53 protein-coding genes, 2 tRNA genes and 2 pseudogenes are annotated in these 57,671 nt (G+C 31.8%); 24 read left to right on the top strand and 33 right to left on the bottom strand.

Annotation, left to right across the window (positions count from 1 at the left end; translation table 11 throughout):
* Window positions 1–56: 56 nt before the first annotated feature.
* Window positions 57–653, bottom strand: coding sequence for an RsmD family RNA methyltransferase (locus AC061C_RS10385; RefSeq protein ID WP_478291116.1), 597 nt, complete (start codon window positions 651–653; stop codon window positions 57–59).
* Window positions 650–1,456, bottom strand: coding sequence for a DUF3822 family protein (locus tag AC061C_RS10380; RefSeq protein WP_478291115.1), 807 nt, complete (start codon window positions 1,454–1,456; stop codon window positions 650–652). Before AC061C_RS10380 ends, AC061C_RS10385 begins: the two co-directional genes overlap by 4 nt.
* 216 nt (window positions 1,457–1,672) lie before the next feature.
* Here AC061C_RS10380 and AC061C_RS10375 point away from each other — a divergent pair, with 216 nt between their 5' ends.
* The 4 genes and pseudogenes from AC061C_RS10375 (at window position 1,673) to kdsB (ending at window position 5,248) form a co-directional block, all read left to right on the top strand.
* Entirely contained in the window at window positions 1,673–3,094 is a 1,422-nt protein-coding gene (locus AC061C_RS10375) for an ATP-dependent DNA helicase (RefSeq protein ID WP_478291114.1), read from the top strand.
* 218 nt (window positions 3,095–3,312) lie between these two features.
* Window positions 3,313–3,498 (top strand): annotated as a pseudogene (locus AC061C_RS10370) (4,5-DOPA-extradiol-dioxygenase); the annotation flags it as partial.
* A 94-nt stretch (window positions 3,499–3,592) separates the two neighbouring features.
* Window positions 3,593–4,375, top strand: coding sequence for a hypothetical protein (locus AC061C_RS10365; protein ID WP_478291113.1), 783 nt, complete (start codon window positions 3,593–3,595; stop codon window positions 4,373–4,375).
* Window positions 4,376–4,522: 147 nt separating this feature from the next.
* A complete protein-coding gene (gene kdsB, locus AC061C_RS10360) occupies window positions 4,523–5,248 on the top strand; it encodes a 3-deoxy-manno-octulosonate cytidylyltransferase (protein ID WP_478291112.1) in 726 nt (241 codons plus the stop codon).
* Here the strand turns inward: kdsB and AC061C_RS10355 are convergent, their stop codons facing one another.
* Together AC061C_RS10355 and AC061C_RS10350 are read right to left on the bottom strand one after the other, a co-directional pair.
* The gene (locus tag AC061C_RS10355) at window positions 5,249–5,959 is read right to left on the bottom strand and encodes a potassium channel family protein (protein ID WP_478291111.1); all 711 of its coding nucleotides are present in this window, start codon (window positions 5,957–5,959) and stop codon (window positions 5,249–5,251) included.
* 101 nt (window positions 5,960–6,060) lie between these two features.
* Complete coding sequence (locus tag AC061C_RS10350) at window positions 6,061–6,726, bottom strand: spermidine synthase (RefSeq protein ID WP_478291110.1); 666 nt, start codon at window positions 6,724–6,726, stop codon at window positions 6,061–6,063.
* 60 nt (window positions 6,727–6,786) lie between these two features.
* Here AC061C_RS10350 and AC061C_RS10345 point away from each other — a divergent pair, with 60 nt between their 5' ends.
* On the top strand, window positions 6,787–7,347 hold the full coding sequence (locus AC061C_RS10345; RefSeq protein ID WP_478291109.1) for a 1-acyl-sn-glycerol-3-phosphate acyltransferase: 561 nt from the start codon (window positions 6,787–6,789) through the stop codon (window positions 7,345–7,347).
* Window positions 7,348–7,588: 241 nt separating this feature from the next.
* Here the strand turns inward: AC061C_RS10345 and AC061C_RS10340 are convergent, their stop codons facing one another.
* On the bottom strand, window positions 7,589–8,065 hold the full coding sequence (locus AC061C_RS10340) for a helix-turn-helix transcriptional regulator (protein WP_478291108.1): 477 nt from the start codon (window positions 8,063–8,065) through the stop codon (window positions 7,589–7,591).
* A 311-nt stretch (window positions 8,066–8,376) separates the two neighbouring features.
* Here AC061C_RS10340 and AC061C_RS10335 point away from each other — a divergent pair, with 311 nt between their 5' ends.
* The 4 genes from AC061C_RS10335 (at window position 8,377) to AC061C_RS10320 (ending at window position 13,293) form a co-directional block, all read left to right on the top strand.
* A complete protein-coding gene (locus AC061C_RS10335) occupies window positions 8,377–9,531 on the top strand; it encodes a M14 family metallopeptidase (protein ID WP_478291107.1) in 1,155 nt (384 codons plus the stop codon).
* Window positions 9,532–9,607: 76 nt separating this feature from the next.
* Window positions 9,608–10,087, top strand: coding sequence for an Lrp/AsnC family transcriptional regulator (locus AC061C_RS10330; RefSeq protein ID WP_114755272.1), 480 nt, complete (start codon window positions 9,608–9,610; stop codon window positions 10,085–10,087).
* A 92-nt stretch (window positions 10,088–10,179) separates the two neighbouring features.
* Window positions 10,180–12,765, top strand: a complete 2,586-nt coding sequence (locus AC061C_RS10325; protein ID WP_478291106.1) for a phosphoenolpyruvate carboxylase — start codon at window positions 10,180–10,182, stop codon at window positions 12,763–12,765.
* Window positions 12,766–12,777: 12 nt separating this feature from the next.
* Entirely contained in the window at window positions 12,778–13,293 is a 516-nt protein-coding gene (locus tag AC061C_RS10320) for a DinB family protein (protein ID WP_309755703.1), read from the top strand.
* Between the two features lie 3 nt (window positions 13,294–13,296).
* On the opposite strand, the gene AC061C_RS10315 is transcribed toward AC061C_RS10320, so the two are convergent.
* The 7 genes from AC061C_RS10315 to AC061C_RS10285 form a co-directional block, all read right to left on the bottom strand.
* Entirely contained in the window at window positions 13,297–13,770 is a 474-nt protein-coding gene (locus AC061C_RS10315; RefSeq protein ID WP_478291105.1) for a DNA-deoxyinosine glycosylase, read from the bottom strand.
* 9 nt (window positions 13,771–13,779) lie between these two features.
* Entirely contained in the window at window positions 13,780–15,891 is a 2,112-nt protein-coding gene (gene recQ / locus AC061C_RS10310; RefSeq protein ID WP_478291104.1) for a DNA helicase RecQ, read from the bottom strand.
* Between the two features lie 78 nt (window positions 15,892–15,969).
* The gene (locus tag AC061C_RS10305; RefSeq protein ID WP_478291103.1) at window positions 15,970–16,368 is read right to left on the bottom strand and encodes a DNA primase; all 399 of its coding nucleotides are present in this window, start codon (window positions 16,366–16,368) and stop codon (window positions 15,970–15,972) included.
* Window positions 16,369–16,378: 10 nt separating this feature from the next.
* Window positions 16,379–17,350 carry a deoxyhypusine synthase family protein gene (locus tag AC061C_RS10300; RefSeq protein WP_309755696.1) on the bottom strand — a complete coding sequence of 324 codons (972 nt, stop codon included), beginning with the start codon at window positions 17,348–17,350 and terminating at the stop codon, window positions 16,379–16,381.
* 93 nt (window positions 17,351–17,443) lie between these two features.
* Window positions 17,444–18,847 carry a type III PLP-dependent enzyme domain-containing protein gene (locus AC061C_RS10295; RefSeq protein ID WP_417944838.1) on the bottom strand — a complete coding sequence of 468 codons (1,404 nt, stop codon included), beginning with the start codon at window positions 18,845–18,847 and terminating at the stop codon, window positions 17,444–17,446.
* Window positions 18,848–19,134: 287 nt separating this feature from the next.
* On the bottom strand, window positions 19,135–20,202 hold the full coding sequence (gene aroB, locus AC061C_RS10290) for a 3-dehydroquinate synthase (protein WP_478291102.1): 1,068 nt from the start codon (window positions 20,200–20,202) through the stop codon (window positions 19,135–19,137).
* 12 nt (window positions 20,203–20,214) lie between these two features.
* Complete coding sequence (locus AC061C_RS10285) at window positions 20,215–22,563, bottom strand: O-antigen ligase family protein (protein WP_478291101.1); 2,349 nt, start codon at window positions 22,561–22,563, stop codon at window positions 20,215–20,217.
* Between the two features lie 280 nt (window positions 22,564–22,843).
* Here AC061C_RS10285 and AC061C_RS10280 point away from each other — a divergent pair, with 280 nt between their 5' ends.
* On the top strand, window positions 22,844–24,013 hold the full coding sequence (locus AC061C_RS10280; RefSeq protein ID WP_478291100.1) for a proline dehydrogenase family protein: 1,170 nt from the start codon (window positions 22,844–22,846) through the stop codon (window positions 24,011–24,013).
* A gap of 99 nt (window positions 24,014–24,112) precedes the next feature.
* Here AC061C_RS10280 and AC061C_RS10275 read toward each other — a convergent pair whose 3' ends face one another.
* Complete coding sequence (locus AC061C_RS10275) at window positions 24,113–25,900, bottom strand: ABC transporter ATP-binding protein (protein WP_478291099.1); 1,788 nt, start codon at window positions 25,898–25,900, stop codon at window positions 24,113–24,115.
* A 211-nt stretch (window positions 25,901–26,111) separates the two neighbouring features.
* Between AC061C_RS10275 and AC061C_RS10270 the strand changes: the two genes are divergently transcribed.
* Window positions 26,112–26,186 (top strand) — tRNA-Val (locus tag AC061C_RS10270).
* 264 nt (window positions 26,187–26,450) lie between these two features.
* Here the strand turns inward: AC061C_RS10270 and AC061C_RS10265 are convergent.
* The 13 genes from AC061C_RS10265 to AC061C_RS10205 form a co-directional block, all read right to left on the bottom strand.
* Window positions 26,451–27,014, bottom strand: coding sequence for a hypothetical protein (locus tag AC061C_RS10265; RefSeq protein ID WP_440277024.1), 564 nt, complete (start codon window positions 27,012–27,014; stop codon window positions 26,451–26,453).
* A gap of 150 nt (window positions 27,015–27,164) precedes the next feature.
* Entirely contained in the window at window positions 27,165–28,067 is a 903-nt protein-coding gene (locus AC061C_RS10260) for a helix-turn-helix transcriptional regulator (protein ID WP_478291098.1), read from the bottom strand.
* Between the two features lie 51 nt (window positions 28,068–28,118).
* Window positions 28,119–28,691, bottom strand: coding sequence for a hypothetical protein (locus AC061C_RS10255; RefSeq protein WP_478291097.1), 573 nt, complete (start codon window positions 28,689–28,691; stop codon window positions 28,119–28,121).
* A gap of 18 nt (window positions 28,692–28,709) precedes the next feature.
* The gene (locus AC061C_RS10250) at window positions 28,710–29,210 is read right to left on the bottom strand and encodes a YqiA/YcfP family alpha/beta fold hydrolase (RefSeq protein ID WP_478291096.1); all 501 of its coding nucleotides are present in this window, start codon (window positions 29,208–29,210) and stop codon (window positions 28,710–28,712) included.
* Between the two features lie 18 nt (window positions 29,211–29,228).
* A complete protein-coding gene (locus AC061C_RS10245; protein WP_478291095.1) occupies window positions 29,229–29,513 on the bottom strand; it encodes a hypothetical protein in 285 nt (94 codons plus the stop codon).
* Between the two features lie 12 nt (window positions 29,514–29,525).
* Window positions 29,526–29,885, bottom strand: a complete 360-nt coding sequence (locus tag AC061C_RS10240) for a hypothetical protein (RefSeq protein WP_478291094.1) — start codon at window positions 29,883–29,885, stop codon at window positions 29,526–29,528.
* A 10-nt stretch (window positions 29,886–29,895) separates the two neighbouring features.
* Complete coding sequence (locus tag AC061C_RS10235; protein ID WP_478291093.1) at window positions 29,896–31,119, bottom strand: PDDEXK-like family protein; 1,224 nt, start codon at window positions 31,117–31,119, stop codon at window positions 29,896–29,898.
* 145 nt (window positions 31,120–31,264) lie between these two features.
* Entirely contained in the window at window positions 31,265–32,635 is a 1,371-nt protein-coding gene (locus AC061C_RS10230; protein ID WP_478291092.1) for a hypothetical protein, read from the bottom strand.
* A gap of 61 nt (window positions 32,636–32,696) precedes the next feature.
* Entirely contained in the window at window positions 32,697–33,095 is a 399-nt protein-coding gene (locus AC061C_RS10225) for a hypothetical protein (protein WP_478291091.1), read from the bottom strand.
* Between the two features lie 4 nt (window positions 33,096–33,099).
* Window positions 33,100–33,303 (bottom strand): hypothetical protein, encoded by a 204-nt coding sequence (locus tag AC061C_RS10220; RefSeq protein ID WP_478291090.1) that lies wholly within the window; start codon window positions 33,301–33,303, stop codon window positions 33,100–33,102.
* 12 nt (window positions 33,304–33,315) lie between these two features.
* Complete coding sequence (locus AC061C_RS10215) at window positions 33,316–33,906, bottom strand: hypothetical protein (protein WP_478291089.1); 591 nt, start codon at window positions 33,904–33,906, stop codon at window positions 33,316–33,318.
* 134 nt (window positions 33,907–34,040) lie between these two features.
* On the bottom strand, window positions 34,041–34,469 hold the full coding sequence (locus AC061C_RS10210) for a cyclic-phosphate processing receiver domain-containing protein (RefSeq protein ID WP_478291088.1): 429 nt from the start codon (window positions 34,467–34,469) through the stop codon (window positions 34,041–34,043).
* Window positions 34,470–34,474: 5 nt separating this feature from the next.
* On the bottom strand, window positions 34,475–35,065 hold the full coding sequence (locus AC061C_RS10205; protein WP_478291087.1) for a hypothetical protein: 591 nt from the start codon (window positions 35,063–35,065) through the stop codon (window positions 34,475–34,477).
* 1,114 nt (window positions 35,066–36,179) lie between these two features.
* Here AC061C_RS10205 and AC061C_RS10200 point away from each other — a divergent pair.
* From AC061C_RS10200 to AC061C_RS10190, 3 genes and pseudogenes are all read left to right on the top strand, one after another.
* A complete protein-coding gene (locus AC061C_RS10200; protein WP_478291086.1) occupies window positions 36,180–36,947 on the top strand; it encodes a DUF4369 domain-containing protein in 768 nt (255 codons plus the stop codon).
* An 18-nt stretch (window positions 36,948–36,965) separates the two neighbouring features.
* Window positions 36,966–37,352, top strand: a pseudogene (locus AC061C_RS10195) (TlpA family protein disulfide reductase); the annotation flags it as partial.
* Window positions 37,353–37,524: 172 nt separating this feature from the next.
* Window positions 37,525–37,605, top strand: a tRNA-Tyr gene (locus AC061C_RS10190).
* 306 nt (window positions 37,606–37,911) lie between these two features.
* Here AC061C_RS10190 and AC061C_RS10185 read toward each other — a convergent pair.
* Together AC061C_RS10185 and AC061C_RS10180 are read right to left on the bottom strand one after the other, a co-directional pair.
* Window positions 37,912–38,601 carry an SIMPL domain-containing protein gene (locus tag AC061C_RS10185; RefSeq protein ID WP_309756049.1) on the bottom strand — a complete coding sequence of 230 codons (690 nt, stop codon included), beginning with the start codon at window positions 38,599–38,601 and terminating at the stop codon, window positions 37,912–37,914.
* 50 nt (window positions 38,602–38,651) lie between these two features.
* Window positions 38,652–39,290 (bottom strand): rhomboid family intramembrane serine protease, encoded by a 639-nt coding sequence (locus AC061C_RS10180; protein WP_478291085.1) that lies wholly within the window; start codon window positions 39,288–39,290, stop codon window positions 38,652–38,654.
* Between the two features lie 113 nt (window positions 39,291–39,403).
* Here AC061C_RS10180 and AC061C_RS10175 point away from each other — a divergent pair, with 113 nt between their 5' ends.
* Window positions 39,404–40,273 carry a lysophospholipid acyltransferase family protein gene (locus tag AC061C_RS10175; RefSeq protein WP_478291084.1) on the top strand — a complete coding sequence of 290 codons (870 nt, stop codon included), beginning with the start codon at window positions 39,404–39,406 and terminating at the stop codon, window positions 40,271–40,273.
* Between the two features lie 66 nt (window positions 40,274–40,339).
* On the opposite strand, the gene AC061C_RS10170 is transcribed toward AC061C_RS10175, so the two are convergent.
* A complete protein-coding gene (locus AC061C_RS10170; RefSeq protein ID WP_478291083.1) occupies window positions 40,340–40,747 on the bottom strand; it encodes a response regulator in 408 nt (135 codons plus the stop codon).
* Window positions 40,744–43,587, bottom strand: coding sequence for a PAS domain S-box protein (locus tag AC061C_RS10165; RefSeq protein ID WP_478291082.1), 2,844 nt, complete (start codon window positions 43,585–43,587; stop codon window positions 40,744–40,746). Before AC061C_RS10165 ends, AC061C_RS10170 begins: the two co-directional genes overlap by 4 nt.
* Window positions 43,588–43,931: 344 nt before the next feature.
* On the opposite strand from AC061C_RS10165, the gene AC061C_RS10160 reads away from it, so the two are divergent.
* The 6 genes from AC061C_RS10160 to AC061C_RS10135 all read left to right on the top strand — a co-directional run bounded on the left by AC061C_RS10160 (window position 43,932) and on the right by AC061C_RS10135 (window position 49,373).
* Entirely contained in the window at window positions 43,932–44,087 is a 156-nt protein-coding gene (locus tag AC061C_RS10160) for a hypothetical protein (RefSeq protein ID WP_417944822.1), read from the top strand.
* On the top strand, window positions 44,087–44,314 hold the full coding sequence (locus AC061C_RS10155; protein WP_478291081.1) for a hypothetical protein: 228 nt from the start codon (window positions 44,087–44,089) through the stop codon (window positions 44,312–44,314). The genes AC061C_RS10160 and AC061C_RS10155 overlap by 1 nt, the downstream gene beginning before the upstream one ends.
* 31 nt (window positions 44,315–44,345) lie before the next feature.
* Entirely contained in the window at window positions 44,346–44,726 is a 381-nt protein-coding gene (locus AC061C_RS10150) for a YchJ family protein (protein ID WP_478291080.1), read from the top strand.
* 178 nt (window positions 44,727–44,904) lie between these two features.
* Window positions 44,905–46,023 carry a vWA domain-containing protein gene (locus tag AC061C_RS10145; protein ID WP_417944817.1) on the top strand — a complete coding sequence of 373 codons (1,119 nt, stop codon included), beginning with the start codon at window positions 44,905–44,907 and terminating at the stop codon, window positions 46,021–46,023.
* A gap of 138 nt (window positions 46,024–46,161) precedes the next feature.
* On the top strand, window positions 46,162–47,619 hold the full coding sequence (locus tag AC061C_RS10140; protein ID WP_478291079.1) for a magnesium chelatase: 1,458 nt from the start codon (window positions 46,162–46,164) through the stop codon (window positions 47,617–47,619).
* A 359-nt stretch (window positions 47,620–47,978) separates the two neighbouring features.
* Window positions 47,979–49,373, top strand: coding sequence for an exonuclease domain-containing protein (locus tag AC061C_RS10135; RefSeq protein WP_478291078.1), 1,395 nt, complete (start codon window positions 47,979–47,981; stop codon window positions 49,371–49,373).
* 36 nt (window positions 49,374–49,409) lie between these two features.
* Here the strand turns inward: AC061C_RS10135 and mnmE are convergent, their stop codons facing one another.
* Entirely contained in the window at window positions 49,410–50,798 is a 1,389-nt protein-coding gene (gene mnmE / locus AC061C_RS10130; RefSeq protein WP_478291077.1) for a tRNA uridine-5-carboxymethylaminomethyl(34) synthesis GTPase MnmE, read from the bottom strand.
* 177 nt (window positions 50,799–50,975) lie between these two features.
* Here mnmE and AC061C_RS10125 point away from each other — a divergent pair, with 177 nt between their 5' ends.
* From AC061C_RS10125 to AC061C_RS10115, 3 genes are all read left to right on the top strand, one after another.
* Window positions 50,976–51,806 carry a universal stress protein gene (locus AC061C_RS10125; protein ID WP_478291076.1) on the top strand — a complete coding sequence of 277 codons (831 nt, stop codon included), beginning with the start codon at window positions 50,976–50,978 and terminating at the stop codon, window positions 51,804–51,806.
* 75 nt (window positions 51,807–51,881) lie between these two features.
* Window positions 51,882–52,715 (top strand): universal stress protein, encoded by an 834-nt coding sequence (locus AC061C_RS10120; protein WP_478291075.1) that lies wholly within the window; start codon window positions 51,882–51,884, stop codon window positions 52,713–52,715.
* 116 nt (window positions 52,716–52,831) lie between these two features.
* Window positions 52,832–54,604 carry a MutS-related protein gene (locus AC061C_RS10115; protein WP_478291074.1) on the top strand — a complete coding sequence of 591 codons (1,773 nt, stop codon included), beginning with the start codon at window positions 52,832–52,834 and terminating at the stop codon, window positions 54,602–54,604.
* Window positions 54,605–54,855: 251 nt separating this feature from the next.
* Here the strand turns inward: AC061C_RS10115 and dnaN are convergent, their stop codons facing one another.
* Complete coding sequence (gene dnaN / locus AC061C_RS10110) at window positions 54,856–55,974, bottom strand: DNA polymerase III subunit beta (protein ID WP_099715409.1); 1,119 nt, start codon at window positions 55,972–55,974, stop codon at window positions 54,856–54,858.
* A 103-nt stretch (window positions 55,975–56,077) separates the two neighbouring features.
* Window positions 56,078–57,671, bottom strand: a 1,594-nt coding sequence (gene gldG / locus AC061C_RS10105) for a gliding motility-associated ABC transporter substrate-binding protein GldG (protein WP_478291073.1), incomplete at its 5' end; no start/stop codon positions are given.

Below are 57,671 nucleotides of genomic sequence, written 5' to 3'. Positions count from 1 at the left end.
AAAACAGAAAAGCCCTTGCAATTTCAAGAGCTTTTCTGTTTTATATACTATCTAAATTATTCTTCTTCACCTTCGTTTTGGTCGGATTCATTTTCAGAATCTTCTTTATCACCAGAACCAATTTCGAAAAAACTAAAAATAGAACCTCCGTAACTTTTCTGAAACGAAAAGTGAATCATATGATCTAGTTTGGTATATTTAGAATGTTCGATGACCATCATTCCCTCTTCATTAAGCAGTTCTTTTTCGAAAACTAATAAGATAATTTTTTCGAACGTTTTTTGGTCCAAAGCATAAGGCGGATCTGCAAAAATAATGTCATAAGACGTTTTACATCTTTCTAAATAGGTGAAAACATCACTTTTTGTAGCGGCAATATTAAAATCATATTCGGTTGCCACTTGCTTGATGAATTTTACACAACCAAAATCACCATCAACAGAAGTGATTGGCGTACTTCCCCTTGAGGCAAATTCGTAACTGATATTTCCTGTTCCGGCAAATAAATCTAATATTTTAAGTCCTTCAAAACTGAAATGGTTGTTCAAAACATTGAATAATGCTTCTTTAGACATATCGGTTGTGGGACGAACAGGCAATCCTTTTGGTGGAAAAATGCGTCTTCCTTTGTATTTTCCTGAAATGATTCTCATGAGTTGAAAAGTATAAAATGATTTCTGTTTTCGGCCTCAGAAAAATAATTGTTCCATCGCAAATCTTCCACATCAATGAGGGAAACGTTGCGAATGTATTGGTAAGCGATTTTGAAATAATCGCTTTCGGTATCAATATTTCCGATTAGTTCCAATGGGAAGTTTTCGGGATTTAAGTTCAATTGTTCAGCCGTAAATAAAATATAATACAAGAAATCTTCTGGCGTTTTGTAGTCAAAAGAATTGAAAAGAATTAGTTTTTGGTTCTGAACTACAATGATTTCAAAATGCCCTGTATTAATATGTACAAACATTTTTTTATCATCCTTATTTTTGGAGGCAATCAAAAGTTTAGAAACTAAAATACTATTGGCATGTTTGTAATCGAAAGTTCCAAATTGGTCAATAAAAAAATTATTGATATTTACATAGGGAATGTAAACTGCATTCATTTGATAGTTTGGAATTTCATCAAAAGCGAAAAAATCAGTTTCAAAAACTTTAGTATTGTATTGCAAATAACTGCCTAAAAAGTTCTCATCAAATAATGGTTCTGGAACAAAAGTAGAAAGATTGTTGTTGTGTATCACCAGAATTTCATCATAAGAATCCTTTAATTCCGGATGATTAATGAAAGCATTAGCAAACAAATCTTCAATTTTTGTGGCTTTATGAAAGGTATCAAAATGCACTTCATTAAAGGAAGTTACCGTATTATTTAGCGTATCAAAACAACAAAAAGAAAGTCCAGTCAAGGAAACTTGAATGGAAAGTTTTTTATATTTTTTTTCGGCAATGTCCATAATACTATTGATTTTTTCAACAACGCAAACTTACAAATTTAAAAATCAATAACAATATCAATTGCAATGGCAAAAATCAATTACAAAACTCAATTGCAATGACAAGAGCAATAGCAATGACAATAGCAAAATTCAATGGCAGTAATTGAAAATTGAAATTGCTATTGACATTGAAATTGAAAAAACATTCTTTACTTTGCAGTCAAATAACACGAAATGAATTCCTCCCTGTTTTATAGTCTTTTACAAAAAAAATTCCCTTTTCAGCCCACCTATAAACAAGATATTTTTTTTCAAAAAATTGCTATTTTTTTAACCGAAACAGACAATAAAACGATCTTTGTATTAAAAGGATATGCGGGTACGGGAAAAACAACCGTGATATCTACTATTGTAAACAGTTTATTAGACATCAATAAAAAATATGTTTTGCTCGCGCCAACCGGTCGTGCGGCAAAAGTAATTGCCAATTATTCGAACAAACCTGCTTTTACAATTCATAAAAAAATCTACTTTCCCAAGAAGTCTGCGGGTGGTGGCGTTTCGTTTACGTTACAACAAAACAAACACAAGAACACCATATTTATAGTCGATGAAGCCTCTATGATTTCAGATACGAATTCTGATTCTAAGTTGTATGAAAATGGCTCCTTATTAGATGATCTGATTTCGTATGTTTATTCAGGTACTAATTGCAAAATGATTTTATTAGGCGATACGGCTCAGTTGCCTCCCGTAAATTTAGACATAAGTCCTGCATTAGATATTCAAACTTTAGGAATGAATTATGATAAGGAAGTAGAACATATTGAGTTGGATGAAGTCATGCGTCAGGAAGAAAATTCCGGAATTTTGCATAACGCAACGGAACTTCGGGAGTTATTAAAAGATTCTTTTATCGATGAATTCAAATTTGATGTCAAAAAATTCAAGGATATTGTTCGGTTGACCGATGGGTACGATATACAAGATGCCATCAATTCTGCCTACAGTAATTATAGTATAGAAGACACCGCTTTTATTGTTCGTTCCAATAAAAGAGCTAATCAATATAATGAGCAAATCAGAACCAAAATCCTCGATAAAGAAAGTGAACTTTCCACAGGCGATTTTCTGATGGTGGTTAAGAACAATTATTTTTGGTTGAAAGATTCGGATGAAGCGGGTTTTATTGCCAATGGTGATATCATCGAAATATTGGAAATTTTCAATATCAAAGAATTGTATGGTTTTAAGTTTGCCAAAGTAAAAATTAGAATGATCGATTATCCTAATCAGATTCCATTTGAAACAGTATTGTTAATGGACACCATAAAAAGCGAGTCGCCATCTTTAACTTTCGAAGAATCCAACCGATTGTATCAGGAAGTACTGAAAGATTATGAAGGCGAAACTAAATTTCAAAAATTCCAGAAAGTGAAAGCCAACGAATATTTCAATGGTTTGCAAGTGAAATTCTCGTATGCAATTACGTGCCATAAATCACAAGGTGGTCAGTGGAATACAGTTTTTATAGAACAACCGTATTTGCCTGATGGCATTAATAGGGATTATATTCGGTGGTTGTATACTGCAATGACACGAGCAAAAAATAAATTATATTTAATAGGTTTTAAGGATGAGAATTTTGTAGAATGATTATTTTAAAATTAAACCATTAAGAAAATTAAGGTTCATTAAGTGACAATTCCAAAATCTTAATCTTCTTAAATCTCTTAATGGTTTAAAAAACATTTAAATATATTGTTTATGAATACTTTAAACGACTTACATAAAATTTCAGGCTCTTTTTCGAATACCCAAAAAATGCCGGTTTTGTTTTTAGGACATGTAAGCCCATTGAATGCGGTTGAATAAATTTTCAACCATTGATTGATTTTGAGAAACAAAGCAAGGCGTTTCAATTAGCAATTCCTACGCCAGAACATTATTTACCTTTACTATATACTTTGGGATTAAAGGGAAAACAAGAAGAACTCAGTTTGTTTAATGATAAGTTATTGGCAGGTTCATTGAGTATGACTTCGGTTAAGATAATGTAGAAAATTGTATATAAATAATTCGGAGATTAATTTATTATTTCAGAATCATTAAAATTAGTATCATTTTTACTAAAAAAAAATAGAAAATAATATTATGAAAAATGAATACAAAAAGTTTCTTGATAATTTTTTTTCAACTTTACTTGACTACAAACATACCACTAATAGATTAAACAAAATTCTGATTTTAGATTGTCAAAAATACACAGAAGAAGAAGCATCATATATTTCTACTTCTTCATTATTTTTGAGCGATTGGACAGGTGAAACGGATAATGGCTGGGCATTGCCTTTTCATTCTGGCATATCTAAAGAAACTTTAAAAGAAAACTATAAAAATGAAATTTTCAATATTTTATCAAGAGAATTTTGTCTGATTTATTCTCAATCTTATGAAGCTCTTGAAAAATATTTTAAAGACTGTGTTTTATATAAAACAGAGTGTGACTTAGAATTTCAAGAAATAATTAAGAGAAAATTTAGTATTGAAGGAAAAATTAAAAGAGAGGATATAAAAGGAGGAGCAAACCTTTATAAATTAGTAAAAAGGATAGGAAATACTTCTCTACAGAATTTTTCAAAAAATAATAATGTAAATATAAAATTTGGTGAATTAATAAACATTTTATCTGAAGTAAGACATTCAATAGTTCATTCAAAATCTATAATTGATAAAACTAAAATTAAAAAAACGAATTATCACTTTGAAATTTTCAAATATTTATTTAATTATTGTGAGATAAATAATGAACAAATTAAAATTGAACTTGATATTAAAAAATTCGAACATCTAAACGGTGTATTAGTTGAGTTTGCATATCAAATTTATAAAGCTATATCAATAGAAGAAAGCCTAATTTGGAATTACGAAAATTAAGATAAATAATTTTTGAGTTTTTAATTTTTATAATTTAAATTCAGCTTTATTTTATTAAAATAATCCTTTATCATTAAAATTTAATTCTTCAGAAAATCCGTTTAACTTTGTGTCTTAGCATCATCTTGACAAAAATATAAAAAAGTAATGAAAATAATAGCAGTCATTCCCGCACGTTACGCTTCTACACGATTTCCCGCAAAACTGATGCAGGATTTGGGAGGCAAAACGGTCATTTTAAGAACCTATGAAGCAGCCATAAACACGCAATTGTTTGATGATGTTTTTGTGGTAACAGATTCTGATTTAATTTATGACGAAATCGTTTCTCACGATGGAAAAGCCATTAAAAGCATCAAAGAACATGAATCTGGAAGTGATAGAATCGCGGAAGCAGTCGAAAATCTAGACGTTGACATTGTGGTTAATGTGCAAGGAGACGAACCATTTATTGATGCGGAACCGTTGGCAAAAGTCATTGAAGTTTTTAGAAATGATTTGGATAAAAAAGTAGATTTAGCTTCGTTGATGCGCGAAATTACAAATGAAGAAGACATAAATAACCCGAATAATGTAAAAGTGGTTGTGGATCAAAATGGATTTGCATTGTACTTTTCGCGTTCGGTAATTCCGTATCCAAGAGAAAAAAATGTGGGCGTTCGGTACATGCAACACATCGGGATTTATGCGTTTAGAAAACAAGCCTTATTGGATTTTTATAGTTTACTAATGCAATCTTTGGAAGCATCCGAAAAATTGGAACAATTGCGTTATTTGGAATTTGGAAAACGAATTAGAATGGTCGAAACGACACATGTTGGAATAGGAATAGACACGCCGGAAGACTTAGAAAAAGCGAGAAAAATGCTGTAATTACTCTAGATTTTCGTGATCGAAATAGCCTTTTGTTTTTACTTTAGTGGAAAAGAAATTCAAGAAAAGCACAATGAAAAACAGAAACAGTAAGGCTTGTGTTGTAACTAGAAATTTCCCGATTGTGGTAATGGGAAAATAATCTCCATAACCAATAGAAGAGGATGTTACAATACTGAAATAAATAGCATCAAACCAATGAAAGAAAGGTCTGTTTAAGTATCGATCAATAGAATAAAATACGGCATACGCGAATGCGATCTCTAAATAATTAAAGAAAAGCAACAACATAGACCTTTTGTACGAACGTGGTTTTGAAAATAAATCAGAGGCAAAAATTAACGTTGGAATATAAAAAACAGTTTCTAAAAATAGATAAACAAGAATCCAAATAATCCATTGATGGCTTTGCCAATGATTTACTAAAATCACTATTGGAAAAACCACTTTTAATAGGACATAGAAATCCAAAGCTAAATCTTGATATTCGACTCCTTTTTTGCTGGCCCAATATTTTATGTATATTCCTGGAAAAAGTAATTGAGACGAAGCTAATACTAACCGAACGATTTTTTCAATTCCATTATCTTCCTGATGATCGTTATTCCAAATGGATTGAATATTCTGAATCCGTTTTTGAATAGGATTAAATTTAGGTTGAAAACCCTTTGACGTTTTTCCAAGAAGCAATTTTTTTAAAATTTTTTTCATTCCAACAGAGAATTAAATAATTATAGGAGTGTGCAAAATAATGGTGTCGATGTAAGACTATTGAATTGTAAAGTTTCAAGAAGACCATTTACAGTTTACATTTAATTTAATTTTTCGATTACAATCAATTCATTATGAATTTCAACTCTCGGAATGGTTTTTATTTGAAATTCATTTTTGAAAAACTCAGAGACGTATTTTTTATTTCGCAAATTTTGACTGTCATTTAATAGCATCGTATTAAAAAGAACAAAACCACGACTTTTTAAAAGAGAGCAAACCCTATTGGTAAAAAAAGTTTCAAATAAAAAATTAGGCATTGTTGTATCTTGAAAAATATCAATAATAATTAAATCGTATTTGGCTTTAGTTTTTAAAACAAATTCAAAAGCATCATCAATTACAATAGTAAGATTTTTTATTTCGTCTAATTTAAAATAGGTATTTGCAATATTTATAATTTCGGGATCAATTTCAATTCCAGTGATACTTCCTTTAAATTTTATTTCGTCAACCAATGTTTTGATAACACTTCCGCCACCAACTCCCAAAATAAGAATTTGATTCATGACGGCTATTTTTTCGTATCCAATATTTTTTAACCCCAATCTTAAAATACGTTGTAAACTACCATACGAATAATTAGCATTTTCCGAGTCTAAAACTAATTCACCATTTTCCCAAGTCACTTCTAGCGATTTACTCAATACTGATTTTGTTTCGTAAATTTTTATCGGAAGGAGATAGCTAAATATTTTTTTAATCATTATTGGCAGTTTATCCAAAAATAAGATTTAAATCTTTTATTTTGCAGTAAATAAAAAAGAATGAAGAAACAATTTTACGAATGGATATTTTTTAGACTCATGGGCTGGAAAATTATTGGTGGTATTGATCCAAATATAAAAAAGTGTGTTATGATGGTGATGCCACACACCAGTGCCCATGATTTTTACTTGGGGATTTTTACAAGGGGAATAACGAGATTAGAAATGAACTGGGTTGGTAAGAAAGAATTATTTCGTTTTCCATTTGGTTTTTATTTTAGATATATGGGCGGTGAACCATTGGATCGTTCTGGAGGTTTAAACAAAGTCGATTCTATTGCAGCGATTTTTGACAGGAAGGAAATTTTTCGTTTGGCAGTTGCTCCAGAAGGAACCCGAAAAAAAGTTACCGAATTGAAAACAGGATTTTATTATATCGCTTTAAAAGCAAATGTTCCTATAATCCCTGTCGCATTTGATTTTGGTAAGAAAGAAGTTAATCTTGGAATGCCAGTTTTACCTTCTGGAACTATAGAAAGTGACATTGCAATTTTAAAGAAACATTTTATAGGTGTTGAAGGTAAAATATCGGCAAAAGGATATTCAGTCAAAAAAAATTAAATTTGTTTAAAAAAAATCAAAACCAAAATTTTAAATTATTCGTAAATGTAAATAAGTCTTTAAAAAACATATTTACAAAAAAATATTTGCTTGCTCACTTTTTTTGATGGTACTGTTTACTCGAAGCAACGTGTAGAAGTAAATTAGTAATCTTGATTTTTTGTACTTAGATAACAGAATTACAATTTAGTTTTTTTTTTTGAATGACCCCAATTTGGAAATCTGAATTGGGGTTGTTTTTTTAATCGGGGACATAACTTTTAAAAGTTCCATTTTTATAAAAAATTACGATTTTGTCAATAGCAGCAGAATACGATTCTTTATCGTTAATTTGATTTTCTATTTTTTTTGTTTCCAATACTGGAATCGAATTTGGTATTTTTATTTCCGAAAATAAATTCTCAGTAATTATTTCAGTCGGTGGAGGGGTATAAATATTTTGTTTTACAATTTGCTCAACGCGACTTTCTTTTTTATCAAACTCTTCTGTGTTTTTTGGAAAGCTTCCTTTTCCATTCAAAATCCAATACAAATCTACATCTGGAAAAACATCCAGTATTTTAAGAATAAAATCCAAGCTTGGTTTATTTCGTCCAGAAAGGAGGTGAGACAAACTGGAGCGTTGTACCCCAATTTTATCTGCAAAAGCAGAAGCATTCAGGCTATAATAATCCAGAATAATTTCCAACCTTTTTATAAAATCCTCTGTGTTTACCATTGTAAATTGTTTTTTTAGAAAAAACTATTTACAAATGTAACTAAAAAGAACTGAAATACCAAAATCACAACTGTAAATAGAATTACGAGCGTAAAAAGATGTAACTTATCAGTTAAATAACAATACGCAAGTACTTGATAATATATTAATTAATTAATAAAAATTTAAATGAGACTAATTGTTTACTAAACAAAGTCAGATCCCTATTGAAGCTGCCTAAAGAGTGTTTACATTTATATAATTAGGTCACTTTTTAATGTTTACAAATGTAAATATAAAGATGTTTACTTTTGTAAATCAAATAAAGTAGCATGAATTTAGAAGAATTATTTCATCGGTATAAGGAACATTCAATACACGGACGATACATTACGTTAGACTCAATTGTTCCGATTTTAGAAAAATTAAATACGGCAAATCAGCTTAAAGTTATTGGGAAATCGGTTTTAGGGAAATCCATTTATTCCTACCAAATAGGGAAAGGAAAAACTAAAATATTTCTTTGGTCACAAATGCACGGTAATGAAGCTACCACTACAAAAGCCTTGTTTGATTTTTTGAATGTCTTGCATGGTGGTTCAGAAAGCGAGCAAAAATTCCTTGATGCATTTACCTTTTATTGTATTCCAATGCTAAACCCTGATGGAGCTGCTTTATACACTAGAGAAAATGCTAATAAAGTTGATTTGAATCGCGATTCACAAGTACTTACACAGCCAGAAAGTAAGCTTTTACGAGCTGTTTTTGAAGAGTTTAAACCTGATTATTGTTTTAACCTTCACGATCAGCGCACTATTTTTGGCGTAAGCGATACTGGAAAACCTGCAACGCTATCTTTTTTAGCGCCTTCATACAATGAGAATCGCGAAATTAACGACACTCGATTAAAAGCAATTCATCTTATTGCTGGTGTAAATGAAATACTTCAAGAATATTTACCAAATCAAATCGGACGTTTTGATGATTCCTTTAATCTCAATTGTATTGGTGATACGTTCCAGTATTTAGGAGTTCCAACTATTCTTATAGAAGCCGGACATTTTTCTTACGATTATGAACGTGAAGAAACGCGAAAATATGTTTTCATGGCTTTAATTTCTAGTTTTAACATGCTGAGCGAAAACGTTATAGTTAGCAACGGAATTAATAAATACTTGAATATTCCTCAAAATAAAGTCGTTTTTTATGATTTTATCTATAAAAACATCAAGATAAATTATGATGGTATTGAAATAATCACCAATTTTGCACTTCAGTATAAAGAAGAGTTAATTGATAATGATATTTTTTTTAATGCCTACATTTCTCAAATAGGAAATTTGGAAGGGTATTTCGGTCATTTTGAATACGATGCTAAAGAAGCAAGTTATAAAGATGATTTTAATAACATTCCTAAATTAAATCAAAAAGCAGATTTTTATTTAGATAATAACATAAAAATTGTTAACGGAATGATAAATATTTAATATTTATGTCTTTTTGTTGTTTTTATGTATATTTTTATACTTTGTTAAAGTAAATAATAATGATAATTAAAGAGTTATGAGTAAATTTCGTTTAGATGAAGTAGATCACCAGATTTTGGACATGTTGATAGACAATACAAGAGTTCCATTTACAGATATTGCAAAAAAATTACTTATATCTGCAGGAACTGTACATGTCAGAGTAAAGAAAATGGAAGATGCTGGCATCATCATGGGATCTTCATTAGTTCTTGATTATGATAAGTTAGGTTATTCGTTTATAGCGTATGTGGGTGTTTTTCTGAACAATACGTCGCAAACAAAATTTGTTTTAGAGCGAATTAATGAAATTCCATTCGTTACAGTAGCATCTGTTACCACAGGTAAATTCAATATTTTTTGTAAAATTAGAGCTAAAGATACCAAGCATGCTAAAGATGTTATCTTCATGATAGATGATATTGAGGGTGTTTATAGAACAGAAACAATGATCTCACTTGAGGAAAGCATTAATGATAAGAAGCGCTTGATGCATACTATTTTCAAAAATATGTAATTAATCTTGAATGCGCTATATTGTAAATAGAACCTCAAGTTAATTCTTGGGGTTTTTTTATGAACAATTAACTAAACCAACCACAACTAACCATGTACACACTACCTAAAATTGAACGATTTAATCAAGATGTTCTTTCAAAATACCATATTTACAACAGTGTATTTATAACGTTACCATTTGATTCTATTGATAGTACGGGTGTTTTACTTCCGTTGTTTACAGATGTTTGTGAAATTGGTTTTAAAAAGCAAGAAACACCAAAGGAGATTGTAGATTTTTTTGCCAAAAGGTATTTGCAAAACGCTTCCGAAACGGATAAAATAGATCTGATGTTTCGATTTATTCAGTACATAGAACGTCAAATTGTTTTATTTGATGCTATCGAAGATGCTGCTTTTCCTGTTGTAAACAATATGGAAGGAATAGGGTCTTTGCGAGACATTAAGGAGAAGGCAGATGCAAAAGACAATGAAGAGGAGCTTATAGATTTTCTAGAAAATTTTAATGTTAGGACCGTATTAACGGCACATCCTACGCAGTTTTATCCTGGAGCAGTTCTTGGTATTATTAATGATTTGACGAATGCAATTCGGAAAAATAACTTACTCGACATCAAGCAATTGTTGGCTCAATTAGGGAAAACGCCATTTATTAAAAATGAAAAGCCAAATCCTTACGATGAAGCAGTTAGTTTAATTTGGTACCTTGAAAATGTATTTTATCAAACTTCTGGAGAGATGGTTCATTATTTGCAAAAAAACCTTTTCAAAGGAAATTCTATCCAAAACCCCTTGATTAAACTTGGTTTTTGGCCTGGTGGTGATCGGGACGGTAATCCATTTGTGACTACTGAAATTACTTTAAAAGTTGCAGACCGTTTGAGAACCTCAATCTTGAAGTGTTATTATATTGAAATTAGAAATTTAAAAAGAAAGTTAACTTTCTCAGGGGTAGATACTTTAATAACAGAACTGGAACAAAAGCTTTATAGATCTGTTTTCTATTCAAAAGGAGAAATTTTCATTGTTCTCGAGGACTTTAAATCTCAATTAAATAAAATAAAGCAGATTATTATTGATCAACATCAATCTTTGTATTTGGATGAACTGGATGCATTATTGATAAAAGTGAATCTATTTGGGCTTCATTTTGCTTCATTAGACATTCGTCAAAATAGTAAAATACACGATTTAGTCTTCAAAGATGTAGTGGGATTGTATTCTAATTCCAATACTTTAGTTTTTCCTAAGAATTATTATGAGCTTTCTGAAGCTGATAAATTTACCATATTATCAAAAGTTAAAGGTAATATCGACCCGTCTGTTTTTGATAATGAAATGACACGATCTACCTTAGAATCTATTCAAACTATTAAAGAAATTCAGGCGAATAATGGCGAATTTGGTGCAAATCGCTATATTATAAGCAACAACGACAGTGCATTGAATGTTATGGAAATCTTTGCATTGTTCCGCCTGAGTAACTGGGAAAATCCTACGGTGGATATTATTCCGTTATTTGAATCTGTTGATGATTTGCAAAATGCACATGAAATGATGGAGAAGTTATATTCTAATCCTGTTTATGCAGAACATTTAGCTCGCCGAAACAACAAACAAACCATTATGCTTGGCTTTTCTGACGGAACAAAAGACGGCGGTTATTTAATGGCAAATTGGAGTATTTATAAAGCCAAAGAGGCGTTGACAGCTATTTCTAGAAAGTTTGGCATTAAAGCGATTTTCTTTGATGGTCGAGGCGGACCGCCAGCTCGTGGTGGAGGAAAAACGCACAAATTCTATGCTTCATTAGGTCCAAATATTGAAAACAACGAAATCCAGATAACAGTTCAAGGGCAAACAATTAGTTCTAATTTTGGAACTTTGGATTCTTGTCGATACAATTTAGAAAATTTATTGAGTGCTGGTGTGACTAATCAAGTTTTTAGTAAAGGACAAAATGAATTATCTGCGCATGAAAAAGATATTTTAGATCAATTAGCTGGTTTAGGCTATGAAAAGTATTTGAGTTTTAAAAATCATCCCAAATTCATTCCTTATTTGGAGCAAATGAGTACTTTGAAATATTATGCGAAAACAAATATTGGAAGTCGACCTTCTAAAAGGAGTAAATCGGAGCATTTAGATTTTGCCGATTTACGTGCGATACCTTTTGTGGGTTCTTGGAGTCAGTTAAAGCAAAATGTTCCTGGTTTTTTTGGAGTAGGAACCGCGCTAAAATATTTTGAGGAAACCAATCAATGGGATAAAGTACAAGATTTGTATGATGATTCCCTGTTCTTTAAAACCTTGCTAGAAAACAGTATGATGTCATTGGCTAAATCATTTTTCCCTCTAACGGCTTACATGAAAAAAGATCCTCAGTTTGGAGCATTTTGGCAAATTATTTATGATGAATTTTTAGAAACAAAACGATTGCTTTTAAAAATTGCAGGTCACAAAGAATTAATGGAAAATTATCCAGATGGTAAAGCATCTATACAAGTTAGAGAACGTATAGTGTTGCCATTGTTAACAATACAACAATATGCTTTGTTACGAATTAACGAATTGAATAAAGCGGAAATGCCCGATGAAGCATTGATTAAAGTATACGAAAAAATAGTAACGCGTTCGCTTTTTGGGAATACAAACGCCAGTAGAAACTCAGCTTAAATAACAGATAATATGAATTCAACACATTTACCTACTTCAGAATATGCTCCCTTTTATGCGCCTTATTTAAACGCGCTTGGAGCTGTTAATTTGATTGAAGAATTAGAAATTTCGCTTCATGATTTCATTCGTTTTGTGCAAAACATTCCAATGGATAAATTTGATTACAGATATGCTGAAGGCAAGTGGAACATCAAAGAAATCATCCAGCATGTGATAGATACAGAACGAATTTTTGGTTATCGAGCCTTGCGAATTTCCAGAAACGATCAAACCCCATTGCCAGGTTTTGATGAGAATTACTATGTAAATAATACCGAAGCAACAGCTAGAAGTATTCAAGATTTATTAGCTGAATTTTCTGCGGTGCGTCATTCGAATTTGTTTCTTTTTAAAAGTTTTTCAGAAGATCAATTAAAAAGAATGGGAATTGCCTCAAATGTAGGTGTTTCAGTTCGAGCAATAGGTTTTATTATGATTGGACATCAAAAACACCATCTGAATATTTTTCAAGAAAGATATTTATAGTTTTTAAAAACAAGTTGACCACAATTTGAGCTTGTTTTCAAAACTCATTGTATTAGCAGGACTAGTGGAGGGCATCACATGATAGGTGATGCCTTTTATTTGTCCAAATTTTTTACAAAAGTATTTATGACTTTCCTTACCATTAAAGACAATTGTTTTGATATTGGGGAACAGTCTAAATAAAGATTCAAAATCATTTTCCTTTTGGTTTTTGATATGAATGTCTAAACTTCCTTGTCTCTCGCAATTCTCTAAAACATCCCAAAGTCCAATTTTATTCGCTTGGAGTACCTGTATTTTTTCTTCGAATATTTCAGATATTGGCATAGCGTTCAGAATCGTGTACAGTATTCTCCAAAAATGATTTCTTTTGTGTGCATAATACTCCTGTTTTTCAAGCGAAGCAATACCTGGCATTGTGCCCAAAATCAAAATTTCGGTTTGTGAATCAACATATGGTTGAAAAGATTGAATCATAGCGTAGGTTTAATGTACAGCATTCTCTTTTTCTAATATTGCTAATGCCAATCGGATTTTTCCATAATCTATTTTTTCTTCAAAATAATCAAAATAGGGTTTTAAAGCATTTGGTGATTCCAGTTTTATTTGAGCATCGGCAATTTGCGAAACTTCTTCTTTTGAGATAAACGAATCCAAATCTATTTCTGCTCCGTCAACATACAGTTTAGCTAAATGGGACATAATAGTACTTAATCCTAATTTTCTTTTTTGAGCGATCTCCTCAACAGTCAATCCGTTTTTATAAAGTTCCAATGTTTCTTTGTAGGTTGTGGCTTCTTTTTTCTTTTTAGTACCTTTTGCTTTCTGGAAATCTTGAATAACTTTTATAAAAGCATCGCCATATTTTTCTAGTTTTGCTTTACCAACACCATCAATTGCTAGTAATTCGGTGTCGCTCATTGGTCTTTCAGTTTCCATTTGGCGCAAAGCCGCATCACTAAAAATTACATAAGCAGGAACGGATTCTTCTTTGGAAATTTCATAACGTAATTTTCGTAAGGTTTTAAAAAGTGAATTAGCTACTGTTTTGCTTTTCGTTTCTGTGATTTCTTGCTTCTCAGTATTGATTTTCTGAACCGTTGTCAGTTGTACTTTTTCACCTTCAAATAAAACTTTTTTAGCTAAACTAGTAAGCCGAATTTTATTTTGTTTATGAAAAGCAATCTCACAGTAGCCAAGATTTATCAATTGTATCAAATATTGATTCCAATCGTACCATGAAAAATCAATACCTACACCATAAGTTTTTAGGTTTTGGTATTCTTTTTCATAAATATAAGCGTTTTTAGAACCGCGCAAAAAGTCTATAATTACAGGCAGTGGTTCGGTTTCTTGTAATCTAATAATTGCCGATAATGCTTTTTGAGCAAGTATGGTTCCATCGAAAAATAGTGGTGGATTTTTACAAATATCGCAATTTCCACAATTCTCTGTAACGAGTTCACCAAAATAGGAGAGCAATATTTTTCTGCGACAGCTTAACGCATCGGCATATTGTTTCATTCGTTCTAGTTTGGCCAGTTGCACTTCTGCGTTTAAACCTTGAGAGGCAAATTTTTGCAGTTGAATCACATCGCCATAACTTTCGAATAATACGGTTTCTGATGGCAAACCATCGCGACCAGCGCGACCAATTTCCTGATAATACCCTTCTATGTTTTTTGGTAAATTATAGTGAATTACCCAACGAACATTAGATTTGTCAATACCCATTCCAAAAGCTATGGTTGCACAAACCACTTTACAATCATCGTTGATAAATTCATCTTGTGTTTTCGAGCGAATTGCATTATCTAAACCAGCGTGATAAGCTTTTGCACTTACACCTAACTTTTGTAGTTTTTCAGCAAGTTCTTCCGTTGTTTTTCTGCTGAGACAATAAATGATTCCTGATTCATTTGGTTTCTCTTGGATGAAATCTATAATTTGTTTGACTCTTTCTAAAGCGGGACGCACCTCTAAGCTTAAATTTTTTCGATCAAAAGAAGCGACAAATAGTTTCGGATTTTTTAAGTTTAATTGTTGGCTAATGTCCTTACGAGTAGCTTTATCGGCAGTGGCAGTTAAAGCTAAAATTGGAGTAGAAGGGAAGCGATTTTTTAGATATCCAAGATTTGTGTAAGCTGGCCGAAAATCATGTCCCCAAGATGAAATGCAATGCGCTTCATCAATAGCAATAAGACTTATGTTTAAACTATTGAAAATATTGTCCAAAAAAGACAAGCTTTCAGGAGCAATGTAAACCAGCTTAATAACGTTTGATTTCAAGCTTTCTATATAAAATTGTCTTTCGTCTTCGGTTTGGCTACTATTGATAAAACAGGCTTCAATTCCATTCGCTTTTAGCCCATCAACTTGATCTTTCATCAAGGCAATTAGTGGCGAGATTACGATCGTAATTCCCGGAAATAGTAATGCGGGTAATTGAAAACAAATTGATTTACCACCACCCGTTGGCATTATAGCTAATGTATCTTGTCCTGAAAGTATGCAATTTATAATATCTTCTTGATTGGGCCGGAATTTTTCAAAGCCGAAGTTCTCTTTTAATTTGGCGTGTAAAATTTCTTGAGTCATTTTGGCAACTATTTTAGTTCTAAAGGAAAAAAAAAGGAACTCGTGATTGAGTTCCTTTTAGGTATTTTTTGAGTTTAATTAATCCTCATCTTCGTCATCATCATCATCAGAATAATCCTTTTCATCAGAATCCTCATCTTCATCATCTCCTAAATCTGAATCTGGTTTGTCATTATCCTCCTCGTCATCATCATCAATATCATCGTCTAAGTCAAGTCCTTTTATAGGCTCAACAACATCATCAATGATTATTTCATCATCCTCATCATAATTTTCAATTCTGTCAGCCAGTTTTGTGCTCACTTTTACTAAATAAATAGTGTCTTCAGTTCGTACTTCAACTGCTTCAATCAATTCATTTTTAGCATTTCTAAAACTAATAATATTTGAATCATCATAACCATCTGGAAATTTGTCAACCAAAAGATTTAAAATTGCATTGGTAAGTTTTGCGTAATCAACAATTACTCTTTTCATAAAAAATATTCTATAGATCTAATAAATAAGCGAAAATCAAAGGCGCTACAATAGTAGCATCAGATTCAATAATAAATTTTGGTGTTTTTATATCTAATTTACCCCAAGTAATTTTTTCATTTGGCACTGCTCCAGAATAGGAACCGTAACTAGTTGTTGAATCAGAAATTTGACAGAAATAACTCCAAAAAGGTACATCGTGCATTTCCATATCTTGGTACAACATAGGCACTACGCAAATTGGGAAATCTCCAGCTATTCCGCCACCAATTTGAAAGAAACCGATACCGTTTGAACTATTTTTTGGATACCAATCTGATAAGAAAACCATATATTCAATACCGGATTTCATCGTAGAAGCTTTTAAATCTCCTTTGATTACATACGATGCAAATATATTTCCCATGGTACTATCTTCCCAACCCGGTACAATAATAGGTAAATTTTTCTCTGCAGCAGCATACATCCAACTGTCTTTTAAGTCTATTTCATAGTACTCTTCTAAAACTCCAGAAAGTAACATTTTGTACATGAATTCATGTGGGAAATAGCGTTCTCCTTTATCATCAGCATCTTTCCAAATTTTGTAAATGTGTTTTTGTAAACGTCTAAAAGCTTCATGTTCTGGTATACAAGTATCAGTAACACGATTCAAACCTCTTTCTAGTAAATCCCATTCGTCTTGAGGAGTTAAATCACGATAATTTGGAACTCTTTCATAATGAGAGTGAGCTACAAGATTCATAATGTCTTCTTCAAGATTGGCACCTGTACAAGAAATAATATGCACTTTATCTTGACGAATAATTTCGGAAAATATTTTTCCAATCTCGGCAGTACTCATAGCACCAGCCATGCTCACCATCATTTTTGCACCATTTGCTAATTGTTGTTCGTATGCCTTAGCTGCGTCAACTAAAGATGCAGAATTAAAATGCAAGTAATGCTTTTCAATAAACTGACTGATTGGTCCTTTGCTCATTTTCTAAAAATTTAAATACTTAAAAATCATTTGGTTAAAGTTGTTTTTCAAAATTAACGAATTTTTAAATTGACTAATTGATTTATTGTGAATTTATTTTTTTTTGTCGTACCCTAATATTTTAAGGACATCTTGGGAAGTTTGTTGTTCTGAAAAAACCTCAGTTGCCAAGATTCCGTTTTCGTCTCTGTCTATCAATATGTGTTTGGGTTGTGGAATTAAACAGTGGTGCAAACCACCATATCCACCAATTGTTTCTTGATATGCGCCTGTATTAAAAAACCCTATATACAATGGTTTTTCTTTGTTATATTTTGGCAAATAAATGGCATTCATGTTTTGCTCAGAGTTGTAATAATCATCACTATCACAAGTCATTCCGCCAAGTAAAACCCGCTCATAGGTATCGTTCCAGCGATTTACTGCTAGCATTATAAAGCGTTTGTTGATGGCCCAAGTATCTGGTAAAGTAGTAATGAAAGAAGAGTCAATCATGTTCCATTTCTCTCTATCATTTTGTTGCTTTTGATACAAAATCTGATAAATAGCACCTCCACTTTCTCCTACAGTAAAAGAACCAAATTCAGTAAAAATGTTTGGCACATCTACCTCAGCTTCATCACAAGCAATTTTAATCTGATTGATTATTTCGTCAATCATGTATTGGTAATCATATTCAAATGCCAATGAGTTTTTAATTGGAAAACCGCCACCAATATTTAATCCATCTAGAGTAGGACATTCTTTTTTTAATGCCACATACACTTTTATACATTTCACTAATTCGTTCCAATAATAGGCATTGTCATTTATTCCCGTATTGATAAAAAAGTGCAGCATTTTCAGCTCCAATTTCTTATTTTCTTTGATCTCTTTTTTATAAAACGGAACAATATTTTTATAACCTATTCCCAATCTGGAGGTATAAAATTCAAACTTTGGCTCTTCTTCAGCGGCGATACGAATTCCTATTTTGAATTTATTCTTGATCTGACCTTGCAGCAAATCAAGTTCTTCAAAGTTATCAATAATTGGGATGGTGTTTTTATGACCAGTATTGATCAAACGGGCAATATTCTCAATGTATTGGTCTCTTTTGAAACCATTGCATATCACATAAGTGCTTTTGTTGATCTTGCCATTTGCTAATAAATTTTCAACAATATTAATGTCAAAAGCAGATGATGTTTCAATATGAATGTTGTTTTTGAAAGCTTCATTCATAATGTATTCAAAATGAGAGCTTTTTGTACAATAACAATAATAATATTTGGCCTCATACTTGTTTTTCTCCATCGATTTACGAAACCAGCTTTTGGCTTTGTTAATATTGTTAGAGATTTGAGGTAAATAGGTGAACTTTAATGGAGTTCCGTATTGTTCCACCAATTTCATTAAATCGATATTGTGAAATTGAAGATTATCTTTGTTTAAGGTAAATTCTTCCTGCGGAAAATAATAGGTTTGATTGATTAAATCAGAATATTTTGTATTCATTAGATGTCATAATTATAGATTAAAATAGTGTACAGTACAGTAACCTATAATTCAAACCCTAATATTTGAGTAAATGATTTGAAGCTTCTCGTGGTCAGCTTTCAAATATTGAAAAATATCAAAATCAAAGTTACCTTTAATGCAATTAAAACGTCTCAATATTCTCAGAAAAGACATATTGCTACGGATTTTACTCGTATTGTAAGTGCGTTTGTTTTGGCTTTTTTTCATTGGTGCAAATGTAAAAAATATTATATACCTAATGCAATCCTTTTTATAAAAAATAATTAAGATTTATAATCCAAAAAAGCCTCAAGAATTAATTCATTTTCAACGGATTGATTGATCTTTATTTTTCCGATACCGTCTAACAAAGCAAACTGTATGGTCCCATATTCATTTTTTTTGTCATGTATGAGTAATTCTAGGATGGGTTCAATATCGTTTTCATCAAAAACTATTATGCCATAAATTGATTTAAGAGTAGATTTTATTTGAAAATATTCTTCCTGATTGATTAGGTTTTTATGAAGTGAAATAAAACTTTCTAATACCATTCCTGCGGCTATAGCTTCTCCGTGCAATAAAGTGGTTTTAGTATCGTTTTCGAGAAAGTAGCTTTCAATTGCATGGCCAAGCGTATGACCAAAATTTAATGCTTTACGAATATTTTTTTCTGTGGGATCTTGCATTACAATTTCATTCTTTATTTCAATAGAACGATAAATTAATTGATCAAAATCAGCAAAATCAATAGCCTTTAAGTCTAAAAATTGTTCCCAATATTCTTGGTCGTATATTAAGCCATGTTTGAGCATTTCGGCAAGGCCAGATCGCATCTCATTTTGTGGGACCGTTTCTAAATATTGAGTATCAATTAGTACCATAATGGGCACATTTATAACTCCTATTTGGTTTTTTAAATTCCCTAAGTCTACACCATTTTTACCTCCTACAGAGGCATCAACCATCGATAATAAGGTAGTTGGAATGTGGATAAAATCTACCCCTCGTTTGAAGGTGGAAGCTACAAATCCCCCTAAATCAGTGACTACACCGCCTCCTAAATTGATGATTAGACTCTTTCGATCGGCACCAAGTTCCGTGAGGACATTCCAAATTTGGACGCAAGTCTCAATATTTTTATTTTGTTCTCCCGAATCAAATTCGATGATTTCAATCGTAAGATCGGTTTCTAAAAAAGGGAGAAATAGTGTTGTGCAATATTCATTTGTATTATTGTCTAGTATAATGAATATTTTTGAATATTTATTTTCTTTCAAATGAAGATTTAATGCTTCGTATGCTTTTTCATTGAAATAAATAGGGTAGTTATTGGCTATTATATTTTGCATTGTTGTTAAAATTTATTGGCAAAGTTGATTGAATAGTTCTTTTGATCCGGGGAAATTTTTGGCGATTGCTAGATTCAGGTATTTACAAGAATTTGTTTTGTCTTGTATTTTGTGATAGCAACCCGATAACAAATATTCTGTTTTTCCATCATTAAGATTTGGATCGTCAAGTATTCGTAATAGGTATGAAATAGCGGTTTTTGTATCGTTTAGATTATAGTAGCACACCGCAATATCCTGCAAGATTACTCTCTTTTCGGGATAAATTGCAAATTCTTTTTGATATAATTCGATAGCTTTTTTAAAATATCCTGCATCACCCATTTTTTTTGCTTCTATCATGTAGTTTGGGACATTTTGACTTTTTATGGTATCTTTATTTATGTTCGTCGGAATATTTTGCATTTTTAATTCACCTTGAGTTTTAACTTTTAGCAAAGAATCTGTTGGATATAATGTTAAACCTTCTTTAAGGAATAATTGTATTTTAGTCGGACTGTAATTGGCTTTTTGTAGCGCATTAGCCGTTTTTATCCAATTCGCCGGCATACTTCGATAAGTTGTAAATAGCTTATGTATTTTTAAAATTTCGGTGGTATCTTTCTTCTTGGCAGCCATCAATAAGCCATCTAAGTAAAAATTTAGAGTTCTGGGACGTGCATAAAATGCCGTTTTGACTAAGGTGTAAGCTCGATCTTGATTGTCTTTTGATTTTTCAATTTTGTGTAAATACCAATTGGAAACTCCATTATACGGATTTACCGTATTTGCCAGTTTAAAATATTTTTCGGCCACAATCAGGTCTTTTTCATTAAATGCTGCAACAGCCGCAAGTTGATAAAAGGATTCACCATAAATACCTATCTGTGCTATAGCTGGTAACCTACTTATTATCTCCGTCGAAGAAAGGGCAGGTTGATCATATTTGATTTTAAACTCTAGTTGCGATGCTTTAAATTCAGTGTATACGAAACCGGTAACTAAAAAGCTTAAAATAAGTAAGCTCAATCCAATTTTTTTCGAGTTTGTATTCAACGTTCTTTTGTTGTTTACTTGTAAGTGAGTAAAAACAATCATGAATGCAAACGCTATTTGCATAGTAGGTCTATACAAAGGAAAATTAAAAAAGGCATCTATAAAATAGCCTATTACTATCAAAAGTACGAGTAGGGCAATGGTTTTATCTTTATCGTTTTTTATAAATATTGTTTTTGCGTTTGTGAAAAATAATAACAAAAAAAGACTCAAGTAAATGATTCCATTTAGAATCCCCGTTTCAGTTGCAATTTCAAGAAAATCATTATGTGTATGCGACGATATGAAGGCTTCATCTATAATTTTTTTTTCATAAGGGATACTTTCAACTCTCCAATTCCCCAATCCAATGCCTGTTATAGGATCTTTAGCTATCATTTCTGAAGCATTTTTCCAATACCCTAATCGCGCAGCAGCAGAAGCCTCTTTTACATCTGCAATTTGTAAAATACGAGTGTTAACAGACTCAAATCGGCCAATATTGTCCCCTTTTTTAAATATTATATTCGCTAAAACAATTGATAGTAAAACTGGTAAAATAATATGCAAAGTTTTATAAAAAGCGTTTTTCGAAAATAAGTTAATTTTAAAGTAAGCAATAACAAAGAATATAAGTTCAAAAAATAAGCCTAAGTATGCTGATCTTGAACTGATTAATACAACAATAAAAGTTGAAAGAAAAAAGGTGATAATCAAAAACCATTTCTTCCAATTTTTAAATTGTAAAACTCCAATTATTAAAAAGGGAATCTTTACATTTAAGCTTGCCGCGAAAATGTTAACGTTTGCAGTATTTCCCTTTAATTCATTCAATGCGACGATGATATTATCAAAATTTTTCAGAAAATTTCCTAATTGCGCTATACTTTGCAAGAAAACGCTTATTCCAACTAAAAAGGCAATTTTTGGAAGCAAGTACAATCGATCCCTAAAAAGAAGTATTAGGTTTACAATCATTAAAAAAATGACCAATATTTGAGAAAAACTAATAATGGAAAGCGATATGTTTTTTGCAAAAAGTAAAGAACAGCCTGCCAACACCACGAAAGAAAAGTAAATAATTTGAAAAAGTCCTACCTGTGAAAAAAGAGGATAGTTGTAAAAGACCGCAATTTTGTTTTTAAAAATGTATGCTATTGCGACAATGTTAACTAGCGAAAGGTAAAAAAACTGAGTGTTAATAATTTCAATACTATTGAAATGAGGCAAGAAGTCGATTACCAAGTACAAAGCTAAGAAAAGCAATGCAATGAAATCACCGTACACGGTATTTGAAGAATTATCTAGTGAAGGATTTGATTGTGCAATCGTGTTTGTTGTTTTCATAGTATTTTAAAAGACGAATATTTTGCTAATTGTTTTTCAGTTGAAGTGTCTTTTGTAATTTTTTACAGATAAGAGCTAAAATTTTTTATAATTCAAGTTTTACTGTAAATAGAAAAAACGTTTTAGCCGAAAGGGTTATAATTTTCAAAAGTATAAATTTATCAATTGTTAAATAATTTTAATATTTAAAAACACATAAATTGCATTTTTCTTTTTTTACGACTCTATTTTTACAATACTATTTAAACTCTCTCTATATTTGTACAAAATTAAACAAATAATGGAAAAAATATTTGATAATACACAAGTTGCCTTTGCATTAAAAAGTGATACAGAACTCGATCGAGCTTATTTTCTTTTCAAAATGATAGCCAATCAGCCGCTAGTTCGAATTGGAACTGCTGTTACTAATTTTGCTCTGAAAGCGAATCTTCCTGTTGAAGGTTTGATACGTGCAACTGTTTTTGATCACTTTTGTGGTGGTGTAAATGAAGTAGATTGTCTCTCTGTTGTAGATAAAATGTATACCAAAGGCGTTTCTTCAGTTTTGGATTATTCTGTAGAAGGTAAAGAAGAGGAAGAGCAGTTTGATGCTGCCTTAGAAATGACTTTAAAGACTATTGAATTTGCCAAAGAGCGCATGGCAATTCCTTTTGCAGTATTTAAACCTACTGGTTTTGGTCGTTTTGAGTTGTATGAAAAATTAGGAGAAAAACAAACATTAACTGCTGATGAACAAGCAGAATGGGATAGAGTAGTAGTTCGATTTGATTTAGTTTGCAAAGAAGCGCATTCAAAAAATGTAGCTTTGTTGATCGATGGTGAGGAAAGCTGGATGCAAGACGCTGCTGATGATTTAGTTACTGAAATGATGCGCAAATACAATAAAGAAAAAGCCATTGTTTTCAATACATTGCAAATGTATCGTTGGGATCGTATGGATTACCTAAAAAAATTACACGTGCAAGCCAAAAAAGAGGGATTTTTCATTGGAATGAAATTAGTTCGTGGGGCTTACATGGAAAAAGAGAATGTCCGTGCCGAGGAAAAAGGCTATCCGTCACCAATATGTGCTTCTAAAGAAGCTACAGATGAAAATTATGATGCAGCAGTGCATTATATGATCGAGCATTTAGATATGATGTCTATTTTTGCAGGAACACATAATGAGTTAAGTACGTATACGTTGATGGAATTGATGCACAATAAAGACATTAAAACTAGCGATGATCGAATATGGTTTGGTCAATTGTATGGTATGAGTGATAATATTAGCTATAATCTGGCCGATCATGGCTACAATGTTTCGAAATATTTACCTTTTGGACCAGTTAAGGATGTGATGCCATACTTAATTCGACGTGCAGAAGAAAATACTTCTGTTGCAGGTCAAACGAGCCGCGAATTATCAATGATTAAAGCAGAGCGAAGCCGTAGAAAAGGAAAGTGATCAGTGTTCAGTTTTTAGTATTCAGCTACATTTAAGTCAAAAAAAAACTCCATTCAATTAACTGAATGGAGTTTATTATTTTTAATGAATAATAAAAATTTAAGAGTTGCTGAATTGTAGATTGCTCAAATTTTTATAAATACCATTTTCTAGCATAATTAATTCTTGATGAGTTCCTTGTTCTGAAATTTTTCCATTGTCTAAAACTAATATTTGATCGGCACTACGAATAGTAGATAAACGGTGTGCAATAATAATACTTGTTCTCCCTTCCATCAAAATTTCTAGAGCTTCCTGTACTAACTTTTCACTTTCACTATCCAAGGATGATGTGGCTTCGTCTAGAATCAAAATACTCGGATTTTTTAGTAAGGCTCTAGCTATAGCAATACGTTGTCGCTGACCACCAGACAATTTAATTCCTCTTTCACCAACTATAGTTTCAAATTTTTCAGGAAAGCTTTCTATAAAATTGTATGCATTAGCTTGTTTAGAAGCGGTTAGAATTTCTTCTTCAGTAGCATTAGGTTTTCCGTATGCTATGTTTTCTCGGATGGTTCCACCAAATAGAATGACGTCTTGAGGGACAATACTCATGTTTCCTCGAAGATTTTCTAAATCAAAATCATAAATATTTTTCCCATCTACGAGTATTTCTCCTTCATCAATGTTATAAAAACGAAGCAGGAGTGAGGCTATGGTTGACTTTCCAGTTCCACTTGGACCCACTATCGCTATTTTTTGTCCAAAACTGGCTGTAAAGCTTACGTTTTTTAATACTTTGATTTCTTTTCTGGAAGGATAACTAAACGCTACATTATTGAAAGTTACGTTACCTTTAATTTTCTCTATTGTAGCGAGATCTCGATTAGAATTTATTTTTTCGGGCGTTTCACCTAACAACTCAAAAACTCTTTCTGTTGCGCCTATCGCTTTCTGGATTTGAGCGTAAAGCTCAGCGATTCCTCCGAATGAAGCTCCTACAAAAGTAGAATATAAAACAAATGAAATGAGTTGTCCAACACTCATTTCGCCACTAATACTCAATTGTACACCATACCAGACAACGGCAACAATAGCTCCAAAGAGGCAGAAAATTATAAACGAAGCAAAGTAACCACGGTATTTTCCACCTTTAATAGCAATTGTAACTACTTCCTTTATTTTTCCGTTGTATCGAGCAATTTCGTACCATTCATTGGCAAAAGCCTTGACAATACTAATACCTTGCATTGTTTCCTCGACAACTACTTGGCTTTCGGCTACTTTATCTTGAACATTTTTCGAATATTTTCTTATAAATCGACCAAAAATAACCGCAGCAACAGCCACAAGAGGCACAACGGAAAGCATCAATAAAGTCAATTTGATACTTTCGTTTGCTAATAAAATTACGCCACCTATAATTAATATAAATTGTCGTAAAAATTCGGCTATGGTAGAGGTAAGCGTATCCTGTATTTGAGTAATGTCAGAACTAATTCGGCTATTTAATTCGCCCACTCGTTTTTGCGAAAAGAATGACATGGGTAGTTTTACTAAATTGCTATACAATGATACTCTTAGATTTGCTAGGGTATTTTCTGTAAAATTGACAAATAAAGACAATCTGAAAAAAGAAAAAATTGATTGTAAAAATAAGATCACAATCAAACCTCCCGCAATCATATTGGCTTGTGTATTGTCTTTATTTTTGACGCAATCAATTAGCATTCCCATCAGTTTCGGAAAAGCAAGAGCAGTTGCACCAGTAAATAGTAAAAAGATCAAACCTACATAAAATTTCCAACGGTGGTTTCCTGCATATTCAAATATAACCGTTGCTTTTTGGAGTGAAGTTGCAGTAATTTTTGATTTTGGTAAATCGTTTTCTTTGAATCTGGCCATTACTTTTTGTTTATTATGCAAATGTAAGACTATAACGAATCATTACAAAAAAATAAGAGTGTTTGATTTTTATTGTAAAGGCTTATGAGTGAGAGTAAAAGATAAAAGGGATCATTTTTTATTTATTTATTTTATAATTATGCTTGTAAATCCCAATTCTAGCCTTATATTTGCACTCGCAATACAGTAATGAAAATGGCTTTATTGTTTTGGGCGATTAGCTCAGCTGGTTCAGAGCACCTCGTTTACACCGAGGGGGTCGGGGGTTCGAACCCCTCATCGCCCACAAGTTTAATAACAAGCCTCCAAATTCATTTGATTTTGGAGGTTTTTTTTGTTCAAAAATTGACTGATAATTTATAAAATTTCCCAACACCCTTGATTACTAACAATGGCAGGTTCGAATTGCGTAAGGTGTAAGATATAATCGGGATCAATACAAAGCCCTTTGGGAAGCAAAAATTAAGGATAAAAATGAAAAAGCCAAATAGTTGTCTAAAACAGGATTTTCTTATTTTTAAGAATGCAGGATATCGCAGGAATTTACCGTTTATAGGATTTCAAAACTATTTTGGTAAATAAGCAATGTTTCCTTTTTTCTAAAGCGGAAGATTTTATTTTGATAAGTAGGTTGTTGCAATAATTGTTTATCGTTGAACTGCACCAAATTGAATTGTAAATTATCAATAGTAAAGCTATCCAGTTTTATTTCATAACTGGCGACAAACCCAATAGCTTTTTGTTCTACATAAATTCCGGGACTATAATCTTTTCTACTTTCAGTTTTATGAATATTATATAATGGAAAAAGCAATAGTTCTTGGTCTAAATCTTTGATGTGAAGTTTTTTGATTTTTTTTCCATCTACTAATATTTCGATTTGATTTTTAGAAGAGTTAAGCAATCCAGTAATTTTGTTACCTGGTAAATGCTCAACTGATGGAATGGAAGGTATTTTAAGATTGTAATAGAAAAATGGATCCAATAAGGCTTTAATTAATGGAACTTTCATTCTAGCCGCTACTTTTAAGCATTCGTTTAAAAGATCCTCACTGCACTCGAATTTTTTTAGTGTCCAACTTTCCCCGTGAAGATTGATTTTGAGGTTTTGCATTGAAATTATATTTTGAAATAAAAAGGCTTTTTAAAACTGAACCTAGTAGTTACGCTATTCTATGACGGACAAACCTCAATCAATTATTATTGGAGTAATAAGTTCCATTTCCTTGCCTAAATTTTGTTTCCATCATTGTTGTAAATCACTTTATTTATATCGTTTTAATGTTGCTTCCAGCATTTCAATCATTTTGTTTTTCAGACTTTCCGGTTCCACGACTTTTATTTCCTGACCCATGGAGAGTAATTCCATAATAAAATCGTAGGTTGGACTCATGAACAATTCAATCACGCATTCTTTTTCGTTTTCAGACACTATTTTTTGAGAATGGTGTAATGGAAGTGATTTTATATAATCGGCCTGATCGTGAGATAGCCAAAGCTTAATTTGCTCCGGTTTTGTTCCGTCAGAAATGATGCCAAAAGAATATTTGAATTTTTCTGCCGGATTGAAATTTTTTGGAGACTCAAATTTTTTTCGGCATATATTTAAGTTAGACATTCGGTCTAGGCCAAATGTCTTGAAAACACCGTCTTTTGTATCTTGAGCTATTAAATACCAACGGTTTCGAGCTTCCTTTAAAGCTAAAGGATAAACAATACGTGTTTTCTTTTCATTATTCGCTTTCCAAAATTTCTCGTGGGTAAATTGTATTTCAAATTTATTTTTTATTGCATGTAATAAACCGTGCAAGTTTTCTGTTCCAAGCACTTTTCGCTTTTCAATAATTATATGATTGGAAACAGAGTCCGAAATACTTAAAGCATTAAATATCTGAAATGATTCGATAATTCTATCGGTTTTTATCTCATCGGCATCATATACTATTTCATAAACATTTTGAGAACGATTGTATTCGATTTCTATTTTATAGATGTCTCGAATTTCATTTACATCACGTTCATAAGTACGCTTTGAAATCACATAATTTTCCTCTTCATCGATGGAATGTTTTTCCAAATAGTCTTGTAAATCTTTAAAAGAGCACGGATTGGATCGTAACTTATTGATAATTAAATGATGTCGTTTGATGAATTGTTTTTTGGACATTAGGGATGATTTTAAAAGAAATTGGATGATTTCGTGATTCGATATTTTGTTTTATTCAAACGTTTTTCTGAATAAACTCTCAATGGCTTTGATGCCTTTTTCATTAATACTTCGAGAGCCTATACCGGCAAAGTCAGTAGTTATTTTAGGTATTTCAGACAACAAACTGATTTTTTTATCTGAATAATCCCAGTAGAACCATTGGTTTAATTCCTGTTCAAATACAAAGACTTCCTTGTGGTTGTCTATAGCCATTTGGACAGTAACCCCTGTGCCTCCTTTAACGAATTGTTTGTTTTCTATTTGGATAAAAGTACTCATTGCAAATATTTGCTCTGCATTTTTTACCTGAAACCAGCAACGCGCATAAAGTTTTAAATAGGATTTTAATCGATATTTTTTTAAGGTCTCGTTGGCTGTGCATACGTGGGCGACACCTTCAAAATATTCCTTTTCGCTTAATTCATATTTGTTTAAGCTAGTATGATAAGCTGTTTGATAACTATAAGCAATTGTTTGAATGTTGTAGTGGGTACTGATTTTTTCAAAATAAGTATCAGCACCCTCCGCACCACCAGAATGGCATCGGATGTTATTCTTGAAATTGAAATTTTTTAAACTCATTTTTTAAAATAGAACTATTTAATAACAAAGTGCTTTAAAAAATGCTTTTGTTTCCTCTTCAAAAACATCAACCGGAATTTGATGTGCTAAATCACTTATTATCGTAATCGCATAATCTGTTTTAGCAGCAACATTTTGTGCAAAAAAAGCCAAATTGTCTTTTGCTTTTATGATGGTATCCTGACCGCCTAAAACAATTCGCATATGTAAGGATTGATTTATTGGGATGCTTACCGGTACTATTTGTTCGATAGTATTCCTATAAGGTAATGCGGGATTGTATAACAATGCACAAACACCTAAACTATTGGCTAAATGATAGCCTGCAAAACCGCCCATGCTGCTGCCTATTATGGCATTGATATCCTGCGTTTGATAAGCATCATATAAACGCTGTATCATATTGGGATCCAATTTATAATCTAATTCAGGCGCAATAACATTACCGTATTTTTCGAGAATTACTCTTTTTTCGGGACTTAATTTACTTTCAAGTCCGTGGAGGAAAAGTATGTTCATAGTAATTTTATTTATAAATTAGTGCATTCCGTCATAAATGGAATAGCCATGATAAAATCCTGCTACAAATGATTCTTTATCATAAGCCCAAATATTTAGATCTTTTTCGTCTTTACAAGTGTTTTGTCCAATTGCTTTTCCGATAAAATCGCCAATGTCAGTTAAGTCCTTAGTTCCTTTATAACTACTTTCATTAGCCACCTTTTTGTATTCCTTTGTGATTTCAATAATGTCATCACAAATTTTATTGAACAAATCATGTTGTTCTTCGGGTTCTAGTTCCTGGTATTTGATTTCTTTCACTGCGTTCTGTTTTTAGATAATTGAAAGAAGTCCCATCAATTGGTCTTTTGTTAAATTACCATCAATATAATATTTTACACTTCCGTATTTTTTGTCTTTTATTTCGCTCCCATCAATGTAATAGATTAAAGTGCCGTGTTTTTTATCTCGCACTTCATTGTTTTCAACATGATAATGTATTTTCCCATGTTTACTATCTCTGGTGATGTCTGAATTATTAAAATAAAATTTCACATGTCCATTTCTACTTTTTTCACGCACTTCATTCCCATCGATATAAAATAGAGTCGTACCATGTTTTTTATCTTTAATTTCGTTTTCGTCAATGTAGTAAACTGTTTTTCCGTGTTTCTTGTCTTTAATTTCTGCCATAATTTTTAATTTATTTAGTATTGGTTAAAATTTCATCAACATGTTCACAATATGAAATAAGATCTTTTAGTAACTTTTGAATGAAATCAGTTATTTCTTTCAATTTCATATCTTTTTCTTCAAGAATTTCTTTTATATCTTTTACCGTGTTTATTTTTAACGGAAAATCATCGGCATAAATTATTGATGTCCTACCGGGTTTAAAATTTCCCAAAGTAGGGTATTTATTTTCTAAACTTTGAATTGAAGCGCGATTGATGCTTAATTCCTTAGCAGTTATTCCGTAAAAAATTTGATTATTATCTATTCTGAGATAGATATATACTTGGCTGGTTTCACTATTCGAAATTAGAAAATTAAATTTTTTGCTATGGATTTGCTCACCCTCAAAATTAATTTTCATTCCTACGTTAATTGGATCATCTCCTATCTTTTTGAAAACCTCTCGTAAGAAAGTGTTTACTATTTCTTTCTTTGTGGAATCAAAGTTATTCGCAATTTCTGAAGCTTCTAAAAAGTTATTTTTTATTAGATCTGATATTTCCATTTTTAATTCATTGTTTATTGTTTGGTGTGTTAATTTCTTCAAAAGATTACTATATTGTTTCAACATTTCTCGAAGCATTGGCTGCTGAATAGCTTCTTTATGACATTTATCAATCCAACTTAAAATTTTATCCTTATAACTAATCAGTATTATATCTTCGATATTAATATTGATATCTTTATCTAAATGACAATAACTTTCTTTAGATGGTTTTTTTCCGTCTAAAGTCAAATAAATAAGTTTACAGTTTTTATAATGATTTTTGTAGCGCAATAATTGCCCTTTTTGATCAGTTGCATAAATTTTATTTTCGATAACAACTTCTATCTCATTTTTTTCATCTTTAATCACAATATCAATGTATCCGCCTATGGTATAATCTCGATTTATTATCCCAATATGTTCTTCAACAATTACTTTTGCATTGTCAAAATCAAAATTTTCTATACTTTTCAATTCTTCAATTTCTTCAAAAAAATATTTTAAAAAAACACTTCCTTGAGAATGAGACCCTTTTGGGTTTAGTAATTCTGCTATAATTCGGGAATGTGTTTTTACTTCGTCACTTTCCATTCCCATTACTGAGAAAATATTGAAGTTTTCACCAGTTGATTTTGCAAGCTTTTCATAGCTCTTTAATAAACCACTAACTTGGGTTAATAAATTTTTAGCCTTTTCAGTATTCATTTTTAAAATTATATTTTATTTATATTGATTTCAATTCTCGCATCGAAACCAATTTGGACTAATTTTGAATGTGAGTTTATAAAAATACATTAATTAAAATGAGTTTTTTATCAATTATGTTGATTAATTTTAACAATCGTAGCATTTAAAGTCCCAATATACTCAACGAAGCATTGTAGTATAAATCAAAATCTTCATGCCTTTCTTCATACTTCAAATTTGGATAAAAACCTAAATCACCGAAATGTTCATTCATTATAATTCCTCGTATTGATGTTCTTATAGGTGCTGCCGATTTAACAGCCTTAATCCAGGTATTTATATTAGCTTGTGACATGTTTCTACCTTGCATCCTCTGTAAAGTATAATACTTTTTAAGTATGGCTATATGCGCAGGCATTTGATTTATGATGCTTCCATATTTAGTATATAAAGAATTGTATATTGAAACAAATTGAGGGATATCCTGTGGATTGTAACGAGAAAGGTTCATAGCTCCGGTTTGGATTTTTAGCATTTCAGATTCCCGCTCTTTATCATAATATAAAGTACCGTATTTACTTATTTCTTTCCTTGATTGTTGTTTTTCTGCTATTAATTTCTTTTGAGATTCAATATTGAATAGTAGTTCCGGATTATCCGAAAAATACTTTTTACCCGTAGTAACATTTGTAAATATTTCAGACCCTAAGGTTTTTGGTTTATTTACTTTTTGGTCTAATAATGTTCTCTCAATAACTTCGTTATTCACATAACCTTCCGAATCGTATAAAACGGTATATTTCGAATTCGAAACCTCAAAATCACCAACAAGTTCTGAATCTTGTAATATTGTAGATCCATTCAATAGTAAACATTTCTTCACTATTACATTGTTACTAGGCAGTCTTTTCTTTTTAAACTGATCTACAGTTACTAGTTTTCTTTCAGAATCTAAATATCTATCAACCTCCCATGCTCTTGTTGGTTCTTCTAACTTATTTATTGCTTTGCAATACCACAAGCATCTTTCAATTGGAGTTTCGTAATTTGACTGGTCTAAGAAAGACCTTGTTTTTTGCGGTTTTTTACCATTAGGAGAAAGTATTATGAGTTCATTATTCGTTCTCCCATAACTATCATGATAATAAATTTTATTTTTCAAGATTAAATTCTGTGCTTCATCAATCAGTGGTTTGGTTATTTCATATTTTTCTTTTGACTTACTATATGATTCCAGATTGTTTATAATTGTTGCGATATCAGCATTGATTTCTTCATTGTTTTTTTTGAGTTTTAACCATTGATCATAATCTTTTCTATATCGATTCATCTCTCGGAGTACCTCTTTGTATTCTTGAGTTTCAACTAAAGTATCTTTGTAAACTGGAATATCTATGTTATTTTCTTCTATTATTTTAAGTGAGCTGGTTAGCTTGTTGATTACTACATCTTCAGTAGTAATACTAATTGATTTTTGTTGTGAATACCCTAAAATACTTAATAATAGTGCTAGTAATGTGATTGCTTTTTTCATTTTTATATTGTAAAATTATTTGGTTCTTTTTTGAATTTCATGAGAAACTATTTTTTTGTTTTTAAAACTCAATGTCGTAAATATTCACTCTGATATACTCTAATATGGTTTTTCTATACTCTTGTTTCGTTATTTCCCAGTCTTTCGAAAAAGTGCAAGAATAAAAATATAAAAGCTCAAAAACATCCTCCTTTGTAGTGGCAAGAACATCTAGATATTTTACATACCTCCAGAAACAAAAATAGTCTTCATCATAATAATCGTCAGTTTCTCCCAATATTCGTTTCTGAAAAGGGAAGCCCTCGACCATATATTCTTTGCGTTCGCAGTAATCAATTATTAATGACCGGACGGCACTTTCATATATTTCGGCAGTTGTAAAGTCCTCAATATCTCCAGGAACTAGTTTCCATTGCTGATACTGTTTTTCTATTTCTACTTTAATGGCATCGATTTCCATAATTTTATTCTATTTTCCAATTTACATCACCTAAATTCAAAACACCATTCATTTCAATTTCCAGCCAATCTCCAAGTTCACAACAGCATAATTTAATGCTACATCCTGAAAGACTATCTGATTCGGCATTTATTTCTACACCTCTTTTTTGATGGACTTTCATTTTTTCATATTGCTCATCCGAGAGCTCGATACTAATTTTCTTCATAGTTTGTAGTTTCTAAAGCCAGTTTAACCATTCGTTTTGCGTTAAATACGGAACATTATTTATGTCACAAATGGACATTGTATGCCCCGTTCCGCCCGTTTTTGGGTTGTCTAAATCATCGTAAAAGAAAGCGAAAGTAGTAGGTGGAATTCCTGAATTTGTTCCAGTCACTTTAACGGTATCCCTTATGATATAAGCTGCTTTAATAGCAAATCGATCTTTTGTACCGCCAACGTATTTGTCTATAAGCGATTTCGTTTTTTTATTATTTTTCGACTGATAAACGACTTCCGATTCGTTTGCCAAATCAATTTTATCCAATGAAATGGTTTCATAAGCATTGTTTTGCTTCTCACGATGATTGTCAAACTGCGTGATTACTTGCAATCGCTCGGGTGCTACCTGCAAAACGCCTTGTGAGAAATAAAAATCGGCACCAGCGGCATTACCACTTCTAAAAGTAGCCAGCGGCAAATGCGTTGCTAAAAGATTTCCTAATTGAATTAATTTTTCTTTATCCAATTCTAAAACATTTCGTTTTCCTTCCAAAAGGATAATTGTGTTTTTTGAATTATATTGGGTTGTAAATTTGGATAATGTCATAACGTGTTTTTTAAATTCTAAACAAAAGTACACTGTTATAACGTCAATGAATGACGTGGTTCTTTGTGTGCGGCAATTTTTTTGTAAATATTTTAATGTCATCTCCAATTTGGTCATTCATCCTTACCAAAACGTTAACGGTAGGTTGAGAACTGATTCAAAAGACCATTTATCTTATCCTTGCCTACAGGGTTCATAGAATGACAATAGAATTTCGGGCAATCAAAATTGTTGTCTAAACAATAGTCAACTAACCATTTCGCACATTCATGACCTGTTTTTTCATTATGTATGTGTGCATCTTGCCATTCTTTTGATTTTTCATCATCAGTAGATAAATGAGATGATGTGTAATGCATATCTGCTAAATCGTGGTCAAAAGAAATAAAATCAGGTAAACCATTTTTGGTAATCCATTCAGTAAAATCATTATAGTTTTTTACAATCTCCCATTTTTTTTGTAAGAACATAATTTGGTGTGTGTACTCGTAAGCATCGTACGGATGGCGAATGTCATCTAAAAAAAGAAATCGTCCATTTTTACCATTTTTATATGATTGCATAAAAATTATTTTATTTTAGAAAAAAACTGATAATCAACTTTAATCTCCATCCAGACTTCGTCAATATTGTAGATGTCAAACCAGGTTAAATCGCTATGATCGTACAAATGATGAAATGAATAACAATGATTTGTTTTTATGATGAGTGAATCTTGAGGAATAAAACACATACCACCAACTATGTTTGAACAAGAGTCATTATATTCTTCTTCCAACTGTCGGAAACCCACAAAGTCATCCCATGTATTTATATAGAAAGGATTGCCGTAAATTTTCGGATCGTATTTTTTATAATGTTTGTTATTCCAATATTCCGATTCAACCTTAATATTGAAATCTTTAATTTCTTTATTGGTAACTATTAATTCGCATTGTTTTTCAATTTTTCTATATTGATTGAATACCTTTTTTTCTTGCTCTCGAAGTTTATCGTTTAGGAGCACTAATTTTTCATCAAGTTCTGTTGACCATTTGAATTGACTATTTATGTGTTCATTACGATCACATATTGCTTTTTTTTCACTTTCATTTCTTTCATTAGATGTTTTCTGAATGGCACGGATGAAACCTCTTTCGAGTTCTTTGTCTATATTCATTTTTTTTTATTTATTTAATTTCCGAAACCAACTGCTTTTTTCAGTCTAGGTTCATAATTATTACTACTATCAAAATTAAAAATATCGGAAATGGGTAATGGGTGAGTCACTTCAATCTGATAGTTCAATTTGTTCAATAATGCTGTACAGCATAACCATCATGCCTCCATTCGTAAAGTTATCTACCGAGACATATAACGGTTTTTCGAATAAGTTTTGCTGATTTTTTGATTTGTATTAGCCATAGTAATTGTTTTAAAATGCAATACTATGGACGCATAGCGACAAGACATGACATTAAATAAAAATGTTCCAACTATTTACTATAATTGGCAAATAGTATTGATAGTCTAAACTTTTGTTTTTTAATTTACTCTTACAAACTAAAGTTATATTGACAACCCAATTCCAATTTTTGGCCCGGAATACATAGTAGAAGAAACGATTTCAATAACTTCTCTGGCTAAGCTTCGCTTTTGATAACATAGCGGTAGGTGGTCTACAATATTTATTTAAGAGTCCTTCAGATGGAATTCCTTTGTCTATGATTCGTTCTGGAAGCAGGTCAATTACTATTTTCGGTTCATTTAAGTTTTTGTACGTATACCTGAAACGAATATATCTTTTGATTTTAAAGTAATCTGGGATAAAATCCAAAACATCGGTGATTTATTTTCCAATCTAAATATTACCAGATAAATCTTAGTTTTACACTTTAATAATAACTACTTTATTGACAACTTCTTTAAATCCTGCATGAAATGGTTCGTAAACAGTTCCGTATGGCCCACTATAATTTACAAACCTCCAAAGTCATTTGATTTTGGAGGTTTTTTTGTTTGTACATATTCAAATTATACGTTTAAATACGAAAGTAGCAATCAAATTCAAAAGTTGAGATCATAAAAAGCGATAACTAAATTTCAATAACTGTTCATTTGTCGTTCACCAATGCAACGTTAATATGTATTACTTCAATAAACCTATTATATTGAGGGTATCTTAAATCATACCAAAATTCTTGAAATAATAACAAAAATTTAGGTGGCAAAATAATTTTTATTTTATAATTTTTAAATACTTTTGCAATCTTAACTTAATTAACTAATTAATAATGAAAAAAATAATTTTATTACTTTCTGCTGCTGTTGTTTTAATTTCTTGTAGCAAAGTTGGCAAAGATGAATATATCATTTCAGGGACTGCAACAGGAATTGAAAATGGTAAAACAATTATTCTTGAAACTCAAGATGCAACAGGAATGATGTTGGCAAAAGATACTGTTAAAGTTGAAAATGGAAAATTTGAAATGAAAGGAAAAATTACTGAACCTTCATTTTATAGTATTCAATTAGAAGGAGCGCAAGTTAAAATCCCTTTTATCTTAGAAAATGGAGAAGTAACTATTGCTATCAATAAAGATAGTATCCAAAAATCTAAAGTTTCAGGAACTTACAACAATGATGAATATGTAGCTTTTAATGAAGAAATTACTAAAGTTCAAAAGAAACTTATGGATTTTCAAAGTAAAAATATGAAAGCTATGGAAGCTGCTCAACAAACTAAAGATACTGTTGTAATCAATAAGTTGATGTCAGAATTCACAAAAATTCAACAAGAAGTAGGTGAAGCATCCAAGGCAAAATATGTTACTTATGCTGAGACTCATCCAAAAGCTTTTATTTCAGCTTTGATCATTCAAGGTATGTTAAATGATCCAACGGCAGACGTTGCTAAATCTGAAAAATTATACAATAGTTTGGAAGAATCATTGAAAAAAACTAAACCAGGAATCGCTATTAAAACTAAGTTGGCTGAATTGAAAATGCCGGCTGTAGGAGCTGCTCCAGTTCCAGCAGCACCTGCTGTTGAAGCTAAATGAAGAACAGATTTTTCAGGTCCTAATCCGCAAGGTAAAGTAATATCTTTGAAAGAAAATTTAGGAAAAGTTACTATAGTTGATTTTTGGGCCTCATGGTGTGGACCTTGTCGCCAAGAAAATCCAAACGTAGTAGCAATTTATAAAGAATTGCATAGTAAGGGTCTAAATATAATTGGTGTTTCGTTAGATAAAGATGCCAAAGCTTGGAAAGATGCAATTGCAAAAGACAAGTTGACTTGGAGTCATGTTTCAAATTTAAAATTTTGGGACGAGCCTATAGCTATTCAATATAAAGTAGAATCGATACCCGCTACATTTATTCTAGATGCCTCAGGAAACATTGTAGCAAAAGATTTAAGAGGTCCTGCACTAAGAGCAAAAGTCCTAGAACTTTTAGCAAAATAAGTGCAATTATTCTTTTAAAATAAAAAATCTCCCTAGTGGAGATTTTTTATTTTATTCAATACCAATACATTAAAAATAATAGTAAAATTAAGTGCAATTTTAGTTTGGAAACTTCAAAACTGTTTCTATATTTGCACCCGGTTAGCACGATAAGCAATGCTTGTTGAGACTTGGGGAGATACTCAAGCGGCCAACGAGGGCAGACTGTAAATCTGCTGTGTAAACTTCGCAGGTTCGAATCCTGCTCTCCCCACTAAAACGTTTCAAGCAATTGAAACGTTTTTTTTATAGAATAGTTTTGCGACTTTGCGTGCTTCTCACTAAAAAATATCTTGCTATAGAAAATTTTAATAAATAACAGGTTTGCCCTAATTTTTGGTTGCTGTTTATTTTAAAATGTTTGAATCAATTTAATCTGAAATATCTACTTTCCAATTAATACTCTACTGGCATGACTTCTTGAAGCAAATTCTTCGATTGTAGGTTTTTCAAATTCAAAAAAAATCCATCTCATATAAGTACGAGATGGATTCTTCTTCAATTTGCAATTGGTTAGCTTTTATTCTAAAATAAAACTTACCGTTACATTTGCGGTTATGTTTATTTCCCCAGCTGCCAGTGTCTCCCTTGGTTGTGCTGCATCACTACTTTCCATGCTTTTCATTGTAGCGTAAACGGGTTGCGGATAATAGGTTTGTGAATTATCTGAAATAGTCATCGCACGCCCCACTTTTTGACCTAAAACCGAAACATAATCTTCGGCTTTCATTTTTGCTTCTTTCATTGCTAATTTTCTAGCCTCGGATTGATATTGTGCTAGTTTCGAAGATTGAAAAGTTACGGCATCAATTCTGTTAATTCCTTGGTCAACCAATCCTTCCATCAATTCATCATATTTTGATAAATCTCTTAATAGAATTTCGATTGTTTGGGTAGCATTGTAATTGTGTTTCTTTTTTTCATAATCGTATTGTGGATTCAATGAAACGCGTTGTGTTTTATAATCTGAAGGAGCTACGTTCATTTTTTTAATGAATTTTAAGACCGCATCAATCTTTTCGTCATTTTGTTTTTTTACATCTTTTGCGTTATTTCCTTTGGTTTCAACCGTAACCGTTATAGTGGCTTGATCCGGAATAACTTTTACTTTTCCTTCTCCGCTTACATTTATTTGAGGAACTTGTTTTACTTCTTGTCCATAAGACATTGAAATAAATAAAATAGACAGAATCAATAGTGCTTTTTTCATTTTTGAGATATTTATTTGTTTGTACTAATTTCTTTTCAAAAGTTGTGCCATTATAATTTGCCTAACTTTTGCATTACAAAAAGAATAACTATTGGAATGGCCAATAATAGCACCATTAAGGTATGATCTACTAACAATGTAGGTTCTTTGAGCAATGTAATCAGATAACCGCCTATAGCGCCTCCAAAATGTGCTGTGTGACCAATGTTATCGTTTTTGGCCTTCATCCCATAGATAGAATACAACAGATACAAGATTCCGAAAATGTAGGCAGGCATGGGTATAACAAAAAAGATACCTAACATCATATCTGGCTGAAGTAATATGGCCGAATATAAAACACCCGTAACGGCACCTGATGCTCCTACGGCTCTATATCCATAATCGTCTTTGTGAAAAAACATGGTTAACAAACTTCCAAAAATTAGACTCCCAAAATAGATCATTAAAAAGGAAATATCGCCTAAATAACTGATAACAACGGGAGCGAAAAACCACAGCGTTAACATATTAAATAGTAAATGAGTCATATCAGCATGCAAAAAACCAGAAGATAGCATCCTGATTTGTTCACCACTGCGAATGCTCCCTACATGAAACTCATATTTTCTAAAAAAGGAAATATCATTAAACCCTTTATAACTAATTAAAACATTTACAACGATTAGTGCTATTAATACCGTATTCATAAAGTGTATGTATTGTGAAATGTAAAGATAGTCATTCTAAAATAGTGATTCATAATCTATCAAAATTTATAGCGTCTATATTTTTGGACTATATTTGCAATAAAAGTAACGGCATGCAATTTCTTATTTTTATCTTAACTTTTCCGTTTTTATGGATGGTCTCCATTCTTCCTTTTAGGATCTTTTACTGGTTTTCGGACTTTATTTATATTATAGTTTACTACATTATCGGCTATCGCAAAAAAATTGTCAAAGCAAATTTAGTATTGGCATTACCTCACCTAAGCGACAAAGAACGTTTAATCATTGAAAAAAAATCGTACCATCACATGTGCGATATGTTTCTGGAAATGATTAAAACTATGACTATTTCTGCAGCTGAAATGAATAGAAGGTTTGTCGTAACCAACATTGAATTGGTAAAAGAATATGAAGCTAAAGGAAAAAGTACTGTTTTACTAGCGTCTCATTATGCAAGTTGGGAGTGGTTGTTGTCAGTTAATGAGAAAACTAGCTTTAAGGGAATTGGCGTTTATAAAAAAATTGCCAATACCTATTTTGATAAATTAATTCGAGATATTCGATCAAAATATAATGCTGAACTAGTAGAAACAAAAAATACAATCCCGTTAATCGCCGAAAACCAAAAAAAAGGAATTTTAAGCATGTATGGATTAGCCAGCGATCAATCTCCAAAATTGAACAGAGCCTTCCATTGGGATTCCTTTATGGGAATAGAAGTACCCGTTCATACCGGTGCAGAAATGTTAGCAAAAAAATACGATTTGAATGTGCTTTTTGTTAAAGTAAAGAAATTAAAAAGAGGATTTTACGAAGCTACTTTTATTCCAATTACAGATGATCCTCGTTCGATTCCCGATTTTGGAATTACCAGTATTTTTTTGCGAGAAGTAGAAAAACAAATTATCGAGGCACCTGAATTTTATTTCTGGACGCACAAAAGATGGAAACACAAGAAATAGTGTTCAGTTACGATGCTTAATTATTAATTAATCAGCTTAGTTTAATTTTTAAATTAAAATTACACTTTATTCGTTCAATGCAATTAATTCTAAATCATTCATAGAAATGGGTTTAGATAAGTATCCCACGATGTCTGAGTAGGTTTTAGATTTTTTTTTATCCTCGGCAGCAATTGAAGAACTTACAATGTAAACGATTATTTTTTTATTTAATTGAGATTTTATCAAGCTCATTTCCTCCATAAATTCCCAACCATCCATAATTGGCATGTTGATATCCAACAGAATGATATCTGGAATTTTTTCGGTATTTTCTGTTGTTTTTCTTTTAATGGTGTGCAACGCATCTATTGCGAGTTTGCCGTTTACAAACGAGTTTACAGTAGAAAACAGTTCCGATCGTTGGATAATTTTATTTGCTAAAATTTGATAAATGGCATCATCATCAATAACCCAAATTGATTTTTTTGTCATTGAATATAAATTTTAAATGTTGTGCCTACGTTAGGTTCGCTTTCTACAGTAATATTTCCACCCATGGCATCAATTTGATTTTTGGTAATAAACAATCCAATACCTTTTGAATCGATGTGATTACCAAATGTTTTATACATACCAAAAATTTTATCCGCATTCTTTACCAAGTCAATTCCAACACCATTATCAGAGATCTGAAGGATTTTATTTTCAGAATCAATTATCCATTGAATATAAATTATTGGTTTGCGATCTGGATGGCTATATCGAATAGAATTTGAAATGATATTGTACAAGATACTTTCTAAATAAGCGGGATTGTAATTAATAATCACATTTTCTGGCATTCTCGTCACGAAAGAAACCTCTTTTGCATTTACTTGTTCAGAAAGTACTTTTTGAACTGTTTCTAAATAATGATTTAAGTTTAAAGGTTCTGATACCAAACCAATATTAGTCCTAATTGTAATAACTTCATTGAGGTGGATCATCGTTTCACTCAAAGAATTAGAAACTGATTTTAATAATTGAATCAATTCATTTTTTTCTTCCTCGGAATCAGACGATTCAAGTAATTCCATGATCGAGGCAATATTACTGGTATGTGATCTTAAATTATGGGAGACTATATAGGAGAAGTTCAATAATCTTTTATTTTGCTCGGTAACTAAATTAAAGGAATCATTTAATTTTTTTTCAGATTCTTTGGTTGCAGACACATCAATCATAATACCACGTAAACTAATTGCTTGTCCGTTTTCAGAAATTACGTTTACAATATCTCTCAACCAAACTACTTTTCCATTTTTGGCAATCATTCGGTATTCGAAGTCATGATTTGAGTTTTCATTAACTTTTAAGGTACAATATTCAATAGTCCATTTTTTGTCATCTGGATGAATATGATCTACCCAAAACGTTTCATTTTGTACCCATTCTTCAGCAGAATATCCCAATATTTTTTCAACTTTTTTACTGATAAAATTAAAAGAAAAGGTTTTGGCGTCACACTCCCATACAATTCCATCAATGGTATTTATCAAAGATTCTATTCTTTGCTGAGATTTAAGAATTATGTTTTCAGATGATTTACGATCTGTAATGTCTTCTGTAGAAATAATAATTCTTTCCAAAGATTTTTCATAGCCACGAATAATATTCCATCTTACATTAACGTCTCGGTATTCACCGTCAGTATTTTTCATTTTGGAGTCCATTATCAGTTGATTTTCTCCTTGAGTAATGCCTATTATTTGTTTAATAAAACCGTCAGCAATACTATTGTCAGGTGTTTGAAAGAAGAACGTATTGATCAATTCCTCTTTGTGCTTTACCTTATGAAGGTTCATACACATTGTATTTGCATCAATTATTTTTACTAAATGTAAACATTCAAAAACTACATGTGGATGCGTTTTCAAATAATGAGAAACAGCATCTTTATTTTCATTCATTAGATTTAATTTTTCTAGATGTCTTTTTACTTCTGAAAAATCAGTTTCCCACATAGGAATTGGGGAATCATCGAATAAACTTTTAAATCGAGTTTCACTTTTCTTGATCAAGTGCTCCGCTTCTTTTTTTAACGAAATATCTTCAACAATAGAGATTAGAGAAGTCAATTTTTCGCCTTTTTTAAAGAGGGTTGATACAGATAAATTAACCCAAATAATAGATCCTGATTTTGTGTAGTATCTTTTTTCTAAGTTATATTCTTTTATTTCTCCACTTAATATTTTTTTTAAATTTAATAAATCGATACCTAAATCATCTAAATGAGTTATGGATTGAAAATTTTTATCCTTCATTTCCTGTTGAGAATATCCCAATAATCTGCAAAACTGATTATTAATTTCAATAAAATTACCTGTTACCAAATCAACATGTGCAATACCTACTGCGGCCTGATCAAAAATTGCTTCAAATTTTATTTCAGAATTTAAAAGTTTTGTAGCTTGAACATCCACCAAAGATTGCAGTTCCTCTGGAATCTTTAGTAATTTGAAAATTAAAACACCAAAAAGTGCTGCAAAAATAACCCCTATTATACCAGGTAATATAATGGGTGCATATAAATAATTGTTATGTTTTGAAATCAAATATAGTTTCCAATCTCCGTCGGGAATAGTTGTAGATATATAGTATTTTTGTGAAAAATCACTTTTATTTGGCAGGAAAAAAACTTCTTTTTTAGTTACTAAATTTTCCTTTGAAAACTGAAAGTAATATTTAGAATCTTCTACAGTAGTAATTCCAGAATATTTTAACAGATCATCTAATTTTATGATAACTGCCGAAAACCCCCAGAATTTGTTGTTAATAAAAACAGGAAATCTGCCTACGATACCAGTTCCGCCTTGTTTTAGATTCAAGGGACCTGCAAAATACATTTTTTTTAAAATTACAGATTTAATAGCCTCTGCTTTCAGATTGGGAGTTGTTAATATATTGAGATTTAATGCTGCTTCATTATTTTTTAAAGGATAGATGTATTTAATAATTCCTTGTGGAACTAGTTGTACTGCACTAATAACATTATTGGTTTCTAAAAGCTTTTTACCAACATCATCAAAATTTTCAGGAATCCCTTTATCATTAATCGTTAATGCCAGGGTTAAAGTGGTTGTATAACAGTTTTTTAGAGATTGTTCAAGATTTTGATTGACGATCTTTAGGATATTGCTCATTTCTTGTTGCTCATCTTCCATTACAAGTTGGTATTGTTGCACAACAATAAATCCTGCAATAAAGCTTGAGAATAAAAAAGCGATAAAACCCGTTGTTTTGGATCTATTTAAGAACCAAAGTATAAATTCAGGGTATTTTTTTTTGTCCATTTGAAGCCTTTAAAAAAAATATTGAAATCTGAAATCTTAACTAAATATAATAAAAATAATTCAATACAATGAACTTTTTATAATTGGGGTGCTAATTGAATTTAGAAATGTAAAATCACCATTGATAATTGATTAGTAGAGATTTTATCTTATACAGACAGTATTGCTTGCTTTTTGAAAAAATGCTAAAAAAAAACTAAAATCAACTCTATTACTAGTTGTTATAAAGTCAACTTCATAATTGTAAAAACTCAATACCTAAAAATTAATTGAATTTCAATAAATAAGCCGAACTTTGCAGTCAATATTAAATCAGACAAATGATTTGAGTAATAAAACATTTCATGGGAAGAAATAACGAAAAAAACATAAAAAAGCACAACGATAAATTACACAAAGCGCAGGACAAAGTAAAGCTAGCCGAGATGTTGCGAAAAGAGAAACTAAAACAGATTTCTATAAAGTTCAATCAAAGTAAAACATCTGAAAACAACATATAATGAACACTACTAAATTTGATACTCTAAAAAATGGAATTCAAGAAATAATTGATTTAATTGTTAGTAAAAATGGCAAGGAGGCTATTAACAAGTTAGTAGATGTTAGTGAAGAATTAGATGAATTACTGGACTTTTCAGAGGAAGATGAAGAATTAATAGAAATCAGTAAATATCAAGTACTATTAAATCAATTGCAGCAAAAGATAATTGCCCTTGGTGTGCAATAATAATACGAAATGTTGATATGTTTTTAATGTTATGACTAATACAAAATGCCATTGCTGTTCATCAAAAAGCTTTGTTACATGTTGTGAGCCTTTGCTTAATGGCAACAAAATAGCTGCAACAGCAATAGACTTGATGCGGTCTCGATATACAGCTTATGTCCTGCAGCACATTGATTATTTGATAGCAACTACACACCGTTCTGAAAGAGACAACTATTCAAGAGAAGAACTTTTAAATTGGGACAGTAGTAATACGTGGCTCCAACTAGAAATCATTGACTTTATAGAAAACAAAGTCGAATTTAAAGCGTATTTTCTTGATGATCAAAATCAGAAGCAAATTCACCATGAACTTTCAACTTTTATTTTTGAAAATGGAAGTTGGTTTTACAGTGATGGAGAATTTTTCTAGAGAACGAATAGTAGTCAATAAAAAAATTAGAAAAAGTTTTATACCTTCTTAAATCTTTGTGATAATAGTGTATTAAAGATCCAAATAATTTTCGAGTGATTTTTGGATAAAGCTTTTAACTAAAAATTAATATTCGTTTGTCAAGAGTTTTTTTGTAAAAGACTTAATTTTAACAATTATGAAAAACGACTCTAAAAAAGGATTTTATTTCAAGCAATACGAAGCGCCTTTTCAATCTCCGTTTGATAAACTCTTTGGTATTTTCAAGGAATTAATCACGCATACTTCAGGAGATTTCGATGAAGCAATAGACTGGTTGCGAGAATTGGATACCGAATACAAGCTGACCGATGAGCACTACACCATCGATGATTTTATAGAAGATTTAAAGAAAAAAGGATACATCAGAGACGAACTCAAAGAAGATGGGACCTCTGGAATTGGAATCACGGCCAAGACAGAACGTGCCATTAGGCAACAGGCATTAGATACCATTTTTGGAAATTTAAAACGTTCTGGAAGTGGCAATCATAAAACCAAACATGCCGGAAATGGCGATGAGCATACAGGCGAGTTTAGGGAGTTTCATTTTGGAGACGGACTCGAACGCATTTCCTTGACTGAAAGTTTACGAAACGCACAAATCAATAATGGAGTGGCCGATTTTATGCTAACCGAAAATGATTTGGTTGTAGAGGAAACGCAGTTTAAATCCCAAATGAGCACTGTTTTGATGATTGATATCAGCCACAGTATGATTTTGTACGGCGAAGATAGAATTACACCTGCCAAAAAAGTAGCCATGGCTCTAGCGGAGTTAATTACAACTCGCTACCCAAAAGATACTTTAGATATTTTGGTTTTTGGTAATGATGCCTGGACAATTGCAATTCGAGATTTACCTTATTTAAAAGTAGGACCTTACCATACCAATACTGTAGCCGGTTTGCAACTAGCAATGGATATTTTGCGACGCAAACGAAATACCAACAAACAGATTTTTATGATAACCGATGGGAAACCAAGTTGTGTGCGCGAGAAGGATGGTTCTTATTATATGAATAGCAACGGTCTTGACGAATACATTGTAGATAAATGCTACAACCAAGCGCAACAAGCCCGGAAATTACACATTCCCATCACCACTTTTATGATTGCTAATGACCCGTATTTGCAAAAATTTGTCAATAAATTCACGGAGTCCAACCAAGGGAAAGCTTTTTATACGGGCTTAAAAGGATTGGGCGAAATGATTTTTGAGGATTATGAAACAAACCGTAAAAAGAGAATAAAATAGTTTAGGGCGTTACCACAAGGGTCGGGCTATTCGCTCTATCTTTTGTTTCGCTATCGCTGCACAAAAGGATGCCGCTTTTATCCCTAACGCAAATCCTAATAATAGATCAATTTCAATATCAATTTCAATTAAAAATAAATGAATACCATAAAAACTTTAGGCGAATTAAAAAAATCAGGTTATGTAAGCAAAAGTATAAAAGACGAATTGCGATCTAACCTTAGAGAAAAAATAAAAACAGGAAAACCAACATTTGAAGGCGTACATGGTTTTGAAAATACAGTTATTCCAGAACTGGAACGAGCGATTCTATCCCGTCACAACATCAATTTATTGGGGCTTCGTGGTCAAGCCAAAACGAGATTAGCTCGCAAGATGATCGAATTGTTGGATGAATACATTCCGTTTGTAACGGGTTCCGAGATTAATGACGATCCCTTGCAACCCATTTCTCGTTTTGCTAAGGATATCATTGAGGCCAAAGGCGATGAAACTCCGATATCTTGGTTGCATAGAAGCGAACGTTTTTTTGAAAAACTAGCCACACCAGATGTAACCGTAGCTGACTTGATTGGGGATGTAGATCCTATCAAAGCGGCCAATTTAAAACTTTCTTACGCAGATGATAGAGTGATTCATTTTGGGATGATTCCAAGAGCAAATCGTTGTATTTTTGTAATTAATGAATTACCTGATTTACAAGCTAGAATTCAAGTAGCATTGTTCAACATCTTGCAAGAAGGCGACATACAAATTCGAGGTTTTAAACTAACAATGCCATTGGATATGCAATTTGTATTTACCGCAAATCCAGAAGATTATACCAATCGTGGTAGTATTGTAACGCCGCTAAAAGATAGAATAGGATCCCAAATCTTAACACATTACCCAGATACAATTAAAATAGCTCGTACCATTACAGAGCAGGAAGCAAAACTAGACTTGAGTCAAAGTGATATGGTTTATGTGCCTTCATTAGCGAGAGATTTGTTGGAACAGATTAGTTTTGAAGCACGCGAAAGTGAATATATCGATAACAAAAGTGGCGTAAGTGCACGATTGAGCATAACCGCTTTTGAAAATTTATTGAGTACTGCAGAAAGAAGGGCTTTGAAGTCTGGAGCTGACAAAACAACGTTGCGTTTATCTGATTTTATGGGAATTATTCCAGCAATAACAGGAAAAGTAGAACTGGTATATGAGGGAGAGCAGGAGGGAGCAGCTGCAGTGGCACAACACTTATTAGGTGATGCAATTCATACTTTTTTTCCAGCTTATTTTCCAAAAATTGAAAAACTAGAGAAAGAAGGTCAAAAAACGGCCTACACAGATATCATCGAATGGTTTTTTGTTGAAAGTGGTTTCGAGTTAGTAGACGATTGCTCTGATGAAGAATATGAAAGAATCCTGAGCAGCATAGTTCCTCTTGAGGTTTTGATTAAAAAATACCAACCACAACTTGAAAAAGAAGATAGGTTATTTATGAAAGAATTTATTCTTTGGGGATTAGTCGAATATAAAAAACTAAGTAAAGACCGTTTTTCTGAAGGGTATCAGTTCAAAGATATCTATGGTAGCTTCATTAGTAAGCTGTAGCAATATCAATTTAATTCTAAAAGTCATTTAAGAAATTGCCACTTCGTAATTTCTTAAATGGCTTTTAAATTTTAAGTAGTATTTTTTTTGATTCCGAGGAAAATACATTTCGAAGTAATTAGAATCATTAAATTTTTTCAGTAACAAATTGTATGGAAATAATTTAAAATAATTTCACTTTAACCGCATCTGAGAATTTTTAGCCAAATAATTAGAAATCCATTATACTTTTAAATCTAAATAGCATTTCGAGTGTAATCGAGAAGTTTTAACTGAAAATTTGAGATTTAATTTTTTTGAATAGCTAAGTTATAACTATCACACTTCGAGCGCAGTCGTGATAAACTAGACCGCATAAAATGAAAAAACAAGAATACGCAATAGTAGATATTGAGACCACAGGTGGAAATGCGAGTCACAGCCGAATTACTGAAATTGCTATTATTATTCATGACGGAAAAAATATAATTCACCGCTGGGAAACATTGGTCAACCCACAAAAAGAAATACCACCCGCCATTTTTGCATTAACAGGTATTACCAATGAAATGGTTAAAGATGCACCACTATTTGATTTTATATCAGATCAAGTTTTTGAACTTTTATCAGATCGTGTATTTGTGGCACATAATGTCAATTTTGACTACTCTTTTGTTCGTCACGAACTGGAACGAGCTGGTTTAAAATGGACCGCTAAAAAGCTGTGTACTGTTAGAGCAGCAAGAAAAATTAAACCGGGATTACCATCTTATAGTTTGGGTAGACTTTGCAGTACCTTAGAAATAAATCTCGATAACCGCCATCGTGCGGGAGGAGATGCTGATGCAACTGCAATTTTATTTTCGCGATTACTAGAATGGGATGTTGACAAAGTAATGGATGGAATGATAAAGAAAACATCTCAAGATCAGCGCTTGCCCCCTAATTTAGCTCGTGAAGATTTTGATCAACTGCCTGATAAACCAGGCGTATATTATTTTTACGATGAGCACAAAAAAGTAATATATATTGGAAAAGCTATAAGCATAAAAAAACGAGTAGCATCACATTTTGGAGGTCATAAAATCACACCGCAAAGACAATATTTTTTGCGTGATATCTACCATATTACTTACGAAATTTGCGGAACAGAATTAATGGCATTGTTGCTTGAGTGTAGTGAAATAAAGCAGTTATGGCCTATTCATAATAAATCTTTGAAGCGCTTTGAACCAAAATTCGGATTATTTGAATACGAAGCAAGGAATGGATATAGGTATCTAGCAGTTGGAAAATTAGCCAAAAATCAAAATTGCTTAGAAACATTTGATCATATGTACGGTGGTATAAATTTATTGCAAGAATTAGCACAAAAATTTGATATTGATAGTAGATTTTGTAAATATGGCGGTATGGCTGATGGAGTTTTTACAACTCAAGAAAATATAATTTACTTACCTGATATGGATTTACACAATGATCAAATCCAAGTTGCTATTGATTTTTATTTGAATAGCAGAATCAGTTTTGCTATAATTGATAAAGGAAGAACTACTGACGAACGTAGTTGTATCTTGGTAGAAAAAGGACAATTTTATGGCATGGGCTATTTAGATTCCGATGCGATCATTACTGTTTCGAATCAAATAAAAGAGCATATTAAACCGTACAAAACAAATCAATATAGTACGCAATTGGTTTTAAATTATGCCAAAAAATATCCTAGAAAGGTTATCATTTTTAATAAAGATGAAGATTCAATTATTTACGATTAATACTTGTTTTCGAATCTATGTATTACATTTTCGGTACTATTTCCCGATGCAGAAATTAGCAAAAATATTACCCAACAATTCGTCATTGGTTACTTGTCCGGTTATCATTCCGAAATGGTATAAGGCCTCTCGGATGTCTAGAGCCATTAAATCGCTAGACAAGTTGGTTTCGAGACCGTATTTTACCTTTGTAATTTCTTCAAGTGCTTTAAGTAACGAATCGTAATGCCTCGTATTAGTCACGATGGTTTCGTTATTGCGTAAGGCGCCAGTATTGACAAAAGAGAGTAATTGATTCTTTAAATCCTCAACTCCCAGTTTTTCTTTGGCAGAAATAAGTACGATTTCGGGAATTTCATTTCTTAAATTAATAATTTCTATTTCTTCTAATTTATCAGCTTTGTTACCAATTATTACAAGAGGTTTCAACGGAAATTGATTCTTAATTTTTTCTAGTTCTACCTTTAACTTTAAACCTGAAACTTTAAATTCAGAACTGTCAAAAAGAAAAACGACTACTTGCGCTTGTTCGATTTTTTCGAATGTTTTTTTGATACCAATACTTTCTACAACATCTTCCGTTTCTCTAATTCCTGCGGTATCGATGAATCGGAAACCAATTCCGCCAATGACCAATTCATCTTCTATGGTGTCACGTGTTGTTCCTGCAATTTCCGAAACGATGGCACGTTCTTCATTAAGTAAAGCGTTTAATAGGGTTGATTTCCCCACATTTGGTTCACCCACAATAGCTACTGGAATTCCGTTTTTAATAACATTTCCCACAGCAAACGAGTCAATCAAACGTTTCAATACAAACTCAATCCTATTCAACAATTCGTGAAATTGAGTTCTATCAGCAAATTCAACATCTTCTTCGGCAAAGTCTAATTCGAGTTCTATCAGCGAAGCAAAATTCAACAGTTCTTCTCTTAGTTTGGCAATTTCATTACTAAAACCACCACGCATTTGCTGCATTGCAATTTGGTGGCTAGCTTCGTTGTCCGACGAAATCAAATCGGCAACAGCTTCGGCTTGCGACAAATCCAGTTTTCCATTTAAGAATGCGCGCAAGGTAAATTCACCGGCATCAGCCATGCGGCAACCTTTTCGAAGTAACAACTGAATTATTTGCTGTTGGATATATGTAGAACCGTGACATGAAATTTCAATTGTATTTTCACCAGTATACGAATTAGGTCCTTTAAAAATAGAAATTAAAACTTCATCCAAAGTTTTATTATTGTCCATAATATGTCCTAAATGTAACGTATGCGTTTTTTGGGTTGTTAATTCTTTGTTTTTTATGGATTTAAAAACAGAATTTCCTATTGCAATGGCATCTTGTCCAGAAATTCGAATTACTGCAATAGCACCCGCACCAGAGGGAGTTGCTAGTGCTACTATGGAATCTTGAGGTATCATATTTAAATTCAATTTGATGCAAAAGTAAGCAAAATTGACATGGCTACAAGACTGGCTTATTAAACCATTGACTTTATTTTTTGTTAAAAATTAGCCAAACTGATAATTATCATTCTGTTTTGTTTTTCGTTTTGTAAATTTATATAAATAATTGATTTTCAATAATATAATTGTTTTATGAAAAAGATTCTATTTCCTACTGACTTTTCAGAAGTGTCTAGAAACGCGTTTATTTACGCATTAAAATTGGCAGAATTCATTAACGCCGAAATAGTTACAATGCATGTGTATCAATTGCCACAAGCCAATTATGTTAATGTATCGGAGTATTTACATGAAATGTATAATGTAACAGAACTTAGTAATTTTGAAAACTATAAAGATGAAGTTCCTATTTTAAGAAAAATTGCAGAAGAAAACAATTTAACTCATATCAAAATAAGTCATGTTTTGATTTTGGGAAATTTGGTTCCAGAAATAAAAAAAATAACAGAGAATGAAAATTTCGATTTCGTAGTTATGGGTACTAAAGGTGCCACTAGTCTTAAAGAAACTTTTTTCGGTACAATAGCCACAAAAGTAATGAATGATGTTACAGCATTAGTTTTGGCAATACCGGAGCACTGTAGATATTATCCTATCAAAAAAATACTGTTTATTACGCAATACAAACCGGAGGATACGGGTTCTTTTATAAGAGTCCTTTTTTTAGCCAAAATATTTCAAGCACCTATTGATTGCCTGTATATAGCGTCTCAGCAACATGAAATTAAAGATGAAAGCAGAGAAGATTGGAAGGTTTTAGTAGAAAACAATGAAGTTACATTTCACTCTATCAAAGGAGAAGATGTGGAAGGAATTATTTTAAATTTTACCGATTTGCACAAAATTAATTTGATAGCAATGCATGTGCATCACAGAAATTTCTTTGATAAACTTTTCGAAATCAGTCTTTCAAAAAAATTAGCATTTCACATCAATGTACCAATTTTGGCGATTCATGAATAAAATTAATTCTGATTCGAATACTCGAAAAACACTCAAAATTTATTAGTAAATGAATCCTTTAAAAGAATAGTAAAAATGAAAAAAATTCTCTTTCCAACCGATTTTTCTACAGTAGCTACAAATGCTTTTGTACATGCTTTAGAATTTGCAAAAATAGTTCATGGGGAACTTGTTTTATTGCACAGCTTTGAGCTGCCAATTTATGACAATCAGTTTTTTCCTGAAAATTACGCGGTCCTTTACGATTCATTAGCGTTAGCGAAATTTGATATGTTTAAAGATGAAATCCCAAAATTGCGAGCCATAGCAGAAGAACGTCATCTTGATAAAATAAAAATGTCTCATAGATTAATGGATGGAGATTTACTTAATAATATTAAAAAATCTATCAAAGAAGATAAAATAGATTTTGTCATAATGGGAACTGCTGGAGCCACGGGATGGGATACTTTTTTTATAGGTACCAATACAGGTTCTGTAATTTCTGGAATAGATGTTCCTATGTTTTGTATCCCTATAGAAGCCAAATTTAAGAAAATTGAAGTTATCGGATTCACAACTCGTTTTAGAACCAAAGACAAAAAAGCATTAAAAATGGTTCTCCATTTAGCAAAAAATGCAGGTGCTATTGTGAAATGTTTGTATGTAAAAACGAGCGAATCAGATGTTACAAAAGTAACCATACAAGAATGGGAAGATGAATTTATTGCAGAACCGCTTCATTTTTTTATAGTAAATAGCAATGAGGTTCAGGAAAGTATTATTGATTTTATAAACTATAAAGAAGTAGATGTGTTGACCATGTTGCCCTATAAAAGAGGTTTTTTTGAAAGTATTTTTAATCCAAGCTTGACAAAAAAAATAACAACACATTTTGATATTCCTATTTTAACCATTCCAATTGCTTGATTATAGGAGTTTAAGCAATAGTGCAGCATATCGTGCTTTATGGCAGCGCCAATAGCTATTGATTTAAAGATCATAGCGCAATCTATTTCGTATATTTGTGATTCATCAAAATCAATATGGAAATATATCAGGAGAAAAAAGCACGATTTATATCAAAAGTAACAGCAATCAACAAACAGTATAGCAGCATTAGTATATTACGATTAATTGCCATTGCTCTTTTTGTTGTTTCCAGTTATTATTATATACAAAACAGTGAGGTTGTATTTCTTGTTGTTGCCGTTTGCTTGTTTATAACTTTTATTGTTCTCATGCGTTTCCACACGACATTAGCATTCAAAAGAAAACTCCATCAAAGTTTAGTAACAATCAATGAAAATGAAATAGCGTATTTAAAAAGAGATAAAATTCCTTTTGAAAACGGGCTAGAATTTATTGATTTTCAACATCCTTACGCCTATGATTTAGATATTTTTGGAGAACATTCATTGTTTCAAAACTGTAATAGAACCGCCACTTATGTTGGTAAAAAGAGATTAGCAAACCAATTGTTGACACTTTTGCCAAAGGATCAAATTAGAGATAATCAACAAGCAATCAAAGAATTATCCGAAAAATTAGATTGGCGTCAGGAATTTTTGGCTTTCGCCAAAGTAGGAAATGATAATCGATCAAATTTTGAAACCTTGCTCAAGTGGACTACTTTCAATAGTATTCCGTTATCCAAGTCAAGCGTATACATTTCTTATGCAACACCAATGCTTTTTCTGGGATTTGTGATTGCGTATATTGTATCTTCAAATCTTGTTTACGCTTCAATTTTATCGTATTTATTTGTAATCAACTTAATAATTTTAGGCAGATTTATCAAGCGAATTCAATGCGAAATAGCTAATTCTACTGCAATTGATAAAACCATTCACCAATATAGTTTGCTTTTACAAAAAATAGAAGACGAAAGTTTTAAGTCGGAAAAACTAGTTGCTTTACAGCAAAAACTAAAATTCAAGAAAGAAAATGCAAGTATTCATTTGAAACAGTTAGCTGACTTGTTTTCAAGGATGGATAGCATTTCAAATTTCGTTACTGCTATCGTTTTTAATGGAACTTTTTTATTTAATCTTCATGTATTAAAATCGCTAATTCAATGGAAAAATGATCATGCCGAGGTACTTGAGGAATGGCTCAATGTTATAGGCGAATTTGAAATGCTGAATAGTTTGGCCAACATGTCCTATAATAACCCCGACTTTGTATTCCCAACTTTAAATGAAAATTTTGAAGTTGATTTTACAGATTTAAGTCATCCGTTATTAAATCCTAAAACCAGAATAGGCAATAATGTACGTTTTCAACCACAATCCTTTATGATTTTAACGGGTTCAAATATGTCAGGTAAAAGTACTTTTTTGAGAAGTTTAGGAATTAATATGGTTTTATCTGGAATAGGTTCGCCTGTTTGTGCAAGCCAAGCGAATGTGCATCCGTTACCCGTTTTGGTTTCGATGCGATTATCCGATTCGTTGTCCGATAGTGAATCGTATTTCTTTGCTGAAATAAAGCGCCTAAAGCAAATCATGGACGAGCTCGAAAATAGACCTGCATTTGTTTTATTGGACGAAATATTGCGCGGAACAAACTCTGATGATAAACGAAATGGAACAATTGAAGTAGTCAAAAAAGTGATTGCGAAAAAAGCAATTGGAGCCATTGCAACGCACGATATAGAAGTTTGCTTGACAACAAATGAATATCCAAATATACTAACCAATAAATGCTTTGAAGTAGAGATTGTCGATAATGAACTCCATTTTGATTACAAGTTACATGATGGAATTTGTAAAAATAGAAGCGCTACATTTTTAATGAAAAAAATGGGCGTTATTTAGTTTAAATTAATAGACTTCTTAGATTTCACACTAATTATATCCATGTGCGGTTTGTCTTTGCAACGAACGAAGCAAACCCACTAATGCAAGCAGCCGAAATTAATCATCGAAAAGGAAAACACAATGAAATTTAGCCTTGTTTAGAATAACATAAAGTGAAACACATAAAAACAAAAAACCGTCTCGATTTATCGAGACGGTTTCTTAAATATAAAAGTGGTTTGGTTAATAGCGTATATCAAATGGTAATCTTAGCTGTTTAGCATTACAGGCATTACAAGCATGGTAACAGTTTCGCCTTCCTCTAATCCATCAACTGGAGTTAAAATTCCGGCTCTATTTGGTAATGACATTTCAAGCATAATCATATCAGATTGCAAATTAGTCAACATCTCTGTCAGGAAACGAGAGTTGTAGCCTATTTGCATATCATCACCTTGGTAATCACAAGTCAATCTTTCTTCGGCTTTGTTTGAATAATCAATATCTTCTGCAGATACATTCAATTCAGCACCAGCAATTTTCAATCTAATTTGGTGTGTAGTTTTATTCGAAAATATCGCTACACGACGCACAGAACTCAAAAATTGAGAACGGTCAATCATTAATTTATTTGGATTCTCTTTTGGAATTACCGCTTCGTAATTTGGATATTTTCCGTCAATTAAACGACACATTAAAACATAATTATCAAAAGAAAAAGTAGCATTCGAATCATTGTATTCAATCTTTACTTCAGCATCTGAAGTTCCAAGAATATTTTTTAAAATGTTCAAAGGTTTCTTTGGCATAATGAAATCAGCCACTTGAGAAGCCGTTACATCCGTACGAGCATATTTCACTAATTTGTGCGCATCAGTGGCAACAAATGTTAATCCTTGTGGAGAAAACTGGAAGAATACTCCAGACATAACCGGACGTAAATCATCATTTCCGGCAGCAAAAATAGTTTTGCTTATTGCAGTTGCCAAAACATCAGCAGGGACGAGTGTTACAGAAGGATCATCTAAATTAACCGATTTTGGAAATTCATCACCAGGAGCATATGCCAAAGCATATTTTCCAGAATTAGAACTAATTTCAATCGTACTGTTTTCTTCAACGGTGAAAGTTAACGGCTGTTCTGGGAATGTTTTAAGGATTTCCAATAGCAATTTTGCAGGGACAGCAACGCTTCCTTTACTTTCTGAATCAATTCCTAAAGTTGCAGACATAGTTGTCTCTAAATCAGAAGCAGAAACCGTTAATACATTATGGTCTAGATCGAATAAAAAGTTATCTAAAATAGGCAAGGTATTACTGCTGTTGATAACGTTACCTAAAACTTGTAATTGTTTCAATAAGTACGAACTCGATACTATAAATTTCATCTGTTTTGTTTTATTTTTTATGGTATTCCTTTTATTTCGAAACACGATATAGGATACAAATATATCGTAAACTATTCTAGTTTGGAAACTTTTTTATTAACATCTATTTGCTGTATTTTCTTTTTCGAACGAAAGTAAACACAACACCAAAAAGTATTAAAATTAGAATTGGAAGTCCGATAGTTAGGATTTGTGTTTGGGTGTAGTTTTCATAAACTTTTTCTTTATCCAATAAAGGCAAATCAAGATCTTTACTTCGAATGTTAATAAGTCCGTTGTCATCCAATAGGTAATTGACGCAATTGATTAGGAAATCTTTGTTATCATACAAATTTCCTGACCTTTGATCGTAGCCCAGTTCTATGGGTTGGAAGTTTTTATCCAATTGGTTTTTTATTAAATCACCATCAGAAATCACAATCATTTTGTTTTTTTGTCCTATTGCTTTAAACGTGTTTTGTTCAAAGGGTAGAACTCTGTTTTCAAACATGGAATGAAATGATCCTTCCAATAAAACCGATAATGGAATCTTTCCTGTGTTTAAATAATCGTTTGGCGAAGTTTTTTCGGCAACTATGTTTAGATTTATCGTTGTTGGGGTTCCTATTTTTTTCGAATATTGTGAGGATTCCAACAGTATGGTTTTCTTAATTCCGTTTTTTAAGGTATCGATAGGATTTGCAAAATCAAATTTGATTCCTCCTAAATTTTTCACAATCGGATGCAAACTGTTTGGATACACTTGGGGCGCAAATTTCCAATTAAATTCTTGAAATTGTGTTGCACTTCCTTGTTCTCCGGTAGCTAGTTTTATGGGACTTCCTTGTTCATCTTTTACTAAATCAGGGTTGATTCGAATGCCGTATTTAAAGAACATATCATTCAAGTTTAAATCTCGTGGATACGCCAAAGTAGATCCAGAAGGATTGTATAAACTGTCCATTTCTACTGAGACTTGGTCAATCAGCCATAAAGTTTTCCCTCCGTTCATGATAAACTGATCTAAAACTTGTTTCTCAGCATCGGTAAACGTTTCAGTAGGTTTAGCAATAACAGCTAAGTCATATTTCTCTAAAGCTTGCAAACTTGCAATAGGACTTTTTGCAACCGAATCTAAAGTAAAAGGCCCGATAAAATAACTTTCGCGAACTTGCAAAAGAAATTTAGCCATCAAAATATCCTGCAATTCACCGTTTCCTTTTATAACAGCGATTTTCTTTTGTTTGGCTTTAGTAATCTTATTGAGCGCTTCGGCAATGGAGTATTCCAAATGTTGCACAGAGCCAATCACTTTTTGTGTAGTTGAGGCGCCCATAATATTTTTCAGCAGTGGAATATTTACTTCCTTATTGTCATAAACGGCAATTGCCCAAGGAAAAACCATCGCTTGGGATTGCTTTCCTTTGTCGTCAACGGTTATGTTTATTGGCGTAAGCCCTTTTCGATACAAGTCTTTAATATTGTCCATGCTGGCGTCCTCGTTCTCCAAAGGATCTACGAATTCAAAAACAATATTGGAGTTGTATGCCTGAAATTCTTCTAGTAATTGTTTCGTTTCTTGTTGTAAACGTTTGAATTCGGCAGGCAAATCCCCCTGTATGTATACTTTTATAGATAACGGATTTTGAACTTGCTCGATGATGTTCAAAGAAGTAAGGGAAAGCGTGTACCTTTTATCTTTTGTTAGATCAAAACGA

The sequence above is a fragment of the Flavobacterium sp. GNP010 genome (genome assembly GCF_056428945.1).
Note: the sequence above shows the minus strand (reverse complement) of the source record. Positions and strands in the feature narration are given on the sequence as shown.

Coding starts and splice junctions, on each gene's coding strand:
- AC061C_RS10385 (WP_478291116.1), bottom strand. CDS start 653: ATGAGAATCATTTCAGGAAAATACAAAGGAAGACGCATTTTTCCACCA.
- AC061C_RS10380 (WP_478291115.1), bottom strand. CDS start 1,456: ATGGACATTGCCGAAAAAAAATATAAAAAACTTTCCATTCAAGTTTCC.
- AC061C_RS10375 (WP_478291114.1), top strand. CDS start 1,673: ATGAATTCCTCCCTGTTTTATAGTCTTTTACAAAAAAAATTCCCTTTT.
- AC061C_RS10365 (WP_478291113.1), top strand. CDS start 3,593: ATGAAAAATGAATACAAAAAGTTTCTTGATAATTTTTTTTCAACTTTA.
- kdsB (WP_478291112.1), top strand. CDS start 4,523: ATGAAAATAATAGCAGTCATTCCCGCACGTTACGCTTCTACACGATTT.
- AC061C_RS10355 (WP_478291111.1), bottom strand. CDS start 5,959: ATGAAAAAAATTTTAAAAAAATTGCTTCTTGGAAAAACGTCAAAGGGT.
- AC061C_RS10350 (WP_478291110.1), bottom strand. CDS start 6,726: ATGATTAAAAAAATATTTAGCTATCTCCTTCCGATAAAAATTTACGAA.
- AC061C_RS10345 (WP_478291109.1), top strand. CDS start 6,787: ATGAAGAAACAATTTTACGAATGGATATTTTTTAGACTCATGGGCTGG.
- AC061C_RS10340 (WP_478291108.1), bottom strand. CDS start 8,065: ATGGTAAACACAGAGGATTTTATAAAAAGGTTGGAAATTATTCTGGAT.
- AC061C_RS10335 (WP_478291107.1), top strand. CDS start 8,377: ATGAATTTAGAAGAATTATTTCATCGGTATAAGGAACATTCAATACAC.
- AC061C_RS10330 (WP_114755272.1), top strand. CDS start 9,608: ATGAGTAAATTTCGTTTAGATGAAGTAGATCACCAGATTTTGGACATG.
- AC061C_RS10325 (WP_478291106.1), top strand. CDS start 10,180: ATGTACACACTACCTAAAATTGAACGATTTAATCAAGATGTTCTTTCA.
- AC061C_RS10320 (WP_309755703.1), top strand. CDS start 12,778: ATGAATTCAACACATTTACCTACTTCAGAATATGCTCCCTTTTATGCG.
- AC061C_RS10315 (WP_478291105.1), bottom strand. CDS start 13,770: ATGATTCAATCTTTTCAACCATATGTTGATTCACAAACCGAAATTTTG.
- recQ (WP_478291104.1), bottom strand. CDS start 15,891: ATGACTCAAGAAATTTTACACGCCAAATTAAAAGAGAACTTCGGCTTT.
- AC061C_RS10305 (WP_478291103.1), bottom strand. CDS start 16,368: ATGAAAAGAGTAATTGTTGATTACGCAAAACTTACCAATGCAATTTTA.
- AC061C_RS10300 (WP_309755696.1), bottom strand. CDS start 17,350: ATGAGCAAAGGACCAATCAGTCAGTTTATTGAAAAGCATTACTTGCAT.
- AC061C_RS10295 (WP_417944838.1), bottom strand. CDS start 18,847: ATGAATACAAAATATTCTGATTTAATCAATCAAACCTATTATTTTCCG.
- aroB (WP_478291102.1), bottom strand. CDS start 20,202: ATGCAAAATATAATAGCCAATAACTACCCTATTTATTTCAATGAAAAA.
- AC061C_RS10285 (WP_478291101.1), bottom strand. CDS start 22,563: ATGAAAACAACAAACACGATTGCACAATCAAATCCTTCACTAGATAAT.
- AC061C_RS10280 (WP_478291100.1), top strand. CDS start 22,844: ATGGAAAAAATATTTGATAATACACAAGTTGCCTTTGCATTAAAAAGT.
- AC061C_RS10275 (WP_478291099.1), bottom strand. CDS start 25,900: ATGGCCAGATTCAAAGAAAACGATTTACCAAAATCAAAAATTACTGCA.
- AC061C_RS10265 (WP_440277024.1), bottom strand. CDS start 27,014: ATGCAAAACCTCAAAATCAATCTTCACGGGGAAAGTTGGACACTAAAA.
- AC061C_RS10260 (WP_478291098.1), bottom strand. CDS start 28,067: ATGTCCAAAAAACAATTCATCAAACGACATCATTTAATTATCAATAAG.
- AC061C_RS10255 (WP_478291097.1), bottom strand. CDS start 28,691: ATGAGTTTAAAAAATTTCAATTTCAAGAATAACATCCGATGCCATTCT.
- AC061C_RS10250 (WP_478291096.1), bottom strand. CDS start 29,210: ATGAACATACTTTTCCTCCACGGACTTGAAAGTAAATTAAGTCCCGAA.
- AC061C_RS10240 (WP_478291094.1), bottom strand. CDS start 29,885: ATGGCAGAAATTAAAGACAAGAAACACGGAAAAACAGTTTACTACATT.
- AC061C_RS10235 (WP_478291093.1), bottom strand. CDS start 31,119: ATGAATACTGAAAAGGCTAAAAATTTATTAACCCAAGTTAGTGGTTTA.
- AC061C_RS10230 (WP_478291092.1), bottom strand. CDS start 32,635: ATGAAAAAAGCAATCACATTACTAGCACTATTATTAAGTATTTTAGGG.
- AC061C_RS10225 (WP_478291091.1), bottom strand. CDS start 33,095: ATGGAAATCGATGCCATTAAAGTAGAAATAGAAAAACAGTATCAGCAA.
- AC061C_RS10220 (WP_478291090.1), bottom strand. CDS start 33,303: ATGAAGAAAATTAGTATCGAGCTCTCGGATGAGCAATATGAAAAAATG.
- AC061C_RS10215 (WP_478291089.1), bottom strand. CDS start 33,906: ATGACATTATCCAAATTTACAACCCAATATAATTCAAAAAACACAATT.
- AC061C_RS10210 (WP_478291088.1), bottom strand. CDS start 34,469: ATGCAATCATATAAAAATGGTAAAAATGGACGATTTCTTTTTTTAGAT.
- AC061C_RS10205 (WP_478291087.1), bottom strand. CDS start 35,065: ATGAATATAGACAAAGAACTCGAAAGAGGTTTCATCCGTGCCATTCAG.
- AC061C_RS10200 (WP_478291086.1), top strand. CDS start 36,180: ATGAAAAAAATAATTTTATTACTTTCTGCTGCTGTTGTTTTAATTTCT.
- AC061C_RS10185 (WP_309756049.1), bottom strand. CDS start 38,601: ATGAAAAAAGCACTATTGATTCTGTCTATTTTATTTATTTCAATGTCT.
- AC061C_RS10180 (WP_478291085.1), bottom strand. CDS start 39,290: ATGAATACGGTATTAATAGCACTAATCGTTGTAAATGTTTTAATTAGT.
- AC061C_RS10175 (WP_478291084.1), top strand. CDS start 39,404: ATGCAATTTCTTATTTTTATCTTAACTTTTCCGTTTTTATGGATGGTC.
- AC061C_RS10170 (WP_478291083.1), bottom strand. CDS start 40,747: ATGACAAAAAAATCAATTTGGGTTATTGATGATGATGCCATTTATCAA.
- AC061C_RS10165 (WP_478291082.1), bottom strand. CDS start 43,587: ATGGACAAAAAAAAATACCCTGAATTTATACTTTGGTTCTTAAATAGA.
- AC061C_RS10160 (WP_417944822.1), top strand. CDS start 43,932: ATGGGAAGAAATAACGAAAAAAACATAAAAAAGCACAACGATAAATTA.
- AC061C_RS10155 (WP_478291081.1), top strand. CDS start 44,087: ATGAACACTACTAAATTTGATACTCTAAAAAATGGAATTCAAGAAATA.
- AC061C_RS10150 (WP_478291080.1), top strand. CDS start 44,346: ATGACTAATACAAAATGCCATTGCTGTTCATCAAAAAGCTTTGTTACA.
- AC061C_RS10145 (WP_417944817.1), top strand. CDS start 44,905: ATGAAAAACGACTCTAAAAAAGGATTTTATTTCAAGCAATACGAAGCG.
- AC061C_RS10140 (WP_478291079.1), top strand. CDS start 46,162: ATGAATACCATAAAAACTTTAGGCGAATTAAAAAAATCAGGTTATGTA.
- AC061C_RS10135 (WP_478291078.1), top strand. CDS start 47,979: ATGAAAAAACAAGAATACGCAATAGTAGATATTGAGACCACAGGTGGA.
- mnmE (WP_478291077.1), bottom strand. CDS start 50,798: ATGATACCTCAAGATTCCATAGTAGCACTAGCAACTCCCTCTGGTGCG.
- AC061C_RS10125 (WP_478291076.1), top strand. CDS start 50,976: ATGAAAAAGATTCTATTTCCTACTGACTTTTCAGAAGTGTCTAGAAAC.
- AC061C_RS10120 (WP_478291075.1), top strand. CDS start 51,882: ATGAAAAAAATTCTCTTTCCAACCGATTTTTCTACAGTAGCTACAAAT.
- AC061C_RS10115 (WP_478291074.1), top strand. CDS start 52,832: ATGGAAATATATCAGGAGAAAAAAGCACGATTTATATCAAAAGTAACA.
- dnaN (WP_099715409.1), bottom strand. CDS start 55,974: ATGAAATTTATAGTATCGAGTTCGTACTTATTGAAACAATTACAAGTT.